We start from the raw sequence: 57671 nt of genomic DNA, 5'->3' as shown, positions 1-57671 counted from the left end.
CGACCTTGCCGTCCATGGGCGCGCCGGTGCTTTTGCTGCGGCCGAAAATCGATTCCTGCTCCTGCAGCGGCGTGCGGTCCCAGCGCTCGACGAAGTTGCGGATGATGCGCACCGCCTGATAGCTGCCATTGGCGGCCCAGGCCGGTTCATCGCTGCCCGGCTGCACCCAGACCAGCTCGTTCATGGTCTTCTGGTTGTTGGAGTCCGGGTTCGCCGAACCGTCCCGGAAACCCAGGAAGTTGCGCGCGCTTTCCGGCGGCTGACCGGGTTTCTTCGGTGCCTGGGGCGGCACGGTGCCTTCCTGTTTCCAGCGCACCAGCAGCAGGTCGGGCAGGTTCTTGACGATGTCGCGCAGCGCATGGATGTTGCTGTCGGCAGTGTTGGCGCAGAACTGGATGCTCAGGTCGCCGTGGCAACTGGCCGGATCCAGCGCATCGTTGGGGAAACCGGTCATGCGGCTCAAGCGTTTCGGCTTGACCGGGGCCAGACCAAAACGCTCATCGAACAGCGATTCGCCCACCGACACGGTGATGGTCAGGTTGTCCGGGGTCACCACCGGACCGAGAATGCCCGAGTCCAGCGGTGGCAGTTTCGGATCGATCTCCGGCACCGGGCCACCGGTCATCAGGAACGCGATGCGCTCGTTCAGCGTGCGAAACAGGCGTTCCAGGTCCTCACGGTCTGCGGCCAGAACATCGAATGCCACAAGCATGCCCGCGGCCGGGCGCGGGTTGACGATGCCGCTCTGATGCTGGCCGTGAAACTCGTTGTGATCCTGCGTTTTTTCACTGTTCGGCGCTTCGGCGACTTGTGCAGGTGCTGCGGCAAGTACGTTGCCACTCAGGCTGCTGCCAGCCAGCGCGGCCCCTGCAGCGCCGAGCCCCATCAGCACGCGGCGGCGTTGCAGGGAGGCCGGAGCGTTGGTTGTTTCTGGATTGCTGTCCGGATTTTTCATCGTGATGTGCTGTGCTCCAGTAAATCAGAGGCCGGAGAGGCCGAGTGCCGGGTCGATGCCATTGAGTGCGTCAGCCAGAGCGCCAGCCTTGGCGGCGATCTGCTTGCGCTGCGCCTCATCCACCTGGTCGTAGGGGCGCACACCACCATCAGCGCTGCTCAACGCATCGAGCGTGGTGTCCAGATCCGCCATGGCGGCGTCGATCTTCTGCAACAGATCGCCTGCACTGCGGCTCAGCAACGGACGCAGCAGGTCGACGATCTTGCGGGTGCCGTCCAGGTTGGCGGCAAAACCGTTCAGGTCGCTGTGGCTGTAACGTTCCTCTTCGCCGTTGCTGCGTACCTCAGCCAGGCTACGCAGTGTGCGAGTGGCAATGGCCGCCAGCTGTTCGGGCGCCAGCGATTGCGCCATCAACTGTTGCTTGAGCTGGGTGACATCGGTTTGCAGACGCTGCGCGATCGGCGCCAGGCCCTCGACGCTGTGTTGCTCGTACAGGCCGTATTCGATGCGGTGAAAGCCGCCGAAGCCGGAGTCCTGTTCACGTTTCTCGTAATAGTCGGCGCGGGCGTTGATTGCGTTGTCCAGTTCGGCCAGGCGCTGCGCCGCCGGTGCAATGCGCTGGTAGGCGGCGCGGGCGGGCAGGTAGGCCGCCTGGGCAGCGCTCAGGTCGCCGGCATCGATGGCCTGTTGCAGGGCGTTGACTGCCTTGATCAGCGCCGAACTCTGCAGGCTCAGGTACACGCGGTATTCGGAGAGCGGCCCGATGAAGGCGGTCATGGACGGACGCGCCTTGGCATTGGCGTCGGACTCTGCGGTCGGCGTGACATGCAAGGTGCCGCGCGGATTGCTCAGCAGACCGCAGGTAATCGCGTAATCGCCGGGTGCCAGGTTGGCATTGATCACCTGGCTTAGCCCAGGTGCGATGTTTTCCCGTTCTTCAATCACCAGCACGCCATCGAGGATTTCCCATTCGACGGCGCGCTCCGAGCGGTTGACGATGCGGAAGGCGTTCTTGCCCGCCGCGACCGTCAAGGCGTTCGGTTCGCAGTTGTGGGCGTGGATATTGACCACGGTTTCAGTACCGGCATTGGCCGCGCGCTTTTTGGCCGCGACCTGCGAGGCGTAGTAGAACAGCCCGCCGGCGGCGATCATCAGGATCACTGAGCCGGCGACTGCCAATCGCAGGACACGGGGCGGCCGGGCTTTCCCGGAAGGCCCTGAGGGACGGTTAGACATGGAGGCCCTTATTCGTTCGTAACAGAAGATGTGTTTGGCTGCATGACCTTGCCAGTCGTCGGTGTGTGCGGCTTGAAGAACAGCAGCAGTGCCCCGATCAGGTAAATCAGGTAGGCACTCAGGGTGCTGACCGTCGGCGCGTCCTGATAACCGAACATGCCCGCCAGTACCGAACCGGCAGGGCCGTCCATCGGCAGCAGCGCACTGATGTCGAAGACCACTTCCTGCAGGTGATTCCAGACGCCGGCTTCATGCAGTGCCTGAACGGAGTTGGCGAGAATGCCCGCCGCTACCACCAGAATGAACAAACCGGTCCAGCGGAAAAACAGGCTCAGGTTCAGACGCATACTGCCGCTGTAGATGGCTACGCCGAAACCGACCGCCAGCAACAGGCCGAGCAGCGCACCCAATGGCGCGCCGGAGCCTTCGCTCTGCTGGAACACAGCGAGCAGAAAGAATACGGTTTCCAGCCCTTCGCGGGCCACGGCAAAAAACACCATGGCGATCAGCGCGTAGGTCTGGTTTTTCGAGCCGGTGAGGGCCGCGTCGAGTGATTCGTGCAGCGCATGCTTGATCGACCGCGCGACCTTGCGCATCCAGAACACCATGGAGCTGAGAATGCCGACCGCGATCAGGCCGACGATCCCTTCGAACAGTTCCTGCTGCTTCTGTGGGAACTCGGCGCTCATCAACTCAAGCCCGCCACCGACGAACAGCGAGAGCGCGGCGGCCAGAAATACGCCGATCCACACCGCAGGCATCCACTCGCCGCGGCCGGTCTGCTTCAGGTAACTGGCGATAATGCCAACGATAAGCGCGGCTTCGATGCCTTCGCGCAGCATGATCAAAAAGGGAACGAGCATATCTCACCGAGTCAAAGCTGTAGGGTGAAGGTCTCTCGGCATGTCGTAGGCCGGAAACACTGCGTAACATAATGATACTCATTCTTGAATGCGTGTAGTTGTTTTTTATCGGGATTGCGTTTTTGAAAAGTCGTTCAGGTCAGGTTCAGCTAATCGATCACGATTTTCTGAACGTTCCGTGGTCTTCGGAAATCAGCGATCATTTTCAACACCTCTGTAAACCGTGGTTGCCCCTCTGACCGCTTTATTCCGGAAATCATCATGTCATCAGAATCAGACAGCGCTGACCGCAGGCATGCCGAGGCGGTCGCTGCGCTCAGGTCCATAGACCCGCAATGGCAGTCGCTGATTGACCAGGTCGGCCCCTGTCTGCACCCGGTCAGTGCAGCGCAGGACCCGTTTCAGGCGCTGGTCAAGGCCGTCGCCTACCAGCAATTGCATGCCAGGGCAGGCGATGCGATGGTCATGAGGTTGCGTGCGCTTTTTGTGGATGACAGCTTCCCGGGGGCGCAGGCACTGGTCGAGCTGGATGATCAGGCACTGCGCTCCTGTGGGTTCTCGGCGTCCAAATGCCGGGCGATCAAGGCGATTGCCGCTGCGCGAGTGGACGGTCTGGTGCCTGAGGTCAGTGCGGCGCTGGCCATGGGCAACGAAGCGCTGGTCGAACGCCTGATCCAACTGCCTGGTGTGGGGCGCTGGACCGTGGAGATGATGCTCATTTACGGGCTCGGTCAGCTGGATGTGATGCCCGCCAGCGACTTCGGCGTGTGCGAAGGCTACCGGCGACTGTATGCTCTGGAACTCAAACCGTCGCACCGGCAAATGGCCCGGCTTGCCGAGCGCTTCGCGCCTTACCGAACCATTGCTGCCTGGTATCTGTGGCGAGTGCCGGCCGATTTCAGCGAAAACGGCTCATCTCGAATTTGAAAGCAAGAGTCGGAGTGCCCGGTGGCCCTGACAGGCGCAGGCTTATCGAAAATCAAGGCAGGCTCGACCATGGACAGCACAGAACGCACCCAACCGGCACGCGCCCCGCGCACTGAAGACGACCCGCGCTGGGACATTCTGGTCAATCGGCGTTCACACGCTGGCGCTGACTTCGTTTATGGCGTGCTGACCACCGGCATCTATTGCAACCCTTGCAGCCCGACACGCCTTCCGCGTCCGGAGAACGTGGTGTTTTTTGACAGTGCGCGCGACGCCGAGGCTGCCGGGTTTCGCCCGTCCCTGCGCAATGCCGGCGACCCGAATGCGCTGCAACTCAGATACGCAGAAGTCGTTGCCCAGGCCTGCAGACTGATCGATTCCGCCGAATCGATGCCCAATCTGACCGAGCTCGCCGAGCAGGTCGGGATGAGCGGTTTTCATTTCCACCGTATTTTCAAAAGGCTGACCGGGCTGACGCCCAGGACCTACAGCGTCGCCTCGTTACGCTCGCGGGTGAAAACTCAGCTCTCAGAGGACGTAAGCATTACCCGTGCGTTGTACGAGGCGGGCTACAACTCCAACAGTCGTTTCTATGAGGCTTCGCAGAACATGCTCGGCATGAAACCTTCTGAATACCGCGCGGGCGGCGCCAATGTCGATATCAGGTTCGCCCTGGGTGAAAGTTCGCTGGGTTCGATTCTGGTGGCCACCAGCAGCAAGGGCATCTGTGCGATTTCGCTCGGTGATGACCCGCATGCGCTGATCGAAGCTTTCCAGGACCAGTTTCCCAACGCCAACCTGATCGGTGCAGACGCAGCGTTCGAACAACTGGTTGCCGAGGTCGTGGGTTTTGTCGAATCACCCGCGACCGGCCTGGCGCTGCCACTGGATATCCGCGGCACGGTGTTTCAGGAGCGGGTCTGGCAGGCGCTCAGGGACATTCCCGCTGGATCGACGGCCACCTACACGCAGATCGCGGCGCAGATAGGACTGCCCAGTGCAGTCCGTGCGGTTGCCAACGCCTGCGGTGCGAACAAGCTTGCGGTGGCCATTCCCTGTCACCGGGTGGTGCGCAGCGATGGATCGTTGTCGGGCTATCGCTGGGGCGTCGAGCGCAAGCGCAAGCTGCTTGAACTCGAAGCGGCCGAGCAGGCAGGGCTGTTTTCAGGGAGTTGAGCAGCAGCCCATTTTCTGCAGAATCCGATAGGCCAGTTTCACCCGCTCCTCGTTCGGGTAGTTTTTGTTGGCGAGGATGGCAATCCCCAGCTGCTGCTCCGGAATGAACGCCACATAGCCACCGAAACCGTTGGTTGATCCGGTTTTGTTGACCCAGACCGAAGATTGCGCTGCCTGCGGCGGCTCGATCATTTCGGCTTTGACCGTGTTCAGCATGGCGCTGGCATTGCCCTCAAGCAGCGTCTCCAGACGCACCGGCAGCGGATACTGTTCCCAGATCAGGTCCTGAGTCATGCCGCCGACCTTGAAATAGCCGGTCCTTGTATCGCGCAGGGCTTTTTGCAGTGCGGCGTCGTTTTGACCGAGGCTGATGTTCGCTTCGATAAAACGGAGTACGTCCCGGGCACTCGATTTCACGCCATAGGCTTGCGCCGCCAGCGGACCTGGATTGACCCTGACCGGCTCGTCGAGCTTGTTGTAGCCCTGCGCATACAGCGCCTGTTTTTCATCGGGCACGTTGATATAGGTATTACTCAGACCCAGCGCTGGGAACAGCCGCTGCTGCAGGGCTGTTTCATACGGCAGCTTCATGCTGCGCGCAGCAACCATGCCGAGCAGGCCCACACTGGGGTTGGCGTAGGTGCGATGCGTGCCGGATAGATATTCGGGCTGCCACGCCTTGAAATATTCCATTAACTGACGGGTGTTGTGCACTTTATCCGGCACCTGAAGCGGGAAGCCGCCAGCCGTGTGAGTGCCCAGATGGAAAACCGGCACCTTGCCCAGTCGCGTAGCCTGCAACTGCGGAATATAGCTGTCGATGCTTTGCGTCAGCGACAGCTGCCCATTGGCCTGTGCCCAGGTAGCGAGGGTGGCGGTGAAGGTCTTGCTGATCGAGCCAAGTTCAAACAGCGTATCGCGGGTGACTGGCTGGCCAGTGGCTTTTGACGCGACGCCGTAGGCGTAGAACTGCTGTTTGCCCTGGTGAGTGACGGCGATCGACAGGCCCGCGATATGATTTTCCTGCATCACTTTGCTGGCTTCTGCCTGCACGAATGCGTCGACAGCCACGGTGTCGTCGTCTGCAACAGCCACCGCACTGGCCAGCAGAAGTCCTGTGCAGAGCAGCGTTCCATTCCATTGCATTGGGTTATTCCTTGTTGTTTTGGGGCATGGGCCGATCATCAGAGCGCCTTCCTGGGAGCCCCTCCGTGGTGGTCGGTCGTCAAAGGTTTGCGTAATATGCCCACTTTTTTGCGCTTCTTCCACGGAGCGCCGCTCAGGTAACCCATGAAAACGATCCGTATACGTGCCGAAGTCCTGGCAGGCCTCACCACATCTTTCGCATTGGTGCCCGAGTGCATCGCCTTTGCGCTGGTGGCTCATCTCAATCCGCTGATGGGGCTCTACGGTGCGTTCATCATCTGCACCCTGACTGCGCTGTTCGGCGGGCGTCCGGGCATGGTGTCCGGCGCGGCCGGTTCCATGGCGGTGGTGATCGTCGCGCTGGTGGTGCAGCAGGGTGTGCAGTATTTACTGGCGACCGTATTGCTGGGTGGCCTGATCATGATCCTGTTCGGCTTGCTGCGGCTCGGCAAACTGGTGCGACTGGTGCCGTATCCGGTGATGCTGGGCTTCGTCAACGGCCTGGCAATCGTCATCGCGATGGCGCAACTGGAGCACTTCAAGGTGGGTGAGTCATGGCTCAGCGGTACGCCGCTGTACGTGATGCTCGGGCTGGTGGCGCTGACCATGGCGATTGTCTATCTGTTGCCACGCCTGACCCGCATTGCGCCGCCAGCGCTGGTGGCGATCCTCAGCGTCGGGCTGGCGGTCTACCTGCTCGGCCTGCCGACCCGCACCCTGGGCGACATGGCGCACATTGCTGGTGGCTTGCCGGTATTCGCCATGCCGGACATCCCCTGGAATCTGGAGACGCTGCGCATCATTGCGCCTTACGCCATTCTGATGGCGCTGGTCGGTCTGCTGGAAACCCTGCTGACCCTGAACCTGACCGACGAGATCACCGAAACCCGTGGCTATCCGGATCGTGAGTGCGTAGCGCTGGGCGCTGCCAACGTGGTCTCCGGTGCCTTCGGCGGCATGGGCGGCTGCGCGATGATCGGCCAGACCGTCATCAACCTGAGTTCTGGCGGCCGTGGTCGTCTGTCGGGCGTGGTTGCAGGTTTGATGATCCTGATGTTCGTGCTGTTCCTCTCACCGCTGATCGAGCGCATTCCATTGGCGGCGTTGGTCGGGGTGATGTTCGTGGTCGCTCAACAGACTTTCGCCTGGGCCTCGCTGCGTGTGCTGCGCAAGGTGCCGGTCAACGATGTGCTGGCGATCATTGCCGTGACGGTGGTCACGGTGCTGACCGATCTGGCCACTGCAGTGCTGTTCGGGATCATTATCGCGGCGATCAACTTCGCCTGGCAGCAGGCTCGTGAGCTGTACGCCGACAGCCATGTCGAAGCCGACGGCAGCAAGGTCTACCACCTGCATGGCACGCTGTTCTTCGCCTCGACCACACCGTTTCTCGACCAGTTCAACCCGGCCGAAGACCCGGCGCAGGTGACACTGGATTGCCGCCACCTGAGCTTTGTCGATTACTCGGCCATCGCTGCGCTCAAAACCCTGCGCGAACGCTACGCCAAGGCGGGCAAGCACCTGCGTGTGGTCCACCTGTCCGAGCGCTGCAAGCGACTGCTCAAGCGTGCCGGCGTGCAGCATGCCTGAGTTGAGTTGAGTTGATGAGTTGCGTTGCGCGGCGCAGCCTCGTATAGGCTGGATGTCTTTTCTCCGATAGCGAAGGGTGTGTGCCTGATGGATGCTGTCTCTCCTCTGCAAGCCTACGAACGTGCCGTCCAGCGTGGTTTTCAACCCGATCAGGCGCAGTTGCAGGCCGCCCGGCAATTGCAGGTGTGTTACGAGGGGCTGGCCGACGCTCGAGGTCGGGTCCGGGGCGTTTATTTGTGGGGGCCGGTCGGGCGTGGCAAAACCTGGCTGATGGACCGCTTTTTCGAAAGCCTGAGCGTACCGGCCCGGCGTCAGCATTTTCATCACTTCATGCGTTGGGTGCATAAACGCATGTTCGAGTTGATGGGCACCTCCCAGCCGCTGACCGTGGTTGCCAGGGAGCTGGCGCGTGACGTGCGGGTGATGTGTTTCGATGAGCTGTTCGTCACCGATATTGGCGACGCAGTGATCCTGGGCGGGCTGCTGCAGGTCATGTTCGAGGAGGGCGTGGTGCTGGTCTGCACGTCCAACCAGCCACCGGAGCAGTTATACAGTCACGGCCATAATCGCGAGCGCTTCCTGCCAGCGGTTGCGGCCATTCTCAAGTACATGGATGTCGTGGCGGTCGACGGCGGCGAGGATCACCGACTGCACCCCGGGCAACTGCATCAGCGCTACTGGATTGCCGAAGCCGGTCGACCCAGCGCCCTGCAGGGCATCTTCGAAGCGTTGAGCGCGGATCAGCCGGTTCACGACTCGCAGGTCATGCTCGGTTATCGCAGCATCAACGTGGTTCAGCATTCCGACACCGCCGTGTGGTGCCGTTACCGCGACCTTTGCGAACAGCCGCTGGCGGCCATGGATTTCATCGCCCTGTGCGATCGCTTTTCGGTGATTCTGCTCAGCGAGGTGCCGCTGCTGGGGGCAGCACAGCGCGAAGCGAAAATCGCCCGCGGCACCGAGGATGGCGTCGAGCAGGTGAGCGCAGGCGATCGCGAGCTGCCGCAGTTGTCGCCCAACGATGATGGCGTGCGACGCTTCATCGCGCTGGTCGACGAGTGCTATGACCGGCGCATTCCGCTGTATGTCGAAGCGCCGGTGCCGATGGACGAGCTGTACACCGAGGGCTATCTGTCGTTTGCCTTCCGGCGCACCCTCAGTCGACTTCAGGAAATGCAGTTGGAGCGTTTCACCGAGTCTTGACGCTCAGCTCGCATCCCGGCGTCGCTGGGCCAGCATATGCTTGGCGCCTTCGATCATCAGTACCACGACGGCCATCCAGATCGGCAGGTACGTCAGCCATTCCTCGCGACCGATGCTCTCGCCGAGCAGCAGGGCGACGCCGACCAGCAGCACCGGCTCGACATAACTGAGCAGCCCGAACAGGCTGAACGGCAGCAGGCGGCTGGCAAGGATGTAGCTGACCAGCGCCGAGGCACTGATCACCCCGAGCAGCGGAATCAGCAGGTACAACAGCGGTGCCTGCTGAATGGCCTGAGGATGACCGTTGGCGATGAACCACAGTCCGATGGGCAGCATCAGCAGCATGTCGAACCAGAGCCCGCCGAGGTGATCGGTCTTGAGCTTGCGACGCAGCACGAAGTAAAGGGGATAGCCGCCCGCGACCAGCAGGGTTTCCCAGGAGAAACTGCCCAGCCTCCACAGCTCATGCGCCACGCCGATCATGGCAAACACCGCAGCGACTTTCTGCAGGTAGGAGAGGTGCTCGCCGTATACCACGCGGCCAGTGAGAATCATGCTCAGCGGCAGCAGGAAATAGCCCAGCGATACCTCCAGACTGCGCCCGTGCAACGGTGCCCACATGAAGATCAGCAACTGCGCACCGAGCAGCACCGAAGACAGCAGCAGCGCGAAGATCAGCAGCGGTTGCTGCCTGAGCCGGACAGCCACTTCGCGGACTCGCCGCCAGTCACCGCTGACCAGCATGAACAGCGTTGCGCATGGCACGGTGAGCAGCATGCGCCAGCCGAAGATCTCTTCACCGTCGAGCGGGGTCATCAGTGACGTATAAAAATACATGACCCCAAACAGCGTTGACGCCAGGACCGACAGCACCACACCTTTGTACACAACGGCCTCCGCGACAGCTGATTCGACAGATTACGCACCTGTCTGGTGCGCGTGGTCGTCAGTCTACTGGCCTGAGGTGCAAAAAGCTGCAAATCGGACGGCCCTTGCACGACGATGGAACGAGCCTCGTGCAAGTGCATCAGAGGTTTTGGCTAATCGATCAGCTTTGTTAGGCTGTCGCGCTGGCCGGCGTGACCGTACTCGGCAAATTACAAGGAGCATGCATGACCTCTTTCAGCACCGCAGCCCAGGATGCCAAGGCTCGGGCGGAGCAATCTTCGACGCGTATCGCGTTTTTCATTGCCGGTTTCAGTGTCGCCTCGTGGGCGCCGCTGGTGCCTTACGTCAAACAGCGGATGGGCCTCGATGAGGGCACGCTCGGGCTCTTGTTGCTGTGTCTGGGGGTGGGCTCGATCATTTCGATGCCGTTGGCGGGAGCACTGGCGGCACGGTTAGGCTGTCGGCGCCTGCTGGTCTGTTCGACGCTGCTGATCTGCCTGTGTCTGCCGCTGCTGGCGACGATTTCCAGTCTGCCGCTATTGATCGCCACGCTGTTTCTGTTTGGCGCGAGCATGGGCGGGGTGGATTGCACGGCCAACGTGCAGGCGGTGATCGTCGAGCGCGCCAGCGGCAAGACCATGATGTCGGGCTTCCACGGCCTGTTCAGCCTCGGCGGGATTGTCGGTGCCGCGGGTGTCGCCGGCTTGCTCAGTCTGGGCATCTCGCCGTTCACGGCGATGCTGATCGTGGTATTTCTGACGTTGGTTGCGCTGGCCAAAGCGGCGCCGAATCTGTTGCCTTACGGCAGTCCGGCCGATGGGCCAGCCTTTGCCATCCCGCGTGGCGTGGTGCTGTTCATCGGCCTGCTGTGCTTCACCGTATTTCTGGCCGAAGGCGCGATGCTCGACTGGAGCGCGGTATTCCTGACCTCGTTGCGTGGTGTCGAAGCGGCGTATGCCGGGCTGGGCTATGCGGTATTCGCCGCGACCATGACCCTGGGGCGGTTGTTTGGCGATGCGGTGGTAAAACGGGTGGGCTCCAATCGGGTGATCATTCTTGGCGGACTGTGTGCCGCAGCGGGTCTGGCCGTCGCGACATTGATCCCGGTCTGGCAGGCGGCGCTGCTGGGGTATGCATTGGTAGGCGCGGGTTGCTCGAACATCGTGCCGGTGTGCTACAGCGCGGTCGGTCGGCAGAAGACCATGCCCGAAAGCGTGGCCATCCCGGCGATTACCACAGTCGGTTATGCCGGGATTCTGATCGGTCCTGCGGCAATCGGTTTCATCGCCCATGTCAGCAGCCTTGAACTGGCGTTCATGGTCGTTGCCGTGATGCTTCTGGGCGTGGCGATCGGCGGCAGCAAACTCAGGACCTGATCCCCGCTACAACCTGCGCGCCATCCCCGACACCCGGATCGAGCTTCCCCGTTGCTGCGGGATTTCGGCGCGCAGGCGCGATGGGCTGCCCATGTCCTCGCCCTGAATAATGTCTATCAAACCGCCATGCGGCCAGTCGATATCGCGCAGATAGCCGCCCAGTGCCGCCGTGGCCGCTCCGGTGGCCGGGTCCTCATAAACGCCACCGAACGCAAACGGGTTGCGGGTGTGGAACAACTGATCGGTCTCGGCCCACGCCAGCAAAATCGTCGCCCAGCCTTCACGGACCATCAGGTCGTGCCCCGCTTGTTGGTCATAGCGCATGGCCTTGAGCCTGGCGCGGCTGTTCAGCGCCAACAGCAGGTGCCCGGCACCGCCATTGATATGCGCGGGGCTAATGCGCTCATCCAGATCGGCATGGTTATAGCCGAACAGCGCCAGGGCTTCTTCCAGCAACAGCGCGCTGATCGGCGTGCTGAACGTGGGCGGCGATTGCAGCGCCGCCGACGTCAGAGAGCCCTGCGCATGGCCTTCGACAGTAATCTGCGCCTGATTGAGTGTCAGCTGATACACGCCATCGCCTTGCTGCGCCGCCAGCGCTGCGCCCAGGGCGATGGTGGCGTGCCCGCAAAACGGTACTTCTGCCAGCGGCGAGAAATACCGCACCCGCCAGCCGGCTTCGACAGGCGCAGCGAACGCCGTTTCGGAAAAACCGATGTCGGCGGCAATCTGTTGCATGACGGCATCATCGGGTAACGCATCGCCGATCCATACGCCTGCCGGGTTGCCACCGCGATCTCCATCGCTGAACGCCGCCAGTTTGAGTACTTCAGTTGTCATCGAAGGGTGTCCTTGCCTGGGTCAGTAGGGGACAGTGTGCAATGGCAAGGATTTGATTATCCAGTGAGAACATTTGATGTACGGCATCCATCTGCCTGATGCGTCACACCTCACACCTCGCCAGGCGTCGCTGCATCAGGCGTTCACGCAGCGTGTCGTAGGCCCAGTTGAACAGCAGGGTATAGGGCAGAAACATCAGCAGCAGACCGATGTCCAGCCAGAACGCTTCCATCAGGCTGATTGTCAGCCACCATGCGGCCAGCGGCACCACGGCCAGAATCAGTCCGGCTTCGAACCCCGTTGCGTGCAGGATGCGGACCGTCAGGTTCATGGTAAATCTCCAGCGGTTGCGCAGACGGTCGAACAGCGCGTTGTAGGTCATGTTCCACAACATGGCGATGGTCGAGATCATCACCGTCATGGCCCCCATCATCGCCAGCGATTGGTCCATCAGCCAGGCCAGCAGTGGTGCGACCAGAATCACACCGCCGATCTCGAACAGCGCGGCATGCAGCGCCCGTTCACGCAGGGTTTTGCTGGCGACGCCAGGTTGCCGGTCGGTGTGCGGTTGGTTGTTACTCATGACTACGCTGTCCTTGGTGCTGATGGATGGCAGTATTATCATCGGTGTTTGCGTTAAGCTGAAAATCAGTACCATCGGTTAAACCGATATGAGAGCGCCATGAGTTATTCACCAGAAGCCCTGGAAGCCTTCGCCCAGATTGCCGCTCTGGGTTCTTTCAGCGCCGCCGCACGCCGTCTGGGCAAGAGTCAATCGACCATCAGTGAGGCGATCGCCCGCCTGGAAATCGATCTGGGGCTGGAGCTGCTCGACCGTTCTTCCAGGCAACCAGTCCTGACCGAAGCGGGTAGGGTGATGCTTGGCCGTGTCGATGATCTGCTGTGCGCTTCGGACCGGCTGCGTCGTGCTGCCGCGCGGCTTGCAGCAGGCGTCGAGCCGCGGCTCACGCTGGTGCTGTCGGATGCCAACCAGTTTGCTGATTTCGAGCGGCTGATGACCGAACTCGATCAACGCTTTCCAGAGCTGGAGATGGAATGCGTGTTCGCCGAGCATGGCGACGCCATCAGCCTGGTGCAGTCGGGGAGGGCGTCGCTGGGGCTGCTGTCGGCGCAAGCCAGCTACCCACCGGAAATCGGTCACGCGACCATCGATGAAAGTGCCGATTTCGGTCTGTTCGTGTCGCACAAACATCCGCTTGCCGCGCTGGAACGGGTCGATTACCAACAGTTGTCCCGCTATCGCGCCTTGCGCCTCAATACGCTGATCGAGCACAGCATCCCCACCGACGACTTGCCCACCAGCGGCCATCGGCACTGGTCGGCACCCAATTACCTGCTGTTGATGGACATGGCTGCGTTCGGCTTTGGCTGGTCGGCATTGCCGCGCTGGCTGGTGTCGCGCTATTCGGGCGGACTGCTCAAAGAACTGCACGTCTCCGGTTGGCCGCGGCGCTCGGCGGTGGACGTCATCTGGTCGTTTCAGCGCAGTCTGGGGCCTGCGGGCGCGTGGCTGCTGGAGTCGCTGGTGCCGTTCGCGGGAGAGTGAGACGGGTTTAAGCGAATTCCTGTACGCCACAAGCCCTTCCAACCTCGCGACTGCAACAGAATCCCGCTATAAAGAGTGCCTGCAACCCGACGGCAGAAGGAATCAGGCATGGCTTTCAATTGGCACTCCGACCTCATCACGCGTGATACGCCAGTGGATGACACCTATCGGAACACGCAGAACGTGAGGCGTTTCATGACCGGGCAGTGCGGGGCGTCGTTCAGGTTCGATCGGCCATTCATGGCATGGATCAACAATGGCGAGCCCAAGAACATGGGGCAAGTCGCGGACCAATGGTTGCGCCTGCATGCCGCAGCTTCGGCGTCGAACTGATATCACGGGTCAATCGGGATCGGTACGGCGTGGCCCCTGTACTCGTGAATGTTGTTCACAAAAGTACCTATCGCGCTGACTGGGTCAAAAAAACCAGAATTTCTGAGCTCAAAACGCCATTATTTTTGCATGCGAGCGGTTTTTCTCGTAGCGTGCTTGTGCCGCCCCGCATGACGGGAAAGCGGCGCAACCAATACCTCAGGTGCCGCCGCTTTGACCCCGACAGATTTACAACATCTCCAGAGCCGATTGGCGGCTCTGGAGCAGGAAAATGCCTCGCTTAAAGAGAGCCTGAGCGTCACCGGTCGGGAGGCCGAATACGCCCTGGCCCAATCCCAGGAGCGCTATCGTTTTCTGTTCAACGCCATGGATGAAGGCTTTTGCATCATTGAGTTCTTTGACGGTCCACACGGTCCGCTGAGCGATTACATTCACGTCGAAGCCAACCCGGCCTACGAGTACCACGCCGGCATTTCCAACGTGGTGGGCAAGAAGCTGCGCGAGATGGTTCCCGAGGAGGCTGATGGCTGGCTGGAGTTTTACGGCGACGTGTTGCGGACCGGCAAGCCGATCCGTTTCGAGCGCGAACTGGTGGCCACAGGGCGCTATCTGGCCTTGACCGCGTTTCGCATCGAGCCGGCCAGCCGCAAGCAGGTCGCGGTGTTGTTTCAAGACATCACTGAACGCAAACGCGCTGAACTGGCGCTCAAGCAACTGAACGAAACTCTGGAAGCACGCATTATCGAAGCGGTGGCCGAGCGTAATGTGCTGGCCGACGTCGTCAACGGCACCAATGCGTTCATTCATGTCGTCGACTGCAATTTTCGCTGGATGGCCATCAATGGCGCTGCCCTGCGCGAATTCGAGCGTCTGTTCGGTGTTCGGCCGCAGGTGGGTGACAATATGCTCGACCTGCTCGACGACCGGCCGCAGAGCAAGGCTGATCTTGAACGGCGCTGGACGCGTGCGTTGGCGGGCGAAGAGTTCGCCGAAAGTGTCAGCTTCAGTGACTCGAACGATCCGGCCAGTCATTTTGAAATACGTTACAGCACGCTGCGCAATGCTCAGGGGCAGGCCATTGGGGCCTACCTGTTTGCCTACGATGTCAGCGAACGGCTTCGCGAGCAGGAGCGCCTGAGCCAGGCTGAAGAAGCCTTGCGCCAGTCCCAGAAGATGGAAGCCGTAGGCCAGTTGACGGGCGGTATCGCCCATGACTTCAACAACCTGTTGACCGGCATCACGGGTTCGCTGGAACTGCTCAAGACACGGGTGAGCCAGGGCCGTTTCAATGAACTGGACCGCTACATAGGGGCTGCGCAGGATGCCTCCAAACGTGCGGCGTCACTGACTCACCGATTACTGGCGTTTTCGCGCCGGCAGACCCTTGACCCCAAGCCGGTCGACGTCAACCGATTGGTCATCGGCATGGAAGAGCTGATTCGTCGTACGGTCGGACCGCATATCACTGTGGAGGTGGTGACCTCGGTCGGGTTGTGGTCAACGTTCATCGATGCACCGCAGCTGGAAAATGCCTTGTTGAACCTGTGCATCAACGCCAGGGACGCCATGCCGCGCGGCGGGCGAATTACCATCGAGACAGCCAACCGCTGGATTGACGAGCGCGGCTCACAAAGCCGCGATCTGATCCCCGGGCAATACCTGTCGCTGTGTGTCAGCGACACCGGTACAGGCATGTCGCCCGAGGTCATCAATCGGGCCTTCGACCCTTTCTTTACCACCAAGCCACTGGGGCAGGGTACGGGGCTGGGCTTATCGATGGTGTACGGTTTCGTGCGCCAGTCCGGCGGGCAGGTGCGTATCTATTCCGAGCCTGATCAGGGCACGAACATGTGTCTCTACCTGCCGCGTCATTACGTTGGGGCACCGGAAGAGATCGAGGCTGCAGATGCTGCTGGATCGGCGCCTGTGCAGACCGAGCGCACCGTGATGATTGTCGACGATGAGCCGACCATCCGCATGCTGGTGGCTGAAGTGCTGGAGGATCAGGGCTACATTCCGGTCGAGGCGGGCGAAGGCGCATCTGCGCTCAAGGTGCTGGAGTCCGATGCGCGTATCGACCTGCTGGTGACTGATGTCGGGTTGCCGGGGGGTATGAATGGCCGGCAATTGGCCGATGCCGCGCGCATCATTCGACCCGACCTCAAGGTGCTGTTCATCACCGGGTACGCTGAGAACGCCATCATTGGCAACGGCCATCTGGATCCGGGGATGTGGGTGCTCACCAAACCCTTCACCATGGAAGCGTTTGCCAGCCGCATCTACGAAATGATTGAGCGCGAAGACTGATTCCAGCAGCCGTCAGCGGGTGGGCGGCGCCTGGAATTCACCCTTGGACAAGCCTTCCACGTCATTGCCCATGCTGTCACGAATGCTCAGGTCTGCGCCCTTGTCGGTCAGCTCCTTGAGCACTTCGGTGCGTTTGAACAGGGCGGCGTACATGGCTGCGGTCTGCCCGGCATTGTTGGTGAGGTTCGCACCGCAATCTGCCTGAACCAGACGCTTGGCGATGCTCAGTTCACCTTTGAAAATCGCACCCATCAGCGCCGTATTGCCGCGATTGTCCTTGGCGCAAGGGTCTGCTCCGGCATCTATCAGGCGTATCACCGAGTCTTCATGGCCGTGATAGGCCGCGAGAATCAAACCGGTATAGCCTTGTTCATCGCGGATGTTGAGGTCGTAATGAGCCTCGATAAACGTGTCCAGCATCGGGTTGTTGCCTTCACGGGAGGCGTCGAAAAACAGCGTGCGCAGCTGGCTGGCCGTCTGCTCGGCAGTCAGCTCCGGGGGCGGTGGAGTGGGGGTCGTTGTTGATGTCGGTGGTGTGGCGTTCGCGGCTGCGGCGAACAGCAGCAAGCCATAGATCAGATGCTTCATGGGCGTTCTCCTGACGGGAACCGTCCCGGCGACTGAGCACCGGGACGGGGTATCAGATCATCAGTCCTTGAGGCTTGCAGCCAGGGACTTGACCTTGCTCAGATCGCCTTTGGCGACTTCGGCTACCCGAGTGCCGTAGTCCGGATCTGCCTTGTACAGGTACGACAGCATGATGTTCTTGCTTTCAGTATCGGTGTCGGCCAGCGACTCGCCGAAGCTCTGCACCAGGTCAGTCTTCTCTTTCGCGCTGTAGGAGCGATACAGATCACCCGCCTGCTTGAAGTTCTGCTCACGCGTGATCTTCGCCTGCTGGGTAGTGCCACTGAGCGGCAGTTCGCTGTAGCGCGCCTTGTCATCCGCTGGACGAGGTTCCAGACGGCTCGGCTCATAGTTGACGCCGCTGGTGGTGTGGCCAGTGTTCAGCGCACCGTCCTGATTACCGTTGTTGACCGCAACCTTGGGCTGGTTGACAGGCAGGCTCAGACCATTCGCGCCAAGGCGATACATCTGGGTGTCAGCGTAGGAGAACACACGGCCTTGCAACAGGCGGTCTTCGGAAGGTTCGATACCTGGAACCAGGTTGGCCGGGGCCATGGCGACCTGCTCGGTTTCCTGGAAGAAGTTATCGACGTTCTTGTTCAAGACCATCTGCCCGATCTTCTTCTCGGGAACGTCCGGCCAGATCTTGGTGGCGTCCAATGGATCGAAGTCGAATTTCGCCAGCTCTTCAGGCTTCAGGACCTGAACGTACAAATCCCATTTCGGGAAGTCACCCTTTTTGATCGCACCAACCAGGTCGTTGGTCAGGTGGCTGTAGTCCTTGGACTGGACCTGAGCGACTTCCTTGGGATCAAGGTTCTTGATGCCCTGCAGGGATTTCCAGTGGAACTTGACGTAGTGCACTTCGCCCTTGGCATTGACCAGTTTGTAGGCGTGTACACCGTTGCCATCCATGAAGCGATAGCCTGCTGGGGTGCCCTCGTTCGAATACAACAGGGTCAGCGTACGGGTGGCTTCCGGTACGTGGGAGAAGAAGTCGAAGCGACGCGAGTCGTTGTCCAGGTTGGTACGTGGATCAGGTTTGAACGCGTGGACCATGTCCGGGAACTTGATGGCATCACGAATGAAGAACGTCGGGAAGTTGTTGCCAACCAGGTCCCAGTTACCGTCAGCCGTGTAGAACTTGGTGGCGAAGCCGTGCGGGTCGCGCAGGGTTTCAGGCGAGTGATTGCCGTGAACCACGGAGGAGAAGCGTACAAATACCGGCGTCTTCTCACCGGATTTGAAAACGGTCGCCTTGCTCAGATCACTGATGTCGGCAGAGGCCGTAAACTCGCCTTTGACGCCGGTGCCGCGGGCATGCACGACGCGCTCGGGGATGCGTTCGCGATCAAAGCGCTGCAGCTTTTGCAGCAACTGAACGTCTTGCAGCAGGACAGGGCCCTGGGCGCCTGCGGTCTGAGAGTTCTGATTGTCGCCGACGACGGCGCCATTGTCGCGGGTCAGGGTGTCGGCTGCATAAACGGTCGGAACAATAATCAGACCGGCTGCAGTCAGGCACACCATGTGTCTGGACCAGTTTAATAACGGCATTTTGAATCCCTCATATTTTTAGTAGGCCGGATAATCTTAGGCGCGTGAGGGAAATGCGGTGATTATAAAAATATATTGGGGTGATTGAGATAAATACTCGAACAAAAGGTGGACCCGGTAACGGATGTTTGTACCGAGTTGGCCTGATGCGTTGATTGCACGTTCGGTCGCTGTAAATCAAGTTATATTTCCATTTTTTTGCTAGTTATGCATCCCTTTGAAAAAATTGGATTTTTATTGAATGTCAACATTCATTAAACTTCCTTGTATCCTCTTACTCAGGTAGATGTGAATCATTATCAACTTTATTATTTGGTAACAGACTGGCGACTGTGGTGTGTGCTGGTACGATCGTACCGATACTTGTGGTGGTCTTTCGGGTGGATGGCTATTTGATATTCTTTTTTTAAAATCATCGTATAAGTTGCAACTAAGTTGGCGCGCTGCAGCATGCTGGCAATATGACAATATCGGTCCTGAGTGCCTCGACGCGCTATCATGTGGCCACATCCCGTACAAACACACCTATTAATGGAGCCCCTTGTCCCATGTCGACGATCATGCTGCTGAAAACCCCGCCGCCGGAATTCATCCGTAGCCAGATCCAGCAGATGGTCGTCGACTACGTGACGGACATCAGTCTGGTGGCGATCGCGGCGAGCAACCCGCTGTACAACCTTTACCAGTACGGCGTGGGGTATGAGGTGCATTTGTACCTGAATGCCATGGACGGTTCGCAGCAGCTGACCGTGGAGCTGATCGTCGCGCTGGACGATGAAGACCCCGAAACTGTAGTGGGGTTTTTGCTCTATCTGCCTGTGCAAGACGATCCGCAGGCCTGCGCCGTAGCCTACATGGCGGTGCGCGACAGCCACCGCCGTCAGGGCATCGCACGCTCGATGCTGGAGAAAATGACGAGCCGCTATCCGCACGCAGAGCTGTATTGCGTGGTCGGCAAAGTCGCGTATTTCGAGGCAATGGGCTTTCAGGTGCTGGGCGCGCGTGGTCCGCAGGTCATCATGAACACGCGTGATCACGGTACTGACGGTCTGCTTGCGGTCATGGATATCGCGCCCATCTACAACTCGGTCGAAGTGCGGCAGATCCACGCTTACCTGCTCAAACAGCACGGCAAAAGCGCGATGGTCGATGCGGAGAAGCAACGCGATCGCCATCTGGACCGCATGACTCTTGAAGCGAGAACGTTCGCCGAGCAACGTCTTGGCAATGATGGCCTGGCAGCCGGCGCATCAAACACCGTGCGGCTGCACTGATAACGAACAGGATTTGCGAACGGGGCGGTGCCGATAGAAGGCATTAGTCGCAGATCTGCGACTTGTCAAAGTTTTTCTATCAAAAAGCGAGGAGGTCGGGAACGATCCAAATGAGGTGAAGTCATTATGACATCATCACTGTTTGATCAACTCATTCCGGCACTGACATCACTCCTCATTCAGCAACAGGTAAGCCCCATGAACGTCCTGCGTCAGTCCAAGTTTTCCACCAAGCTGCTCTCCGCTTTCATCATCTGTGCATTGATTACGCTGGCCGTCGGCGCCTTGGGTATGGTGGGCGTGACACGCCTGGCCAATGCCCTTGAGCTGACCTTCTCCAACAACCTTGTCTCGGTCAGCAACACCAATGAAGCGCTGACCAGCTTCACCGCCCACAACCGCGGGCTTTACCGTTTGCTGGATGCGCAGGATGGCGGTGTCTCCGAAACGGACAAGGATCGAGTTCGTCAGGCGTTGAGTGATGACCTGGCCCGTGCGCAAAAAGTGTTTGCGATCTACCGCGCCACGCCTCTGGAAGATGACGAGCGCGCCGCCGGTGACCAGTTGGAACTGATGCTGCCCGCGTACGTTTCGGGCTCTCAACAGGTTGTCGACCTGATGAGGGCGGGTAATTACGAGGCTGCCCGGACCCAGTTGAATAGCCTTTCCTCGGAAAGCTTTACCAAGGTGCGCAGCTATCTGCGGATCATGATCGATTCCAACAATCGTCAGATCAAGGAAGGCGCAGCCGCTGCTGCCGACCTGAAGGCCAGTTCGGTATTGATGCTGGAGATTGGCGTGGTGATTGCTTTTCTGGTGGCCATCATGCTCGGCGTGCTGATTACCCGCATGATCACCCGTCCTTTGGCTGTCGCAGTCGCCAGTGCTCAGCGCATTGCGGGCGGTGACCTGACCCAGCCCATTGTTTCCAACAGTGGCGATGAGGCCGGACAACTGTTGAACGCGCTGTCCGACATGCAGGGCGGTCTGAAAAACACCATTCAACAGATTGCCAGTGCCTCGGACCAGCTGGCTTCCGCTGCCGAAGAACTGAGTGCCGTCACCGATGAAAGCACCCGCGGGCTGACTCGCCAGAACGACGAAATCCAGCAGGCGGCAACGGCCGTCAATCAGATGACTGCCGCAGTGGAAGAAGTGGCGCGTAACGCGGTATCCACGTCTGAGGCTTCGAAGTCTGCTACAGACGATGCCATCGATGGCCGTGGCCAGGTCGATCACACGGTCAAGGGCATCACCACCATGGTCCATGAGATCACCGCATCCACTGGCGCTGTGTCCGAACTGGCCGGGCATGTCCGGGAAATCAGCAAGGTGCTTGACGTTATTCGCAGTATCGCTGAGCAGACCAACCTGCTGGCCTTGAACGCCGCCATTGAAGCTGCACGTGCTGGCGAACAGGGTCGTGGTTTTGCGGTGGTGGCTGACGAGGTTCGGGCTCTGGCGCACCGTACCCAGGCATCGACAGTGGAAATCGAAGGCATGATCAGCACCGTGCAATCGGGTGCTGACGGCGCGGTTGCGGCGATGGGCAAGAGCCTGTCGCTCGCCACCAACACGCAGGAACTGGCCCAGCGTGCGGGCGCGGCGCTGGAGAAAATCACCCAGGGTGTTGCAACCATCAACGAGCGCAATCTGGTCATTGCCTCTGCTTCGGAAGAGCAGGCCCAGGTGGCTCGCGAGGTGGACCGCAATCTGCTCAACATTCAGGACCTGTCGACCCAGAGCGCTGCAGGTGCCAACCAGACCAGCGCGTCCAGTCAGGAACTGTCGCGACTGGCCACCTCGTTCAATTCACTGGTGGCCAACTTCAAGCTGTAAGTCGCTCCCAAGAGGTATTGTCTGGCGCACGTCCTGGCCCGATCGGTTGTGAAATTCCGGTCAGGCATAAAAAAGGCGTTGCGCCCGACCGGGTCATTTCGCGCATCATAGGCGGACTCAGCCCGAGAGAGACTTTTCATGCCTGTCATTCATTACTTTCTGCGCCTGTCGCTCCCGCGAGTGTCGTTAGCCTTTCTGGCCGTGTTGTGCTCTGGTGTGTTTGCCAGTGCTGCGCTGGCTGGCGACGAAACGCAACTTATCGAATCCCTCAATGCCTATCGCAGCCAGGCACAGCGCTGTGGCGAGCAGGTGTCCACGGAACTGCCGCCGCTGACCAGCGACGCGCGTCTGGTGCTGCCGGCCAGTGGCAATCTGGACCTGCAACAGGCGTTGACGCGCGCTTCCTACCCAATGGTCACTGTGCAGGCGATAAGCATGTCCGGTCCGAACAATGCAGACGCTGCACTCAAGGCGGTTCTGGAGAGTTTCTGCCGCGTGGTGCTGGACCCGCAGTTCGTCGACATCGGTGTCAGCCGCGAAGGGCGAGACTGGCGTATCGTGCTGGCGCGCTCGCTGGTCGCTTCGCGTCTTGGTGACTGGCAGACAGAGGGGCAAAAGATTCTGGAAATGATTAACAATGCCCGCACTCAGGCACGTCAGTGCGGCCCACAATCCTTCGCCGCTACCACGCCGCTGGCCTGGAACCTGGTTCTGGGGACCGCTGCGCAACGTCATTCCCAGGCGATGGCCAATCAAAACTTTTTTGACCACAAGGATCGTGACGGCCGCACGCCTGGCGACCGCGCTGAACTGGCCGGGTATGTGGGGCAGCAGGTGGGCGAGAACATTGCTGCCGGCCAGGACAGTGCGCGCAAGGTGGTGGATGGCTGGCTGCTGAGCCCGGGCCACTGCGCCAATCTGATGAATCCGGATTTCCGCGAGCTGGGTGCAGCCTACGCGATGGACCCCAAAAGTGACGCAGGGATTTACTGGACGGCAATGTTCGGCACGCAGCAGTAGCGTCTAGCGCTGCGCCAGTGGCTGGCAAGCCTGGGCAGACCATTCGAAGGAGAGATGCCGGGAAGCGAGCTTCCCGGCAGAGGGGCTTAAACGCGGAATTGCCTGGTGAGACGGTTCAGGCTTGAAGCCAGGGTCGACAGTTCGGCAGTGGCGATGGCCGTCTGATTGGAACCCTCGGACGTCTGGCTGGACAGATCACGAATGCTGACCAGGCTTCTGTCTACTTCTCGAGCGACCTGAGCCTGTTCTTCAGCTGCGGTGGCAATCATCAGGTTACGTTCATTGATCTGGCTGATGGATTCGGTGATTTCGAGCAGCGCCTTGCCGGCACCATTGGCCATCTCCAGCGTCTTGTGGGCCTGAACGCTGGTCTGCTCCATTGCGCTGACAGCATTGCCGGTGCCGGTCTGAATCGAGCCGACCATCTGTTCGATTTCACGGGTCGATTGCTGAGTACGATGCGCAAGTGCCCGGACTTCGTCCGCAACCACGGCAAAGCCCCGTCCGGCTTCACCTGCGCGGGCTGCTTCGATGGCCGCGTTGAGTGCCAGCAGGTTGGTCTGTTCGGCGATGGCCCGAATCACATCCAGCACCTTGCTGATATCCGTCGCCATGACGGCCAGGCCCTGTACCTCGGTGGACGTAATCTGCACCTTGGAAACCATCAGGTTGATCGCCGTGACGGTCTCATCGACCTGAGCGCGTCCGGCCATGGCGGCAGTGCTGGATTGCGAGGTAACCTCAGATGCCGATGCGGCATTACTGGCCACTTCTTCCACCGCCGCGCTCATCTCGTTAACGGCCGTGGCTGCCATTTCGATCTCGTTGGTCTGGCGCTGAATGGTGCGCGATGCGTCCTCCGTGACGGCATGCATTTCCTCGGAAGTGGCAGCCAGCTGGGTGGATGAGTCGCCGATCAGGGTCAGGGCATTGCGCAGGTTGGCCTGCATGGTGGCAAGTGCGGCAATCAGTTTCGCCGCCTCATCAGTGCCATGCTGCGGAATATCCTTGCTCAGATCATTGGTGGCGATGCGTTGCGCGATACTCAACGAATCGCCAATCGGGCCAGTCAGGCTGCGGGTGTACATCCAGGCAAGGAGCAGCGTGGTAATGACGCCCACGGCGATGAAAATACCCACCACCCACAGCGTCTGCTGATAGGCAGTCTGAGCGGTATCACCGGCTTTCTCGGCTTTGGCGTCGTTGACGGTCCTGAGTTTCTTCAGTCCGGCTTCAACCTGATCGGCCGCGCTTTTCATTTCGCCATTGGAGGTTGCCACTGCAGCTTCCAGATTGCCGGCGGCCACCGAGGCCAGGTAGCGATCCTGTGCCACCTGATACCCGGCCTGTGCCTGGGACAATTCATCGAATGCCTGGCGTCCTTGCGGAGTCACGATCAATTTGCCGAGGGCGTCAAAATAGCCGGCGATCAGCGAACGAGACTGCTGGATATCGCTGAGCGCCTTGGTCTTTCGATCCTGCGGTTCAATCGGATTGCGCACTCGGGCGTTGTTGCCCCGAATACTGACAAACTCCCGATCAATCGACGCGAGCTGTTTCACGCTCGGAAGCACATTGGTCTCGATGAATTTTTCCGCAGCATTGAGCTCGGCGGCCTGACGCAGGGCGAGCAAGCCCAAAGCAATGATCATCAGGCAGAACACGCCGAAACAGAGCGTCGAACGAGCGGCCAGGTTAAGTTTTCGCAGGATCATAAGTGTTTCTCCGAAGGGGTAATCAGGTATCGCCCTCATTCGGATTAACTTGGCCGTAAAAGAGTAACAAAGTGTTTCAGAAGGGTTGCAATATTGGCTTTTATCAAAACCGCTTGGTTCTTTTATGCGGATTCAACGTTTCTCCATACCCAACATGAAGGTATCCACCGCGCGTTCGACCATGGCGTGAATTTCTTCGATACTCAGCGGCATGGGCGCCTGCTGGTAAAGACGAATGTCGGTTTCGGCAGTCAATAGCGAGGTCAACTGCAATGCGGCGATGTGCGGATCGGTTTCACGCAACTGGCCTTTTCGCATCGCTAGAGCCATCAGTGAGCTGACTGTTTGCAAACACTGGCTGGGACCGGAGTCGTAAAACATCATGCCGATGTCCGAGTGCCCTGACTGGGCCACTACCATGCGATAGACAGCCAGTGCCTTGTCGTCATTGATGAGCACCATGAGCATGCGTTCCCCGAAACGGGTAAACAGTGTTCTCAAATTGATCGGTTTGTCATCCTGGATCGCCAACTCTGAAACCGCGTCGGCCAGATGAGCGGTGGCGAGCCTGTTAACCACGGCGATGAACAGTTCTTCCTTGGAGGGGAAGTAACTGTAGATCGTCGCCTTGGAGCCACCCATTCGTTTGGTGACTTCATTCATCGAGGCACGCTCGTAGCCCATTTCGAGGAAGACACTTGCTGCGGCATCAATGATGGCTTCGCGGCGAGCTTCAGTACGGACCTTCATTCATATCCTCAATTCTCCAGTGGGCAGATTGTGTGCAAAATTCTCTAGACTGGAACTGAACCGTTCGGTACGATTTCAGCAGACTCCGTGGAGCTTACTGGAAAAGCAGGCGCAGATAAATGCCGATGGACTGCACCCGGCCATTCGTTGCCCGAATCCATTCAAAGATGGAGTGAACAGTTCTATGACCATTATCGACTTCAACAAATCCGTCAAACGTGCTTTTCGTAGTAATACGGCAGCCGCTCCTCAGCTGGAAAAAATGCTGACCGTGATTCTGAAGACCGACGCTCCTGTGCTCATGGGGATTTGCAGTGACGGGCTGCGTAGCAACAGCAATGTAGTGGGCGGGGAATTTTACGGCGAAAACTTCAGCGGCTCGGTACTCTCCGGCGGTAGCAATACGCTGGTTGAGTTGTCATCCGAGCTTGCCTTTCTGGAAACCCGTTTCACGTTGGTCACCCAGTTGGGTGAAATGATCAACGTTGAAAGCAGGGGCGCTCTACTCGTTGACGAAGCGGGCCAGCACGACCTGCAGAACGGAGTATGGCCAATCAGCGAAGGTCATTATCAGTGCACCTGTACACCGCGCTTTCAGGTCTCTCTGGGTCCTAACGAGTGGCTGGAGAAGAGCGCATTCATCGGCAGGTTCGAATACCTGTATGGCAATGAAGCGCTGATCAGCTTTTACCGAATGAAGTTCTGATCAGTCCCTGCGAATGTCCGCGTAGCACGCCTGGGCAGGCCTGCTACGCGACAGCCTTTTAAAACGTGACGCTGGCACTCAGGCGCGCGGTGCGCGGTTCACCCACGTTGACCTGCAACTGGCTGCCGGTGCTGGACGGGTAGTACTGCTTGTCGAACAGGTTATCCACATTCAACTGCAGGCGTGTTTTATAACCGGCCATGGGCACGTCCCAGCGCAGAAACGCATCCGCCACTGTGTAGCTGCTCATATAGAAGGTGTTGGCATCGTCGCCAGCACGTTCGCCCACATAGCGTGCGCCGCCACCTGCGTGCCAGTCGCCCAGGCCGGACGGGACTTGCAGATGGTGGGTGAGGTACAGGCTGGCTGTATGCTTGGGGGCCTGGCTAAGACGATTGCCCTTGTTGCTTGGATCATCCAGCACTTCGGTGTGGGTGTAAGCGTAAGTGCCGATCATGTCCCAGCGCTCGGCAATTCGACCGGTCACGTCCAGCTCGATGCCTTGTGAACCTACCTTGCCAGCGGCTTCGCTGACACCCGTCACGCCAGTAGGGGTGACGACGTTTTTCTTCTCGATATCGAACACCGCAAGGTTGAAGTCGAGTTCCGGTGCCAGTGCATATTTGGCCCCGACTTCGTAACTGCGACCTTCTTCCGGGTCGAAGGTGGTGCCGTCATCGTTAACGTCATCATTGGGGACGAAGGAGCGGCTGTAGTTGCCGTACAGCGACAGGTCTTCATTGACCTTGAATACCAGGCCCGCCATCGGCAGGAATATATCGTCATTTTTGTCCAGGTTAGTGTTGCGGCTGGCGCCGAGGCCTTGGGCGATGTACTGGTCATAATGCTGATAGCGGCCGCCGAGGACCAGAATCCAGCGGTCATCGAGGTGCCAGTTATCCTTGAGGTAAATGGACGATGAAGTCAGTTGATTGCTCAGGTTGCTGTTCGCTGCGCTGATCACGCTGGGCTCTGCCAGGCTGCCATAGCTGGGCGAAAAGATGTTGAAGCCGTTCTGGGCGGTGTTGCGATAGGTCTTGCCGCGGTACTTGTCGGAGTCTTCCTGTTCGGCACCGATCAGCAGATCATGTTGCTGGCCAAACAGCTCCTGCTTGCCGATGAAGTCCCAGCTGGCATAACGCGTTTCATAATCGTAGTGGCCGCCATTGGCCTGACGCCTTAGCACGCCGCTGCTGGACAGCGTACTCGGCTGGGCAATCGAGAGGCTGTAGCGGTCGTTGTTCCAGCCGTAGGTCAGACGGGTTTTCCAGTCATCGCTGAGCTGGTACTCGAAGCGCGCGGTTGCGGTTTCGCTGATGCCGACTGTATTGGACCATTTTTCATCCAGTCGCTTGTCGTAGCTGATATTGGCAGGATGACCGCCCGTGAACACCGTGCCACGATCGAACGGGCTCACGTAATCGTTGTATTCGTAAGCCAGCGTCAGGCTGGCGCGCTCCCCCGTCCAGGACAGCGACGGCGCGACCAGCGTGTGCTGGTCAACGCCGTAGTTACGCCAGTAGTCCTCGCTCTGACGCTCGGCCACCAAGCGGTAGGCCAGCCCCGAGTCGCCCAGCGGGCCGGTGGTGTCGATGCCGAAGCTGCCGCCGCCTTCGCTGTACGCCGAGCCACTGAGCGTGGTGCTTTGCGCGTATTGCGGCTGTTTGCTGATCACGTTGATCACGCCACCCGGCTCCATGGCTCCGTACAGCAGCGAGGCCGGGCCTTTGAGCACTTCAACGCGTTCGGTGGTAGCGCCGAAATTTTTCGACACCACCGAGCGCACGCCGTCACGCAGCACCGAGCCATCATCGTTGGTGCCAAAGCCGCGCTTGACCAGCGAGTCCTTGGTGTTGCCAAGCGTGTTGCCCTGGCTGACGCCACTGACAAACTTCATGGCATCGTCCAGCGAGCGCACGTTGTAGTCGGCGATGGTCTGCGGTGTCACCACGTTGACCGACTGCGCTTCTTCCTTCAGCGGTACATCGCTCTTGCTCGCGGTGCTGGCGCTTTTGGCGCTGTAGCCTTCCTGTGTTTCGGTCGCGGTTGCCGACACCTGCGTGGCAGGCAGCGTTGCGGTTTCGGCTGCATGCACTGTACCGCCGGAGAACATCGCCAGAGAAAGCGCGGACAGCAGAAAAGTGCCGGGACGGCGAGGGCATTGGAAGGAAGTGCTCAAGGGAGATGCTCTGCTAGGACGTTAATAGCAATAATTGTAATTTGATATTAATTCTCATGTAAATAAATGATTGAGGCGCCTGCCGGTTTCTTTCCCCCTGCAAACAGGGGGCGCACGGCTCAGGGCAGATTAGGTACATTGGCATCAATCCGCTTACCCATGCTGATAATGGGCTCAGGCGTATAGCCCAGGGTTTGATAGAAGGCCTGCACGCTTTCATTAAAGGTATGGATCTGCAGGTTGATCTTCACACAGCCAAGCTCCGCGAGCGCTTTTTCAGCGTGCCTGGCCAGCCGGGTGCCCAGTCCTTTGCCACGCTGTTGGGGATCAACGGCAACCGAATACAGCCAGCCGCGATGACCGTCATAGCCGGCAAGGAGGGTCCCGACCACCTCGTCATCCGCTAGAGCGACGAAAAACAAATGATCGTCGACAGCCCTTTTCTTGTCGATCGACAGGTCTGGGCGATTGTGCGGCTTTTCGTCATTGAAGACGGTCTTCCACAGTTGGATGACCGCGAGACGGTGATGCGGGTCTGAATACTCGACAATACAGTTCATTGCGGGGTCCTTTAGCCATGAATCCGAAGACTAAGGCCACGCGCCCTGCATTGTCTAACCGGCGGTCTTTGAGCCCTTGCCCTGTTTTGTCACCTGAGGCAGCGATGCGGGTGTATCGAGCAGGGCGCGAATGGCCCGGCTGTAAGCGGGCTGCCCGAGCTGCATGCTGTTGTTATGCGTACCGCCAGGCACCAATAGCAGTTTCTTCGGTTCCTGCGCAGCCTCAAACAACTGTTCGCTGAAGCGGGCCGGGACATAGCGATCCTCGGTGCCATGCACGATCAGCACCGGCATATGGATGTCTGCAATCTTGTCCAGTGAGTCGAACTTCTGCGACAGCAGCCAGCGCACCGGCAGCGAGGTATTGGCCAGCGCGGTAGCCACATCGGCCAGGTTGGTGAACGTGGATTCTATGATCAGCCCGCGGGCCTGAATCGGCACATTGCCCTTTTCAGCGTCTTCGCCCAGCTCGGCAGCCAGATCCACTGCCACCGCACCGCCCAGAGAATGTCCATAAATCAGCCTGCGCTGCGGATCGGGTTGCAATTGCTTCAGGCGTTCCCAGGCGATGCGTGCGTCTTCATACACGGACTTCTCCGACGGCAGCTGGCCCATGCTTTGCCCGAAACCCCGGTAATCGATCGCCAGTATCGAGTAACCCTGCGCCTTGAGTTGCTGGATACGGAACAGCTGGCCGGTGAGGTTCCATCGTGATCCATGCAGGTACAGCACCGCCGGGGCGTTCTTGTCCGCAGCGGGCCACCACCATGCGTGGATATTCTGCGAGTTACCGAATGCCGGTGTACTGAGTTCGATTTCCTGTACATCTGCCGGCAGACCGCTGTACCAGCTGGCGGTACCGGGCTCGATGCGAAATACCAGTTCGCGCTCCTTGTGTTCAAGCACTGCGCAGCCGACGGGCAGGCCAAGGATGACGGCTATCATGCTAATCCATCTGAGCGGACGGGCTTTGAAGCGAGCCAGAGGCGAAATCGACATAAGAAGGATAGTCCGGTCAACAAAGTGAAATAAATGCAGAATCTGCATCCGGGATGCAAGACCAGCCGACGAACGCCGGGTTACAGGATATTGCGTACCTGCGCCGGAAGGATTGATAGACCGAGGCGAGTAAAACCGGTGGCTTCAATACCTTGCGCGATGTGGCCCGAAGGCAGCCTGGACAACGACGCTCATTAGCACGTTTTGTTATTGAGGTAGCCCTTATCGATAGCTGCGGATTATGCTGTGTCGGCGAGGGCGCTGTGTTTTTGTCATCTACCGCCGCCGGATTCGCCGATCTGCTTGCTGTATTCCCGCGCTTTCTTCAATTTCTTCAAGAGGTTACCGCCTATGTTCACCTACCGTCCCCTGGAAGAAAAAGACGTCCCCCTCATCTGCGAGATGCCGCAGAATGCCGATGAGCTGTTCTATATGTTCCCCAGGGCCACGTACCCGTTGACCGCCTCGCAACTCATCGAAGCGCTTGAGACGCGTCATGATTCGACCGTCATCGAGATGGATGGCGAAGTAGTAGGGTTTGCCAACTTTTCGCTCTGCACGTTTCGCGGCCGCTGTTCGCTGGGCAACGTCATCATCGCACCGAAAGCCCGCTCCAGAGGAGTAGGGCGCTTCATGATCACCACCATGATGGGGATTGCGTTCGACAAGCACGAGGCGAGTGAAATGATCGCGTCCTGCTACAACCACAACGTCCCGGGCTTGCTGTTCTATCCGCGAATGGGGTTTCGTCCTTTCCACATCGAAGAAAAGCGCGACAAGCGTGGCGAGCGTGTTGCGCTGATTCACCTGCGGCTGTCCGGCACCGATGCAAAAGAGAACATGCAAGACACACAAGAGTAAGTTTTCGAGCCGGGGCACGCACGACTCTTTTAAAGGAGCGGGCGTGCCTTGCGAGCGCAGTAACCATTTTATGTTCAACCGTTCGTCGGTCTTTGTTCCTTCCGTTCACGTGCCTTTTATACGCTGCGGTTCACGCCGAGTCCCATTCTGTTGAAGAACATGAGGGTGAATCGTTTTTTCTGTGGGGGCACTCAATAAGAAACCGCGTTAAAAGGGTGATCGATATTCAGGTATGGAAGTTGCCTGAAGTGCAGCGCGCAGTGTATAACGGGTTTAAGCATCAAGTGAGTGGCGACGGATAATTGGCGGGCTGGCGCGGGCCGTTTTTAAAAAGTCATCAACAATAAAAATTATCAAAAATTTGTCACTGTCGGGACATGCTTACACACATAAGGAGATAAAGAGATGATCGCGAGTGGACTGTCCGAGTTAGAACTCAGAAGCATCGTTGAACGTGCGTTCCTGCCGTTACGCTGCACCTGCACGATTGCCAATGATCAGATGAACGTGCAGATAAGCGACCCGGTATCGGGGCGTACCCAGCGCCAGATGAATCTGCCGCTCAGCCGTATCAATACGGTTCGGGACATCTCGGCACTGGTGGCCGAGTTGCGCGAAGAACCGGTAATGCCCCGTGTGGCGAAAGCGTATTACAGCGCTGCCTGATACTGCTGCACCCCGCTGATGCTCTGGCATCACGTTACCTGGCCCTGATCATCGCTGATCGGGGCCTTGTCGTTTCTAAGGGCCGCTTTATCGACCGCATTCGGCGCAGGCACAGAGGCTAGGCGGGTCTTCATGAACGCGAACCTTTGGTGGCGCAGAACCGCTTTATGCTCGTCAAATTAACAGCGTCGAAAGAATGCTGTTTTTAGCGCGGACTATAAAAAATAAGTTGAACGCATTGAATGCGTTAATGTCAGCGAAAACTGCTTTTTTGAAGGGGCATTCAACGATTAAACGATACAAGGTCATTCAAATCATCAGGTTATAAAGCGTTCCAGGCCATTGTCGCCGCTTGCAGCCCATTTGACACCCCCGATTTTCTTTGCAACTATTCAGTTGCCCGACTTATTTTGTAACGCATTGTCACTCTTTTCAGGCTGATAAAAGCGTTGTCTTAAAAAGGGCGGTAGCATGACGCCTTCTTCCTGTCAGGTCTGAACATTGGGCCTGTGTCTGTTGTACCTAGTGTAATTTTTTGTGAAAAACACCTTCTCTAACCATGTCGTCTCATGGGCGCCGTGAATGAGCGCGTGTGTAGTGTGCTGCATGTGTTTCGCCTCGAATCGTGCAGGGACGCTGGTTCGCCTTATCAATCAGGTATTCGACATCCAGAACATCTGGACTGCACCCACGTATGAAAATGACGATGGAGCATCATTATGTTTGATAACTGTATGGAAACAGCCTGCGGTTGCGTGGTGGGAGGTGCCGGGCTCGCGGGCATGGGCTTTTTGTTCTACGCCCTGAAGAGCGGCGCGATGCCCGGGCTCGCTGCCAAAGGACTGATTGTCATTGATGCAAGCGACCAGCCCGGGGCGGGTGCGCTGGGAGATTACCGGATTACTGCCAACTCGGTAGGCGATGTATTCATCGATTGCCTTCGTGATCCGGCATTGCGCGAGGTGTTCGAACCCCTTGAGTACTCGGCAGCCTATTGGCGCATCAAGGCGCAGGCACAGAGCGCGCCACAGCTGTCGGATGTGGGCCTGCTCATGGGCGAGGCAGCCAGGCTGGTGCTGGACCACATCGTGCAACGTTATGGCGTAGAAGTATGGTCCGGCACGCGCCTTGATGAGGTGATTTGCGAGGGCGACGAGTTCTGTCTGCACGTTGACAGCGTGTACGGCAAAAGAAGCGTGCGCTGCCAGACGCTGGTACTCAACCTGGGCGGGCGCCAGGATCCACAACACCTGATCGATGATCTTGCCCGGCAAGGTCTGACGCTGCCGGACACCTGCACTATCCAGAGCGCTGACCGCTTGTTGCGCATGAACGCGGTGCAGTTACGCGAAGTATTTGCCCCGGCGCTGGCCGATAACGGGCGTATCACCATCGTCGGGGGATCTCACAGCGCTTTCTCGACGCTTGAGAATCTGGCGGATGCACTGGAGTTTGCTGGCTTGCAAGAACTGTCACTGGTTCACCGGAGCAGTATCAGGCTGTTTTACGAAAGTGCTGAACTGGCGCACGCAGCCGGCTACGCATTCGCGCAGCTTGATGTCTGCCCGGTTTCAGGTCGGATCAACCGTTCCGGAGGTTTGCGTTACCGTGCCCTGGAGATCGGGCGCGAAGCGCTGCAAAGCGGCCGCGTAGGCAAAACCGGCGTGCACGTGCAGATGGTGCAGACACTGGGCGGACGCCCCGATGAACACGAGCAGGCACGACGTGTCCTGGCTGACTCGACTGTGATCGTGCAGTGCTCTGGTTATCAGCCCGTGTTGCCCAGACTGAAGGATGCCGATGGCAACCTTGTCAGCTTGCGCGAGGCCAAGGGGGGACTCGACTCGGACGCTGGCGGCTGCCCGTTCGACCAGCACGGTCGTCGAATCAAGGGCCTGCATCTTTTCGGTCTGGGCGCCGGACTGGGCGTCGACCCGCAATTGGGCAGCGAACCCGCCTTCGACGGCCGGATATACGGCGTCTGGCAGTTTCATCATGATGCCAGCCGAGTGGTACTGGAGGCGGTCACGCGCAGGCTCGCTCATCAACCTGTAGCTGCCGAGACGTTCATTTCGGAGGGGTTCATGCAGGCGGCTTTAGGCCTTCAGGCCGGTTAGGCCGGTGCAGCAGAGAAGCGCAGAATGGCGGCCATAAAAAACGGCGTCCCAGGGACGCCGTACGGCCGGTCTGCCAATAAACGGCAGATCAGCATTGAATAAGGGGGTGGTGCGGGAATTATTGTGGGTCCTGGTTGGGAGCCAGTTCTGCCTGGATACGTTTGTAGATTTCTTCACGATGCACTGAAACATTTTTAGGTGCATTGATGCCCAGGCGGACTTGAAGCCCTTGAACGCCAAGAATCGTGACGGTGATCTCGTCACCGATGTTTATGCTTTCGCCTACTTTGCGAGTGAGTATCAACATAATCTTTTCCTTGATGGCCTCTTGAAAACGCCTCTCTCAAGAGGCTGGCGTTTGCCTTTGCGTGGTGATTGTTGCCGAGTGCATCCAAATGCATCCGTCTTATGACGTCGCACAGGTGAATTAAATTCCCTCGGTTCATTTTCTTGTCATCGAGATTTGCATCCCGGATACGACGAGTGCGCCAATTCTGCCCGTTTCGACGTGAAAATGCCCGTATTTACTGGCGTCATATAAAAAGTAACGTCAGCCGCTGCACCGTTCAGCGTCGTCATCGTCTCGGTCGACGGTGCTGCTCAAGCCATTTCGATATGAGTACAAGCGTAGGCACGACTTCACCAGATTGCCCGGGCTTTCTGAAAATTCAAATGAAAGTGGCGAACGAGTGTGTAGGAAGGGGCTGCAGATCAACGTAGTGTCCACGCTGATGCGGTGTATTGCGGGGGGGGGCTGGGAAGGGTGATGCACAGGCGTGAGGCGGGACCAGGCGTTCGCGGGCTGCAGCTCCCGCGAAGGCCTGGTCCGGGGTTTACACCGCCATCGACAACAGCATGATGAAAATCAGGCCGACGACCGAGAGGATGGTTTCCATCACTGTCCAGGTCTTGAAGGTCTCGGCAACGGTCATGTTGAAGTACTGCTTCACCAGCCAGAACCCGGCGTCGTTGACGTGCGACAGGATCAACGAACCGGCACCGGTTGCCAGCACCAGCAGTTCGCGATTGACGCCTGGAATCAGGCCGACCACCGGCGCTACGATGCCGGCACCGGTAATGGTTGCCACCGTCGCCGAACCGGTTGCGATGCGGATGACCGCCGCTACCAGCCAGGCCAGCATGATCGGGTTGATCTGCGCCTGCACAGCCATGTGCCCGATCACGTCACCGACGCCACTGGCCACCAGCATCTGCTTGAAGCCACCGCCTGCGCCCACGATCAGCACGATTGCCGCCACCGGAGCGAGACTCTGGTCCAGCAGCTTCATGATCTTGCTGCGGTCAAACCCGCGCGCGGCACCAAAGGTGTAGAACGCCAGCAACAGCGCGGCAAGCAGGGCGGTGATCGGGTGACCGATCAGATCCATCCAGATGCGGAACATGTTGTTTTCCGGCAATACCACGTCGGCCAAGGTCTTGAGCAGCATCAGGAAGACTGGCAGCAGGATGGTCACCAGCGTGATGCCGAAGCCTGGCAGGTTGTCAGTGCTCGACTCCTTGGCAATCTGGTCCATCAGTTCCTTGGACGGCGTACCGGGGATACTTTTGGAAATCCAGTTACCGAAGATCGGGCCAGCGATGATGGCGGTTGGCAGAGCAACGATCAGTCCGTAGAAAATGGTCTTGCCGATGTCTGCACCGAAGATGCCGATGGCCAGCAACGGACCCGGATGCGGTGGAACCAGACCGTGCACGGCTGACAGGCCTGCCAGCAGCGGAATGCCGATCTTCACGATGGGCACGCCGGTGCGTCGCGCGACAATGAACACCAGCGGTATCAGCAGGACAAAACCGATCTCGAAGAACAACGGGATGCCCACCAGGAAGGCAGAGAACATCATTGCCCAGTGCACTTTCTGCTTGCCGAAGGTGCGTATCAGCGTTTGCGCAATCTGGTCTGCGCCGCCCGAGTCGGCCATCAGCTTGCCGAGCATCGTGCCCAGGCCAAGGATGATACCGACGAAGCCCAGTACGCCACCGAAGCCGTCCTGGAAGGATTTCATGACTTTTTCGACCGGCATTCCCGAGGTCAGGCCAAGAAAGCCTGCCGCCAGGGTCAGCGCGACGAAAGGGTGCACCTTGAAGGTGGTGATCAGCAGCACCAGGCCGACGATGGTCACCAAGGCATCGACGAGCAGGAACGTCTCATGGGTCATACCGAACATGGGTGTCTCTCCGGTTTATTGTTTTAAGGAACTGTTAACAGCGCCGACTTCAATCGTGTGTGCGCAAGACAGCGCTGTCTTTTGCACTCACACCTTTATCAGGCGTGAGAGCCTTTCCACCATGCTGCGGCTTGTTTGCCGATGACATCGATAGGCTGGGACGCGTCCACGATCAATGTCAGCGGTTCGCCATAGGGCGGTTCGAGGGTCGCGAACTGGCTGTCCACCAGGCTGGCGGGCATGAAGTGCCCAGGCCGGTGCGAGCAGCGTTCGCTGGCGAGTTCCTTGCTGAGTTCCAGAAAAACGAAACCCAGGCCAGGCACCGCATCACGCAGGCGCTGGCGATAAATGAGCTTGAGCGAGGAGCAGGTCAGCACCGGGTGTTCACCGTTGGCGAGGGCGGCAGCCATCTCTTCGCCCAGGCGGGTCAGCCAGCCGGCACGGTCTTCGTCGTTGAGGGGGGTTCCGGCGCTCATCTTTTCGATGTTGGCCGGTGGATGGAACGCGTCGCCTTCGATCAGACGGCCGCCGCTGTTCAGGGCAATCTCGGCACCCACGGCGCTTTTGCCGCAGCCAGACACACCCATCACCACAAGGGCGGAAATAGCAGTATTCGCAGTTGTCACAGTAGGCACCTCATCTGGAGACAGCGCTGTCTTCTTTCGGGTGGACATGAGTCCCAGCCCGGGCTGTTCCAGTTATTTGTCGTTGTTTTGGGCTCATCAATAAGCATGGGAGGCTGTTCTCCGCGGGACCCGAACCGGGCAACCCCTGTGAAACCAGCGATAAAGCATTGTCACGTTCCATGAGACAGCGCTACCTTATGGGGCATTCGACACATTTGGCAACCCTTATGTTAGTTGGCAACGCATGATACGCATTGGTTCCCGCTCTACCGGTCGCCCCACGCTCAATGAAGTGGCGAAGCTGGCTGGTGTCTCTCCGATCACCGCCTCGCGTGCGTTACGCGGTATCAGCACCGTGGCGCCTGAACTTGTGGAAAAGGTCCGTGCTGCGGCGCAGGGCCTGGGTTATGTAGCCAACCCGGCCGCCAGGGCACTGGCTTCTTCCTGCAGTCAGACCGTCGTGGTGCTGGTGCCGTCACTGTCCAACCAGTTGTTCATCGAGACGCTGGAAGCCATTCAGGACGTGTTGCGCGTGCGGGGCCTGGACGTGGTCATCGGCAACTACCATTACTCACCTGACGAGGAAGAGAAGCTGCTGCGCAACCATCTGGTCAATCGCCCGCGCGGTATTCTGCTGACCGGTTTCGACCACACGGCAGCGTCTCGCCAGATGCTTGAAACCAGCGGCATACCCTGCGTGCACATGATGGAACTCGACACCCGCCTGGGCGCCTATTGCGTCGGGTTCTCGCAACAACAGGCCGGTGCTGAAGCCGCGCGCCATCTGCTCGGGCGTGGCCGCCGTCGGCTGGCGTACATGGCCGCCCAACTCGACCCTCGTGTACTGCAACGTGGCGCCGGGTTCCGTCGGGTGCTGGAAGACGCCGGGCTGTTCGACCCCGCGTTGCAGGTCTCGACACGCCAGGCCTCGTCGATCGGTCTGGGCGGGGAGTTGTTTGCGCGCCTGCTTGACCAGCATCCGGATGTCGACGGGGTATTTTTCTGTAACGACGACCTGGCACAAGGCGCCGCGCTGGAGGCCTTGCGCCTGGGCGTCACGATTCCCGAACGAGTCTCTCTGGTGGGCTTCAACGACCTGCCGGGGTCCGCTCACATGGTGCCGCGCCTGACCTCGATACGCACGCCCAGAGAAGAAGTCGGGCAGCGCGCTGCTCAGGTATTGCTGGGCCTGCTTGACGGGGTCACCCAGCAGCCTCTGGTGGATCTCGGCTTTGAACTGGTGGTGCGGGAAAGCTCTTGAGGATTTTCCCCGGCCAATTCTCGCGAGCCTTCTCCGGGTCATTGCGCTGACCAATGGTAATGGCGCTCTGCGGGCTCGATGCCTTCGGGCTGGAGTGCCCGACCGCGCTGTCCTGCACTGCCAGCGATACCCTCATTCGAACGGTTCCGGCACATTTTGACTGTCATTTCTGACAGTACCCATCCCCCCGTGTTGAGTATTCAATGACCCTATGTTTTTGGCTCGGAGCGGCATAAGTGTCTTGGCCGCATCGTTGGATGACGGGGATATATCTTCTTATCTATTCCCCGTTCTGGCGGTCTTACAAGACCTATTGAAGGATCAGAGAAATGCAAAAAAAAGCATCTCAGAACGTTAGAGCCTTGACGCATATCGCTGACCCCGTCGGTTCGGGTGTGCCCTTGGACATCGCGTGGCTGACCGGCATTATCCCCCTGGGCTTTGTACCCGCACAGATCGCTATCAGCCCTGATGAAACCACGTTGTATGTCGCCCATGAAAGTGGCCGGGAAGTCAGTGTGGTCGACATCGCCAGTGCCAGCGTAACGGGCGCCATCAAGCGGGCAGGGGCCGGCGCGATTACCCTGAGCCCCGATGGTAAAAGGCTTTACACCATTGGCCAGAAAAGGTGCTACGTGGTCGATACGCGCCTGCGCGAAGTGATCAGGATACTCCCGGCAGCCAACGTCAACAGGATCCTGTGCAGTGCCGATGGCCGTTTTATCTGCCTGTCCTTTCAAAATGCGCTAGGCGGTTTGATTCGCCTGATCGAGACCGAGAATTACACGGTCGAAAACGAGTTCGATCTGGGCGCCCTGACCAACGCATCGCTGGCCCTCGGGATCAGTCCGTTGAACGACAGGTTTTACGCGACCATGCTGGTTGATCGCACCGCGCCTACCGATGTTCTTGCGATCAGCAAGGTCGATTACCTGCAGCATGACATTACCGGGTTTTCCGACCCACGTTCGATGGCCTTCAGTTCCGATGGCGCCTGGCTGTATGTCGGCGGCATCGACGAGGTCTACATCGTCGATGCCGCGACCAATAAAACCTTCTATCGGGAAAAAATCGGCACGCAGGGTTACCCGGTGAAAGTCATCGGCGTGACACCGGATGACCGCTATGTCTACGCAATCTACACCTGTAATTACGACGTTTACCGGATCGATACGGTGAAGGGCATCTCCACCTGCATTGCCTACTTTCCGTCGGTAGGCGGCGCTGTACTCAACAAGACCGGCACGTATATCTATTCCAGCCATCCGGACATGAGCTGGATTTCGATCTACCGGCTATGAAGACTCCTGCAGTGGCCTGGCTTGCGTGTGACCAGCCGGGCCGCCCGTCAGTCGGCGTCAAGTGCTGCGACACCGGCCTTGGCGACCTGAGCATCCTGTTCGGCTTTCACGCCTGAAACCCCCAGCGCACCGATTACCTGGCCGTCGACGATGACCGGCACACCGCCTTCCAGGGAAGTCAGCAGCGGAGCACTCAGGAATGCAGTGCGCCCGCCATTGACCATCTCTTCGTAACCCTTGGACTCACGTTTGCCGAGTGCCGAGGTGCGGGCTTTTTCGATCGCGATGTAGCTGCTGATCGGTGCGGCGTCGTCCAGTCTCTCGAATGCCAGCAGATGGCCGCCGTCATCAACGACGGCGATGGACACGGCCCAGGCATTGGCCCGTGCTTCATCGCGTGCGGCACCGAGCATCAGGCTGATTTCGGTCTGGGTCAGGACGGCTTTGATCTTCATGGGGTTCTCCGGAGCAGTGATTATTGAATAGGGTTCAGTGTGATTCAGGCGTGCCAAGCGCTGCGTCGATCAGTTCGATCCAGTGCCGCACTGGCATTCGGCCGGCGCTGGCCAGATGGGTCTGACAGCCGATATTGGCGGTGGCAATCACCTGCGGTTTACCGCTCTCCAGTGCGTTCATGCGGTTGTCGCGCAGTTGACGGGCGATGGCAGGCTGGGTGATGGAGTAGGTGCCTGCAGAGCCGCAGCATAAATGACCGTCCGGCACTGTGGTCAGATTGAAGCCTAGACGAGTCAGGACACGCTCGACTTCGCCGCCGAGTTTTTGCGCGTGTTGCAGCGTACACGGGCAGTGAAATGCCAGGCGCTGATCGGTCTTGATGCCGAGGGTTTCCAGCGGTTCGTCGCGCAGCAGTTCGACCAGATCCTTGGTTCGCGCGCTGATCTGCCCGGCCTTGTCGGCATAGGCTGGATCATGGCGCAGCAGGTGGCCGTAATCCTTGACGAAGGCCCCGCAGCCGCTGGCCGTCTGGATCAGGCTTTCAACACTGCCCTGCAACGCGGGCCACCACGCGTCGATGTTGCGCCGTGCCCGGTCCAGCCCTGCCTCCTGTGCATTGAGGTGATAATCCACGGCGCCGCAGCAACCCGCCTGTCTGACCGCCGTAATGCCGATGCCCAGACGATCCAGCACCCGCGCCGTAGCGCTATTGGTGTTGGGCGACAGGCCCGGTTGAACGCAACCTTCCAGGAGCAGCACTTGGCGCGCATGACCGGTGTGCGGACGAAGTCCGGCAGGATGGACCGCCTCCGGCAGCTTGGTGGCCAGGGTTTGTGGCAGCAACGGCCTGAACTTCAGGCCCATGCCGGTCAGGGATTTGAACAGCCCGGGGTGGGGGATGACGCGACGCAAGCCTTCACGCAGCATGCGTTCTGCGAGTGGCCGCGGCACCAGGGCCTCAACCGCCGCGCGGCCGATGTCCAGCAGGTTGTGGTAATCCACGCCGGACGGGCAAGTGGTCTCGCAGTTGCGACAGCTCAGGCAGCGGTCCAGATGCAGACGGGTTTTCTCGGTGACCGGCTGACCTTCGAGCACTTGTTTGATCAGGTAGATCCTGCCGCGTGGACCGTCCAGCTCATCACCCAGCAATTGATAGGTCGGACACGTGGCGTTACAGAAACCGCAATGCACACAACTGCGCAGGATACGTTCGGCTTCTTCGGCGCGCGGCAGGGTTCTGGCGTGTTCACTCAATGTGGTCTGCATGTTTCAAAGCTCCGCGTACAGTCGGCCGGGGTTGAAAATCCCCTGCGGGTCGAGTCGGGTCTTGAGTGTCTGATGGTAGCGCAGCACAGGTGCGGCCAACGGCTCGAAGGGGCTGTCGACGACGCCCTGGCTGTAGCAGGTCGCATGGCCGCCAACCGCCATAGTGATCGCTCGAATGGTTTGTCCGTCAGCGTCCGACTTGAGCCAGCGTTGCGCGCCACCCCAGTCGATCAACTGCTCGCCCGGCAGATCCGGCAGGCGGCTGTCAGCAGGTACACAGAGCCGCCACAGCGGCCGAGGGTCATCGAAGAAGGGCAGGCGGTGCGCATTCAACTGTTGCCAGTACGCGGCATCGAGCAGCTCGCCGCCGAGCCGGTCCCGGGCTGCGGCCACTGAACCTTCACCGCCTTCCAGGCGCAGACGCAGTACTTGGCCATCATGGCTGGCCGCGCTGATCGGTATCGGTTGCTGACCCCACTCGGCAAGGCGCGCCAAGGCCAGCGTGCTGTCCATTTCCAGTGCGATACTGCTGCACAGACGCGGTTTGGGCAGCACCTTGAGCGACACCTCGGTCAGCAGCCCCAGGCAGCCGAAACTGCCTGCCATCAGGCGTGAAACGTCATAACCTGCAACGTTCTTCATGACTTCTCCGCCGAAACGCAGGTGTTTGCCAAGACCGGTGATGACCCGTGTGCCCAGCACGAAATCACGCACCGACCCACTCCACGGACGGCGCGGTCCCGAGAGCCCTGCAGCGACCATGCCGCCGAGCGTTGCCGCGCCGAAGTCGGGCGGTTCGCAAGGCAGCATCTGGCCTGCGGCATCCAGCGTCTGTATCAGCTCGTTCAATGGCGTACCGGCGCGCGCCGTGATCACCAGTTCTGTCGGGTCATAACTGACGATGCCTCGGTGCTCGCGGGTATCGAGTATTTCGCCAGCCGTTTCACGACCGAGAGAAGCCTTGCTGTTGCCGCCCTGAATACGTAACGGCCGGTTATCGCGGAGCGCATGATCGACCCGCTGGAGCAGTGCTTGGCTGACGTCGTTGTCCATAGTGCTCATCAGAAGCGCTCCAGGTCGGGGAACGGCAATTGCCCGGCATGTATGTGCATGGCGCCAAATTCCGCGCAGCGATGCAGCGTCGGGATGTTCTTGCCAGGGTTGAGCAGACCGCTGGCGTCGAATGCCGCCTTGATGGCATGGAAGAAGGTCAGCTCGTCGCTATTGAACTGGGCACACATCTGATTGATCTTCTCGCGACCGACACCGTGCTCGCCAGTAATGCTGCCGCCGACCTTGACGCACAGCTCGAGGATTTTGCCGCCCAGTGCCTCGGCGCGCTCCAGCTCACCCGGTTGATTGGCATCGAACAGGATCAGCGGATGCATGTTGCCGTCACCCGCATGAAACACGTTGGCGACGCGCAAGCCGTATTGCTCGGATAGCTCCCTGATGCTGCGCAACACTCCCGGCAACTCACGGCGCGGGATGGTCCCGTCCATGCAGTAGTAATCCGGCGACAGGCGACCCACGGCCGGGAAAGCGTTCTTGCGCCCGGCCCAGAAGCGGACCCGCTCGGCTTCATCCTTCGCCTGGCGCACTTCGGTAGCGCCCGCCAGTGTCAATACCTCGCTGACCCGTTCGCAATCGGCGTGCACGTCGGCTTCGACGCCGTCCAGTTCACAGAGCAGAATGGCTTCGGCATTGACCGGGTAACCTGCGTGAATGAAATCCTCGGCGGCACGAATCGCCAGATTGTCCATCATCTCAAGTCCGCCGGGGATAATGCCCGCGGCGATGATATCGGCCACCGCGCGTCCGGCCTTTTCCACTGAATCGAACGCCGCCAGCAGCACCTTGGCCACTTGCGGTCTGGGTAGCAGCTTGACCGTGACTTCGGTAATGACGCCGAGCATGCCTTCGGAGCCGGTGAACAGTGCCAGCAGGTCGAAGCCCGGCGAGTCCAGCGTGTCGCTGCCCAGTGTCATCGGCTCGCCTTCCACGGTCAGGATCTCGACCTTGAGCAGGTTATGCACGGTCAGCCCGTACTTGAGGCAATGCACGCCGCCGGCATTTTCCGCCACATTGCCGCCGATGGAGCATGCAATTTGCGAGGACGGGTCCGGCGCGTAATACAGGCCGTGGGGCGCTGCCGCCTGAGAAATGGCCAGATTGCGCACGCCGGGCTGAACCCGCGCCAGGCGCGCCGAAGGGTCGATATCGAGGATCTGATTGAAGCGTGCCATGACCAGCAGCACGCCTTTTTCCAGCGGCAGCGCGCCACCCGACAGCCCGGTGCCCGCCCCACGAGCGACCACCGGTACGCGACGTGCGTGGCACAGCCTGAGCAGCGTCTGTACTTCTTCCACATGCCGCGGCAATGCCACCAGCATCGGTGTGCTGCGATAGGCCGACAATCCGTCGCACTCGTAAGGCCGCAGTTCTTCGGGCCGATGCAGGATGTCCAGGTCGGGCAACTGCTGTTGCAGCGCCTGCAACAGTTGTTGCTTGTCGACGGCGGGCAGCACGCCATCGATGCGTTCGTCGTAAAGGATATTCATCAAGCCACCCTGGGTTGTTTTTATCGGGTTAATGCATCCTAGCTCATTCGCTACGAAGCTTGAGTTGACAGCGAAGGTCTGATCACGCAATTTACGCATTACGTAATGCGGTTACGAAAATAAAAACACGCACCCATGCGTCAGGCAGGCGACTCCCGTGGACCTATTCACTTATTACCGCTCGACCTCCAGTTACCGTGTGCGTATTGCGCTGGCCCTCAAGGGGCTGGATTACACGGCGGTTCCGGTCAACCTGGCGCTTGAGGGCGGCGAGCAAAACAAACCTGATTACACGGACTTGAACCCGCAGGGCAGGGTGCCTGCGCTGCGGCTGGACGATGGAGTGGTCATCACTCAGTCACTGGCGATCATCGAATACCTGGAGGAGCGTTATCCGCAACCTGCGTTACTGGCGCAGGAGGCCGTGATGCGAGCTCGACAGCGTGCCGTGGCGGCGCTTATCGGCTGTGACATCCAGCCCTTGCACAACGTTTCGGCGCTTGACCGGTTGCGCACGCTTGGTCACGACGAGGCCGCTGTCGTGGCCTGGACCAGGCATTGGATCGGCCAAGGCTTGCAGGCCGTCGAGCAGTTGATCGGGGAGCAGGGTTTCTGTTTTGGCTCGAGCCCCGGCCTCGCGGATATTTACCTGTTACCGCAGTTGTACGCAGCCCATCGTTACCACGTTGACCTGACTGCATTTGCGCGTATTCAGCGGGTCGAGCATCTGGCCATGCAGCACCCGGCCTTTCAGCAGGCACATCCTGATGCACAATCGGACAAGCCGGAGTAGGCTGCCTTCATGAAGATTCTTGGTCTGCAACTGATATTCGGTGATTTTCTCGCACGCAGCGTGCGAGGGATTCCGTGTGCGCCGCCCGCAGGACAGTGATTGCCAGGGTTACCCACTCTCACTTTCCTGCAAGGAGCCAGTCATGGCTGATCTTTACGAAAATCCAATGGGCCTGATGGGCTTTGAATTCATCGAGTTCGCGTCACCGACGCCCAACAGCCTTGAGCCCGTGTTTCAGATGATGGGCTTCACCAAAGTCGCAACGCACCGCTCCAAGGACGTGTCCCTGTTTCGTCAGGGCGCGATCAACCTGATCCTCAACAACGAGCCGCACAGCCTGGCATCGTACTTTGCCGCCGAGCATGGTCCTTCGGTATGCGGCATGGCGTTCCGCGTGAAAGATGCGCAGAAGGCTTATAACCGGGCACTCGAACTGGGTGCACAACCGCTGGAAATCGCTACCGGGCCCATGGAGTTGCGCCTGCCCGCGATCAAGGGCATCGGTGGCGCGCCGTTGTACCTGATTGATCGCTTCGGCGAGGGCACGTCGATTTACGACATTGATTTCAATTTCATCGAAGGCGTCGATCGCCACCCGGTCGGTGCCGGTCTGAAATTCATCGATCACCTGACCCACAACGTGTACCGCGGGCGCATGGCGTATTGGGCCGGTTTCTATGAAAAGCTGTTCAATTTTCGCGAGCTGCGTTACTTCGACATCAAGGGCGAATACACCGGCCTGACCTCCAAAGCCATGACCGCCCCGGACGGCATGATCCGCATTCCGCTCAACGAAGAGTCGTCCAAGGGGGCGGGGCAGATTGAAGAGTTCCTGATGCAGTTCAATGGCGAAGGCATCCAGCATGTAGCGTTCTTTACCGATGACCTGATCAAGACCTGGGACGCGCTGAAAGCAACCGGCATGCGCTTCATGACTGCGCCACCGGACACCTACTACGAGATGCTGCAAGGCCGCCTGCCCGATCACGGTGAGCCGGAGGCCGAGCTCAAGTCACGCGGCATTCTGCTCGATGGCTCTTCCGAAGGGGGCGAGCGTCGCTTGCTGTTGCAGATATTCTCCGCCACGCTGATGGGCCCGGTGTTTTTCGAATTCATTCAGCGCAAGGGCGACGACGGGTTTGGCGAAGGCAACTTCAAGGCGCTGTTCGAATCCATCGAACGCGACCAGATCCAGCGTGGTGTACTGACGCCGGATTGAGCGATAACCGGAAGTGCCCGCCTTGCGCGATCAGACGAGCCTGCTCAGGCTCGTTCTGAGTCATTTGTGCTTGAGCACGTCAGCCTGCCGATTGTGAGACGAGACATAACGCTCGGTAAATTCATGCGCCGGCATGGGACGACCATACAGATAGCCCTGACCCTCGTCGCACACATAATGACGCATCAGACTTTCCTGCTCGCGGGTCTCTATGCCTTCTGCCGTGACCTGGAGATTGAAGCCGTTCGCCAGCCTGATAACGGCCTCGATGATAACTTCGTCTTTTTTGCTGCGCTCAACGCCACTTACGAATGAGCGGTCGATTTTCAGCCGTGTCACCGGATAGTCTTTCAGCAGGCTCAGGGACGCATAGCCGGTACCGAAATCGTCGAATGCAATGCCCACTCCCAATGAGCGAAGGTGGCGCAGCGGTTCCATGATGCGCTGTTCGTTTCGCAGGATGATGTTTTCCGTGATCTCCAGCTCGAGAGCGTGTGCTGGCAAGGAAAAGTCTTCAAGCGCACTTTCAACCATTTCCGCAAAGTCACGCATGCGAAACTGCGCGGCGAACAGGTTGACGCCGATGCGGAATTCGTCACAGCCGGTATTTCTCCATTGCGCTGCCTGCTCACAGGCTGAACGCAGGATCCATTCGCCCACCGGCACCGCAAGAAGACCTGCTTCCAGTGCAGGTAGAAAAACCGCCGGGGACACCACACCCAGTGTCGGATGGTTCCAGCGAATAAGGGCTTCGGCTCCGGTAATACGACCGTCCGCAAGGCGTACCTGAGGCTGATAGTACAGCTCGAACTCTTTGTTGGCCCACGCCTGACGCATCGATGAGCTGAGCGCGCCTCTTCTTGACGCGGTCTGTCGATGCTCGGAGGTGAAGGTGCGAACAAGGGAACGTCCATCAGACTTGGCCTGGTAGAGCGCCAGATCCGCATTGCCTAGCATTTGCTCCTCGTCGTAGTCGCAGCCGGACCTTACGGAGACGCCGATGCTGGCGCCGATGTAGATTGAATTGTCTTCAAACTCAATCGGTTCCTCGATGACCGCGATGAGCTCCAGGCCCAGCCTGGTCGCGTTGTCAGGGTCTGCCGTGTCTGACAGGAACACGACAAACTCATCGCCGCCCAGACGCGCGACCATATGGCTGGCCGGGACGTTTTCGCGAAGACGAAGAGAGGTCACCTGGAGCACAAAATCCCCCGCAGCGTGGCCCAGCGTGTCGTTGACGTCCTTGAAGCCGTCCAGGTCGATCAGCAGGATGGCCGCCGAAAGCTGTGCGCCGCACGCTTCCTTGATCCGCCTTTTGAGCGTCGATCGATTGGCAAGGCCGGTCAGATGATCGTATTCAGCCGCATGCTTGAGTAATTTGTCCGCCTCGACACGCTGGGTGATGTCACGAATGATCGCTCCGAATTGTGGCTCGCCGGCATACGTCCATTGTGAGAGCGAGAGCTCGATGGGGATTGTATGACCGTCGCGATGGATGGCCGTCAGGTTGATGGATTTTCCGATAATGGAGGCCGGGCCGCCTGCAGACACCCTCGACAGACCTGCATGATGTCTGGAGCGCATTTCGGGCGGAATAATGATATCGAGAGGCTTTCCCATGGCGTCCTCGGATCGATGCCCGAAAATGAGCTCGGCCGAATTGTTCCATGAGATGATCCGGTTTTTGCTGTCCGAGCAGATGATCGCGTCGGGTGAGGTCGAGGTGATATTCATGAAGCGGGCGTGGCTGTCTTCATTCTCGAGCTCGAGCCGACGCAATTCCATTCTTTCGATGACCATGACCGCCAGGTCCTGAAGAATCAGTTGGTCTCGCTCCGAGAAGGTCTCCCGAGGTTTATTGTCGATCAGGCACAGGCTGCCCAACACATGACCGCTGGGGGTTATCAGTGGCGCCCCGGCATAAAAGCGAATATAGGGAGCGCCTACCACCAGCGCGTTTGAGCTGAACCTTTCATCCTGCAATGCATCAGGCACCAGAAAAACGTTACGGCCCATCAGCGCAAAATTACAGAATGAGACGTCGCGGCCCGTTTCGCAGACATCGAGGCCAACGCGCGCCTTGAAGAATTGCCGGTCGCGATGAACCAGAGAAATCAGAACAATGGGCGCGTCGAAAATCCGCGATGCCATTTGCACGATCTGATCGTATTCATGCTCAGGTGGGGTATCCATCAACGAAAAAGCATTCAAAATCCGAATACGTTCTTCGTCGTCATCGCCGACTGGGTAAGTACTCATTTGAGGTCATCGCTATAAGCTGATCGCGCCTGAAACGCGAAGCGATCGATGTACAATGCCGCTGTGCCGGCATCGGTGAAAACACCCTGCCAACACGCGCTTGCGCCATGCCGGAAAAGCAAAGTTCGATACATTGCAGCACCTCTCACAGTAGTGTATCGGTAGCTGTCTCTAGCAGCTTAGAAGCTGTATCGTCAAAAAACCGAATACCTGTAATGACTTCTTGAGCAACTAGCCTGCGGGGCATTCATTCAACTAAGCCCCGCGTGACCTCGGTGTAACAACGTGTTCGGGTGAGTGGCGCTAAGGTATGGAAACTGCATGGCGGGGTTCACTGCCAATTTGATGACAACCCTATGAAACGGCTTTCCTTTATTTCGACGAGGCTTACACCTTCGGCGCTCAGCAAAGCGTTGATCGGCTTCATTGCCCTGGTCTGTCTATCGCTGACCCTGGCTACCGTCTGGCAGATGAACCAGTCGAAGCTCGAGCGCGCGGCCACCGCCAGGATTGCGGTGTCCAATATCGTGCTTGCCGCTGAGCAGCAGGCTCAGGACACCCTGCAACAGGCTGACAATACGCTGCGTGACCTTGTCGAGCGTGTGGAACAGGACGGGGTTGCAGGCCAGCAGCAAAGCCGCTTGACCAGGCTGATGGCTCAAGACCTGATAAACGTCAAAGGGCTTCAGGGGCTGTTCATCTACGATGCTCAGGGCAACTGGGTCGCCAATTCCTTTGCCAATGGCGTGCACACCAGAAACAACGAAGACCGCGATTACTTCATTTACCATCGCGATAACCCTGACCCGTCCATTCATGTAGGGTCTATCGTAGAAAGCCGTAATACCGGGGATATGGTCATCCCGGTCAGTCGGCGTATCAATGCTGCGGATGGCAGTTTTGCTGGCGTTGCACTGGCCACCGTACCGGTGGCTTATTTCCAGGCGTTTTTCCAGCGCATGGATGTAGACGACAAGGGGGTAATCTTTCTCGCTCTGAGCAATGGCGACCTGCTGGCGCGACGCCCCACATTAACCGCACTAATGACCACCAATGTCGCCAAGGGCGATATCTTCACTCGCTATCTGCCCTACAGCGACAGCGGCACCGCGGTGATCAACTCCGTGGTGGACGGGGTGGAAAGGATCTACGCCTATCGGCGAGTGTCCGGATTGCCGATCGTCGCCGCTGCAGGCGTCTCCTGTCAGCATGTGTTCGCGCCCTGGTGGGCTTATGCACACCGGTCCATGACCATCACCGGCATCATTATCCTTGCGCTGGTTTTGCTTGGCGTCCTGCTGTACCGGCAAATCCAGCAGTTGATCAATGCGGAAGGTGAACTGAACATCGCCAGGAACGAACTGGAGATCATCGCTCACACGGACAGCCTCACGCACCTGGCCAATCGACGCTGCTTCGATGCGGCCTTGCAGCAGGAGTGGGGGCGGGCGAGCCGGAATACTGCAACTATCGCGATCATTCTGCTGGATATTGACTGGTTCAAACAATACAACGACACCTACGGTCATCTGCAGGGAGACGACTGCCTGAAACAAGTGGCTGGGCTCATAGGCAACAGTCTTGACCGGGCTGGGGATATCGCGGCACGTTACGGCGGCGAGGAGTTTGTCATTCTGCTGCCTGAAACCGACCTGGCAGGGGCGCTGAAGATCGCGGAAAAAATCAGATCATCCGTTGAAACCACTCGTATAGAGCACTCGGCCAGCCCGCTGGGCAAACTGACCATCAGCTCGGGCGTGGTGTCGATCAACGCAGCAGAGAAGGATGGACATACCGCCGCGTTGGCGGAAGCGGATCGGCTGCTTTACCTGGCCAAAACCAAAGGGCGTAACCGCGTCGAAGGTCGGCTGATTCACGGCTGGCATGGAGCGAGCCATTTCGCCAGGGTATCAACCGCCTCTTCCTGAGTCAGTCTGACGGACGGCTACCGCCCATACGCTCGCTGATGGCCTGCGCCGTTTGCAAAAGCCGCCTGGCCGCCAGATTCTGCGTCTCGTCGTTCAACATCGATCCCGGCCCGACCACGGTGATCACCCCCACCAGCTTGTCACCCATGGCGAACAGCGGTGACGAGGCTGCATTGATACCCGGCATCAGCAGGCCCTGAATCTGGTGCACGCCGGTGGTACGAATCTGCTCGACATGCTGCTCGACCTCACGCAGCTGGCCGGTGCTCAGCAACGGCACTTCCTGCTCGCGGAGCGCAGCGGTTTCGCGCCCGTTCAGAAAACTGTCGAACACCAGGCCGGTGGACGAGCCAAGCAGCGGCAGCACCGAGCCGATCTGCGTGACCAGCGTCACCGCACCCATCGAGGGCTCGACATACACCACGGTCGGCCCCTTGTTGCCCCATACCGCCAGAAAACAGGTCTGATTCAACTCGTCGCGCAGGCTGGCCAGCCAGGGGGCCGATACCTTCAGGACATCCAGCTTGCCGAGCGAGGCCAGCCCGACCTGCAACGCCTCGCGTCCCAGCCCATAGTGATTGTTGACGGCATCCTGTTCGGCAAAGCCACTGGCAATCAGCGCCTGCAGATAACGATGGACCTTGCTGGCGGGCATGCCCAGGTGTTCGGCCAGTCTCGACAGGGACGTGGCAGGGGAGAGTTCGGCGAGCGCCTTGAGCACGCCCAGCCCGACTTCGGCGGCCTGAACCTTCTGCTGGCGTCCGCCTGCGGGGCTTTCGGTTTGCTGGGTCATGGGATGCTGTGCGCCGATCGGGAAAGGCAGCTTTATAGCTTGACCGGCTGGCAAACTCAAATTACGTTATGCGTAATCTGTTTACGTTAAATGATGTTTCTTCGTGTCTGTGTCCGACCCCACAACAACAAGAGGTCCAGATGGCTATCCACTCCAGTTCCGACGCACTGCTTTATCAGTCGGGCTTTGGCAACCAGTTCAGCAGCGAGGCGCTGCCTGGTGCCTTGCCGATTGGTCAGAACTCGCCGCAGAAGCATCCGCTGGGCCTGTATGCCGAGCAGTTCTCGGGCACCGCATTCACGGTTGCGCGCAGCGAAGCCCGACGTACCTGGCTGTATCGGATCAGCCCATCGGCAGCCCATCCGCGTTACCAGCGCATGGATCTGCAGATCGCCGGTCGGGAGCAGGGGCCGATCAACCCCAACCGGTTGCGCTGGAATGCCTTCGATATCCCGACAGAGCCGACCGATTTCATCGACGGCCTCATCCCTCTCGCCAGCACCTCGGCGGCGGAGCAGGCCGAGGGCGTCAGCGTTTACCTGTACACCGCCAACATCTCCATGCAGCGAGCTTTCTTTAGCGCGGATGGCGAATGGCTGGTGGTGCCCCAGCAGGGCCGGCTCAGAATCGTCACCGAACTGGGCCTGCTGGACATCGAACCCCTGGAAATCGCCGTCCTGCCGCGAGGTTTGAAGTTCAGCGTGCACCTGCTCGATAGCAGCGCCCGCGGATACCTCTGCGAGAATCACGGCTGCGCCCTGCGCCTCCCGGAACTGGGCCCGATCGGCAGCAACGGGCTGGCCAACGCACGTGATTTTCTGACCCCGGTCGCCTGGTTCGAAGACAGTCGCCAGCCAATGCAACTGGTGCAGAAGTTCCTCGGTGAGCTGTGGTCGACGCAACTGGAGCACTCACCGTTTGACGTGGTGGGCTGGCACGGCAATAACGTTCCGTACAAGTACGATCTGCGGCGTTTCAACACCCTCGGTACGGTCAGCTACGATCATCCGGACCCGTCGATTTTCACCGTGCTGACCTCACCGGGGGCTATTCACGGCCAGGCCAATATCGATTTCGTGATCTTTCCGCCGCGCTGGATGGTGGCGGAAAACACCTTCCGCCCGCCGTGGTTCCACCGAAACCTGATGAACGAGTTCATGGGCCTGATCGACGGCGCGTACGATGCCAAGGCCGAAGGCTTCATGCCCGGTGGCGCTTCGCTGCACAACTGCATGAGCGCGCACGGCCCCGATAATGTCACCGCCGAAAAGGCTATTGCCGCCGAGCTGAAACCGCACAGGATCGACAACACCATGGCCTTCATGTTCGAGACCGGCAAGGTCTTGCGCCCCAGTCGTCACGCGCTCGACTGCCCGCAACTGCAAACCGATTACGATGCCTGCTGGAAGGACATGGCCAGAACGTTTACCAGGGAGCCACGCTGATGAATACCGCGTTCAAGCGTCGTAGCTGGGTCGAATCTGCCAACAGGCATGCCGATTTCCCTTTGCAGAACCTGCCATTGGGCGTGTTCAGTCACGGCCAGACCGGCCCGCGTGGCGGAGTGGCGATAGGCGACAGGATTTTCGATCTGCACGCGGCAACAGAATCCGGGGTGTTTCAGGGACAGGCCGCCGACGTTGCCGACGTTGCCAGCCGCGACCAGCTCAATGATTTTCTTGCGCTGGGTGCCGCAGCGCGCCAGGCATTGCGCACCGCCTTGTTGCAGTTGCTCGATGAAGACAGCCCGCAGCGCGACAGGCTGCAGGGTATGGCCGGTTTGTTGCTGCCGATGAGCGAGTGCACATTGCACATGCCCGCTCGGGTAGGTGATTACTCGGACTTCTACGTCGGTATTCATCATGCGCTGAATGTCGGCAAGCTGTTCCGCCCGGACAACCCGCTGCTGCCCAACTACAAATACGTGCCGATCGGCTATCACGGCAGAGCGTCGACCTTGTGTCCCTCGGGTACGGCTGTGCGGCGCCCCAGCGGACAAACCCTGGCGGCAGGTCAGGAGTCGCCCGTTTTCGGTCCCTGCCAACGCCTCGATTACGAACTGGAACTAGGGGTCTGGATCGGGCCGGGAAATGTCCAGGGCGAGGCCATCGGGATCGATCGGGCCGCCGAGCACATTGCCGGGTTCTGCCTGCTCAACGACTGGTCGGCGCGTGACATACAGGCATGGGAATACCAGCCACTGGGGCCATTTCTGTCGAAGAGCTTCGTCACCACGATTTCGCCCTGGGTGGTGACTGCCGAAGCCCTTGAACCGTTTCGTCGCGCCCAACCGCCGCGTCCGGACGGCGATCCGCAACCGTTGGCCTATCTGCTGGATGACCACGATCAGCAGGGTGGGGCGCTGGATATCGAGCTGGAAGTGCTGCTGCTGACTGCACGGATGAAAGCCGACGGGCTGGCGCCTCACCGGCTGGGTCTGAGCAACTCGCTGAACATGTACTGGACAGTGGCGCAGATGGTCGCGCATCACAGCGTCAACGGCTGCAGGTTGCAGCCGGGTGACCTGCTCGGCACCGGTACGTTGTCCGGTCCCGGAGAAGGTCAGTACGGCAGCCTGCTGGAGATGACCGCCGGCGGCAAACAACCGGTGACCCTACCCAACGGCGAAGTACGGATGTTCCTGCAAAGTGGCGACGAGGTGATTCTGCGTGCCCGTTGTCATCGCGACGGGTATGCCTCGATTGGCTTTGGTGAGTGCCGGGGCGTTGTGCTCGACTGAGAATACCGTGCTCGGCTCCTGCAACGTCAGCGGGTTATTTCGTACCAGCCAAGAAACATGTCCAGCGTCGATTCGACCACCGTGTGCTGCTCCTCGGGGGTAAGCAAGGCCGCACTGAACGTTACCTGCGGCCAGAACGCGAACGACTTGAGCAATGCATGCATCTGCGTCGCGGCAAAGGCCGGGTCGACCGGTTTCAGACGGCCGTCTTTCTGCGCGGCGCGAATCCAGGCACTGAAGGTTTCTTCTCGCTCATTGATACGCGCCATCCACACCTGAGCCCGCTCGGGGGAGTGAATGGTCGCGCCGACCACCACGCGGGCCAGGTCGAGAAAATGGCTGTTGGTCAGGTTGCGCATCTTGCCCCAGAGCAATTCCCGTAACTGCTCGCGCAAGCCGATTTGCGGATGAAAAACCACTTCGGCCTGCGGCGGGGCGCAGCTCCAGAGGCGCTGCAGCATCTCGGCGAACAGTTCTTCCTTGCTGGGGAAGTGGTTATACACCGTACGTTTGGAAACCTCGGCCCGCGCGGCGATCCGGTCCATGCTGGTGATCTCGAAGCCACGATCGCCGAATTCGGCGATAGCCGCCTGGACGATGGATTCGCGTTTCTGATCGGTGAGGCGCATGGGTTCGGTCATAGGTTCGCTTCAAACGTGCGTTTAGAGAAAATTACACTCAGCAGTTTACTTGTCACCGAGGATCATGCAAGCTTAAAACTACACCGTGTAGTGTAAAACACTGTTACATATTTTCCCTCGGACATCCTGCAACAGGATCACGTACGAAGTATGCACGGCTGGAGCCTCAACCTGCCCCCAGGAGTCAGCGAACCATGGCCTCGACACATCAGAAAAAGGACTCTTCTACACTGCCTGTCTTGTCCCGTCACGAAGGGCGATACCGCAATCACGCCACCATGAAGCCGTCGAGTCTGCTTCGCACGCTCGGTATTTTCTGGGATCAGGCGTTCAACAAACCCAAGGACACACGCCCGGCAGGCGAAATTCCGGTACAGCCGCTGTCGCGTCAGCAATTGCTGGCGGCACCGAACAACACGGTGTATCGCCTGGGGCATTCGACCGTTCTGCTCAAACTGCGCGATCAGTTCTGGCTTACCGACCCCGTGTTTGCCGAACGTGCCTCGCCCGTGCAGTGGGCGGGCCCGCAGCGCTTTCATCAGCCGCCGATCAGCCTCGAAGAGTTGCCGCCGATCAAGGCGGTGATTCTTTCGCACAACCATTACGACCACCTGGATCGTATGGCTATCAAGGCGCTGACCGACAAGACCGAGCACTTTCTGGCACCGCTTGGCGTGGGTGATACGTTGATCGAATGGGGCGTGCCTGCGCACAAGGTGCGTCAGCTGGACTGGTGGCAGTCCACCGAAGTGGCGGGCATCGAGTTCGTCGCCACGCCTTCGCAACATTTCTCGGGGCGTACGCTGCTCGACAGCAACCGCACGCTGTGGGCGTCCTGGGTGATGATCGATAGCGATCAGCGGATTTTCTTCAGTGGCGACAGCGGTTACTTCGATGGCTTCAAGACCATCGGCGAGCAATATGGGCCGTTTGACCTGACCCTGATGGAAACCGGCGCCTACAACGTCGAGTGGCCTGATGTGCACATGCAGCCCGAGCAGACGCTGCAGGCGCATCTGGACCTGCGCGGTCGCTGGTTGCTGCCGATCCACAACGGCACCTTCGACCTGTCGATGCATGCCTGGCACGAGCCGTTCGATCGCATTCTGGCCCTGGCCTGGGAGCAGAATGTCTCGATCACCACGCCGATGATGGGCCAGCCGTTTTATGTGCAGTACCCGTGTCGGGGTCTGACCTGGTGGTTGGGCGTGGATGAGGTGGTTGAGTCTGAAACCGCACAGACGGAGGGCGCAGAACCCTGCAACTGCCGTCGTCAGAACGCCTGAAAACCAACTCTGGTAACGATGAACTGATTTTTAAATAGCAGGGCCCAGATTTTGATTTGTCACCTGAGCACACGCCCGGCCTAATCGTGACCCTCGACAGGGAGGGTGAAGGTATGCAGATGCGTGGCTCGGTGGTTCAGAATATGGGGTTAATGATCAGTGTCATACTGGTGGCGCTCAACTTGCGTCCGTCGATGGCCGCTGTCGGTCCATTGTTGGTGGCGATTCGGCTGGACGTCCCACTGGGTTTCGCGACGGCGTCGTTGCTGACCATGCTGCCGGTCATGGCCATGGGACTGGCAATGTTTTTCGGCATGGGCATCACTCGCTACCTGGGGTCGTATCGCAGCATCATGCTTTCACTGGCGCTTACCGGTCTGGCAACCCTGGCGCGTCTGTTTCTGGATTCTGCTGCCGAACTGATTTTCAGCGCCGTGTTGGCAGGGCTGGGTATTGCCTTGATTCAGGCGCTGATGCCCGCGTTGATCAAATCGCGCTTCAAAGCCAATGTCTCCTTGTGCATGGGCTTGTATGTGACTGCGATCATGGGCGGAGCCGCGCTGGCCGCTTCATTCAGCCCCGTGGTGATGGGTAGCAGTGGCAGTTGGCGCTTCGGCCTGGCGGTCTGGTCACTACTGGCTCTTCTGGCAATGTGCTTCTGGTTTGCCCAGCGGCGCGTATTGCGCTCCGATGCGTCAACCACTGCAGGGCTCCGGCAGACTTTCTTCCACACGCCTCGGGCCTGGATGCTGGGGGGGTTCTTCGGCCTCGGCACTGCGTCCTATACCTGCGTGTTGGCCTGGCTGGCCCCGTATTATTTGGAGAACGGCTGGAGTGAGCAGAGTGCAGGGCTGCTGCTGGGTTTTCTGACCCTGATGGAGGTCGTATCGGGTCTGCTGGTGCCGGTGCTGGCCAACCGCAGTCGCGATAAGCGCGTGGCGCTGGTTGTGCTGCTGCTGTTGATGATGACCGGCTTTGCCGGGCTGATTCTGATGCCGCAGCAGTTGGGACTGCTGTGGGCATGCCTGCTGGGGTTGGGGATTGGCGGTCTTTTTCCGATGAGCCTGATCGTGTCCATGGATCATTTCGATGACCCACAGCAGGCGGGCAGCCTGACGGCATTCGTGCAGGGCGTGGGTTATCTGATCGCCAGCCTGTCGCCGCTGCTTGCCGGAGTGATTCGTGACATGACGGGCAGCTTTGCGGGTGCATGGTGTTCACTGATGGCGTTGGTCGCGATCATGCTGTTGATGGTGGTGCGACTCGACCCCCGGCGTTATGCTGATCATCTGCGCGACGCACTCGGCGAACCTGTCATCACTGGCAGATAGGCGGCATGATCGCATTTTGATGCTATCTTGTGCGCGTTGACCTGACCGCCTGGTCACAGCGCCAGCGAGATACCTTGATGCTTAACAGTAATGCCCTGAGAAAGCTGGACATGCAGGACCTGATGGTCTTTGTCTCGGTGTATGAGCAGCGCAACCTGACCCTGGTCGCGGAAGCGTTGCATGTCAGCCAGTCGACGGTCAGTTACTGCCTGAAAAAGCTGCGGGCGAACTTCGAGGACGACCTTTTCATCTGCACCCGCAACGGCATGCGCCCGACCCGCAAGGCATTGGCCATGCACGACCATGTGCAGCAGATTCTCCGCTCGGTCAATCTGTGCCATGACGGCCTCGATCTGTTCGACCCGACTCGCACACAAACGACCTTCACGGTCTGTGCGCCGGAGTATTTCGAGCTGCTGGTATTGCCGCATTTGATGCGTGACTTCGCTGCCGCTGGTTTCTCGGTGACGGTCAATGTGCAAAAACTTGAGAAGCAGTTGCCTGCCGAGCAGTTGAACGATGGTCGTTTTGACCTCGCCCTGTGCTTCGGGCCTGGCTTTCACCGAGTCCCGGACAGTCTGATTTCGCAGGTGTTGATGGAGGATGATCTGGTTTGCGTCATGGACTCCAGGTTCGCGCCGCTCAGCGCCCTGATCGACATTCAAACCTTCGTCCAGCATCGTCATGTCTACCCGACGCCGTGGACGTCCGACACCAACATGGTGGATGGCTGGCTGCAGCGACAGGGTCTGGAGCGCAACATTGTCGCGCGGGCCAACAGCTATCGGGCGGCCTTGCAATTGCTGGAAGGCACTGATTTCATGCTGGTTCTGCCACGGCGTATTCAGACGCTGCTGGGTAATGAACCGTGGATTTCCGTATTCGAACTGCCACCTGACCTGCCTGGCTTCAGCCTGGACATGCTGTGGAGCGCCCAGGGGGATCGAGATGAAGCCAGCGGCTGGCTGCGTGAACAAGTCGTGAAGGTGTGTGCCGAACGAGGCTTGCTCTGACGGGTTGTCAGTTGCCTGACTTGTCTTTCTGCGGGTCGGGTGAGGTGGCAGGTCGGGCCTGTTCGCCCTGCTGATTGAGCTGTTTGTTCTTCTCGCCCACCTTGCCGGCGTTTTCCGGTTTGTGATCGAGGTCTTCGCGTTTGGATTCATCTGCCATGACCGTATTCCTTTTTGTAGGGGGGTGTGGTTATTGGTCAGTGTGGCGGGTGCAAGATTCGATTTAAATGACGCGCGGTTCATTGCCCGGTGCTGTTAGCGTCGGACGCTGAACCGCGCACATCAATCAGCTCAACAGAGTGATCAAGTCTTTGGCCGCCTGCGCAGAGCTGGCCGGGTTCTGGCCAGTTACCAGCTTGCCATCGGTCAGCACGTAGACGCCCCAGTCGTCGCCCTTGGAATAGTCACCGCCCAGTTGCTTGAGCGTGTCTTCGACCAGAAAAGGCACGACGTTGGTCAGGCCGACCGCTTCTTCTTCACTGTTGGTGAAGCCTGTGACACGGCGGTCCTTGACCAGTGGCTGACCGTCCGGCGCTTTTACGTGACGCAATACGCCAGGTGCGTGGCAGACCATTCCATGCGGCTTGTCTGCCTTGGCAAAGGCCTCGATCAGCGCGATGGAGTCCTTGTCTTCAGCCAGGTCCCACAGCGGGCCGTGACCGCCCGGGTAGAACACGGCATCGAAATCGGCCGCATTGACGCCAGACAGAAGGCCCGTATTGGCGAGCGCTTTTTGCGCA

At 59.2% G+C, this 57671-nt stretch carries 51 protein-coding genes and 1 pseudogene (2 of these 52 running past the window's edge); 26 read left to right on the top strand and 26 right to left on the bottom strand.

Going from position 1 to position 57671, the window contains the following annotated elements:
• The 3 genes in view from efeB to efeU are tightly spaced (at most 24 nt apart) and all read right to left on the bottom strand, a layout consistent with a single transcriptional unit that may run on beyond the window.
• A protein-coding gene (gene efeB, locus PI739_RS09870; RefSeq protein ID WP_003370331.1) for an iron uptake transporter deferrochelatase/peroxidase subunit crosses the window boundary here: on the bottom strand, positions 1-955 show its 5' portion. 368 nt of this gene lie to the left of the window's left edge; the window shows 955 of its 1323 coding nt (coding positions 1-955); the start codon lies at positions 953-955; its stop codon lies beyond the left edge, outside the window.
• 24 nt (positions 956-979) lie between these two features.
• Positions 980-2191, bottom strand: coding sequence for an iron uptake system protein EfeO (gene efeO, locus PI739_RS09865; protein ID WP_054081589.1), 1212 nt, complete (start codon positions 2189-2191; stop codon positions 980-982).
• An 8-nt stretch (positions 2192-2199) separates the two neighbouring features.
• The gene (gene efeU / locus PI739_RS09860) at positions 2200-3054 is read right to left on the bottom strand and encodes an iron uptake transporter permease EfeU (protein WP_003370335.1); all 855 of its coding nucleotides are present in this window, start codon (positions 3052-3054) and stop codon (positions 2200-2202) included.
• Positions 3055-3315: 261 nt separating this feature from the next.
• Here efeU and PI739_RS09855 point away from each other — a divergent pair, with 261 nt between their 5' ends.
• Both PI739_RS09855 and ada read left to right on the top strand, forming a co-directional pair.
• Entirely contained in the window at positions 3316-3981 is a 666-nt protein-coding gene (locus PI739_RS09855; RefSeq protein WP_003436229.1) for a DNA-3-methyladenine glycosylase family protein, read from the top strand.
• A 69-nt stretch (positions 3982-4050) separates the two neighbouring features.
• Positions 4051-5157, top strand: a complete 1107-nt coding sequence (gene ada / locus PI739_RS09850) for a bifunctional DNA-binding transcriptional regulator/O6-methylguanine-DNA methyltransferase Ada (RefSeq protein WP_054081645.1) — start codon at positions 4051-4053, stop codon at positions 5155-5157.
• Here the strand turns inward: ada and ampC are convergent.
• Positions 5146-6303 carry a class C beta-lactamase gene (ampC, locus tag PI739_RS09845; protein ID WP_003370341.1) on the bottom strand — a complete coding sequence of 386 codons (1158 nt, stop codon included), beginning with the start codon at positions 6301-6303 and terminating at the stop codon, positions 5146-5148. The two genes, ada and ampC, sit on opposite strands and share 12 nt — an antisense overlap.
• 144 nt (positions 6304-6447) lie before the next feature.
• Between ampC and PI739_RS09840 the strand changes: the two genes are divergently transcribed.
• On the top strand, positions 6448-7893 hold the full coding sequence (locus PI739_RS09840) for a SulP family inorganic anion transporter (protein ID WP_003370343.1): 1446 nt from the start codon (positions 6448-6450) through the stop codon (positions 7891-7893).
• A gap of 87 nt (positions 7894-7980) precedes the next feature.
• Positions 7981-9096 (top strand): cell division protein ZapE, encoded by a 1116-nt coding sequence (gene zapE, locus PI739_RS09835; RefSeq protein WP_054081591.1) that lies wholly within the window; start codon positions 7981-7983, stop codon positions 9094-9096.
• 3 nt (positions 9097-9099) lie between these two features.
• On the opposite strand, the gene rarD is transcribed toward zapE, so the two are convergent.
• Entirely contained in the window at positions 9100-9984 is an 885-nt protein-coding gene (gene rarD / locus PI739_RS09830) for an EamA family transporter RarD (protein ID WP_044308517.1), read from the bottom strand.
• A gap of 224 nt (positions 9985-10208) precedes the next feature.
• On the opposite strand from rarD, the gene PI739_RS09825 reads away from it, so the two are divergent.
• Positions 10209-11360 (top strand): MFS transporter, encoded by a 1152-nt coding sequence (locus PI739_RS09825; protein WP_003370349.1) that lies wholly within the window; start codon positions 10209-10211, stop codon positions 11358-11360.
• Positions 11361-11366: 6 nt separating this feature from the next.
• Here the strand turns inward: PI739_RS09825 and PI739_RS09820 are convergent, their stop codons facing one another.
• The gene (locus PI739_RS09820) at positions 11367-12200 is read right to left on the bottom strand and encodes a PhzF family phenazine biosynthesis protein (protein ID WP_003370352.1); all 834 of its coding nucleotides are present in this window, start codon (positions 12198-12200) and stop codon (positions 11367-11369) included.
• Positions 12201-12303: 103 nt separating this feature from the next.
• Positions 12304-12783, bottom strand: coding sequence for a multidrug/biocide efflux PACE transporter (locus PI739_RS09815; protein ID WP_054081592.1), 480 nt, complete (start codon positions 12781-12783; stop codon positions 12304-12306).
• Between the two features lie 99 nt (positions 12784-12882).
• Between PI739_RS09815 and PI739_RS09810 the strand changes: the two genes are divergently transcribed.
• The 3 genes from PI739_RS09810 to PI739_RS09800 all read left to right on the top strand — a co-directional run bounded on the left by PI739_RS09810 (position 12883) and on the right by PI739_RS09800 (position 16407).
• A complete protein-coding gene (locus PI739_RS09810) occupies positions 12883-13767 on the top strand; it encodes a LysR family transcriptional regulator (protein WP_054081593.1) in 885 nt (294 codons plus the stop codon).
• A gap of 108 nt (positions 13768-13875) precedes the next feature.
• Entirely contained in the window at positions 13876-14100 is a 225-nt protein-coding gene (locus PI739_RS09805) for a DUF6434 domain-containing protein (protein WP_054081594.1), read from the top strand.
• Positions 14101-14313: 213 nt separating this feature from the next.
• Positions 14314-16407: a hybrid sensor histidine kinase/response regulator gene (locus PI739_RS09800; RefSeq protein WP_054081595.1), complete on the top strand. Its 2094-nt coding sequence runs from the start codon at positions 14314-14316 to the stop codon at positions 16405-16407.
• Between the two features lie 12 nt (positions 16408-16419).
• On the opposite strand, the gene PI739_RS09795 is transcribed toward PI739_RS09800, so the two are convergent.
• Positions 16420-16995 (bottom strand): ankyrin repeat domain-containing protein, encoded by a 576-nt coding sequence (locus tag PI739_RS09795; protein WP_003370362.1) that lies wholly within the window; start codon positions 16993-16995, stop codon positions 16420-16422.
• 60 nt (positions 16996-17055) lie between these two features.
• Positions 17056-18561: a catalase KatB gene (gene katB / locus PI739_RS09790; protein WP_054081596.1), complete on the bottom strand. Its 1506-nt coding sequence runs from the start codon at positions 18559-18561 to the stop codon at positions 17056-17058.
• A 575-nt stretch (positions 18562-19136) separates the two neighbouring features.
• On the opposite strand from katB, the gene PI739_RS09785 reads away from it, so the two are divergent.
• The 4 genes and pseudogenes from PI739_RS09785 to PI739_RS09775 all read left to right on the top strand — a co-directional run bounded on the left by PI739_RS09785 (position 19137) and on the right by PI739_RS09775 (position 22721).
• Positions 19137-19862, top strand: a complete 726-nt coding sequence (locus tag PI739_RS09785) for a GNAT family N-acetyltransferase (protein WP_054081597.1) — start codon at positions 19137-19139, stop codon at positions 19860-19862.
• Between the two features lie 126 nt (positions 19863-19988).
• Positions 19989-20843, top strand: a pseudogene (locus tag PI739_RS24870) (MCP four helix bundle domain-containing protein); the annotation flags it as partial.
• Complete coding sequence (locus tag PI739_RS24865; protein ID WP_404944166.1) at positions 20838-21701, top strand: methyl-accepting chemotaxis protein; 864 nt, start codon at positions 20838-20840, stop codon at positions 21699-21701. The pseudogene PI739_RS24870 and the gene PI739_RS24865, both read left to right, overlap by 6 nt.
• 138 nt (positions 21702-21839) lie before the next feature.
• On the top strand, positions 21840-22721 hold the full coding sequence (locus PI739_RS09775; RefSeq protein ID WP_054081599.1) for a CAP domain-containing protein: 882 nt from the start codon (positions 21840-21842) through the stop codon (positions 22719-22721).
• A gap of 86 nt (positions 22722-22807) precedes the next feature.
• Here the strand turns inward: PI739_RS09775 and PI739_RS09770 are convergent, their stop codons facing one another.
• Complete coding sequence (locus PI739_RS09770; protein ID WP_054081600.1) at positions 22808-24436, bottom strand: methyl-accepting chemotaxis protein; 1629 nt, start codon at positions 24434-24436, stop codon at positions 22808-22810.
• A 132-nt stretch (positions 24437-24568) separates the two neighbouring features.
• Positions 24569-25186 (bottom strand): TetR/AcrR family transcriptional regulator, encoded by a 618-nt coding sequence (locus tag PI739_RS09765; RefSeq protein ID WP_054081601.1) that lies wholly within the window; start codon positions 25184-25186, stop codon positions 24569-24571.
• 184 nt (positions 25187-25370) lie between these two features.
• On the opposite strand from PI739_RS09765, the gene PI739_RS09760 reads away from it, so the two are divergent.
• Positions 25371-25892 carry a DUF3237 domain-containing protein gene (locus PI739_RS09760; protein ID WP_003370392.1) on the top strand — a complete coding sequence of 174 codons (522 nt, stop codon included), beginning with the start codon at positions 25371-25373 and terminating at the stop codon, positions 25890-25892.
• A 58-nt stretch (positions 25893-25950) separates the two neighbouring features.
• On the opposite strand, the gene PI739_RS09755 is transcribed toward PI739_RS09760, so the two are convergent.
• The 3 genes from PI739_RS09755 to PI739_RS09745 all read right to left on the bottom strand — a co-directional run bounded on the left by PI739_RS09755 (position 25951) and on the right by PI739_RS09745 (position 29630).
• A complete protein-coding gene (locus PI739_RS09755; RefSeq protein ID WP_248670478.1) occupies positions 25951-28071 on the bottom strand; it encodes a TonB-dependent siderophore receptor in 2121 nt (706 codons plus the stop codon).
• A 119-nt stretch (positions 28072-28190) separates the two neighbouring features.
• The gene (locus PI739_RS09750) at positions 28191-28631 is read right to left on the bottom strand and encodes a GNAT family acetyltransferase (RefSeq protein ID WP_054081603.1); all 441 of its coding nucleotides are present in this window, start codon (positions 28629-28631) and stop codon (positions 28191-28193) included.
• A gap of 54 nt (positions 28632-28685) precedes the next feature.
• On the bottom strand, positions 28686-29630 hold the full coding sequence (locus tag PI739_RS09745; protein ID WP_054081604.1) for an alpha/beta hydrolase: 945 nt from the start codon (positions 29628-29630) through the stop codon (positions 28686-28688).
• A gap of 351 nt (positions 29631-29981) precedes the next feature.
• Between PI739_RS09745 and PI739_RS09740 the strand changes: the two genes are divergently transcribed.
• The 3 genes from PI739_RS09740 to PI739_RS09730 all read left to right on the top strand — a co-directional run bounded on the left by PI739_RS09740 (position 29982) and on the right by PI739_RS09730 (position 33274).
• Complete coding sequence (locus PI739_RS09740) at positions 29982-30491, top strand: GNAT family N-acetyltransferase (protein WP_003370401.1); 510 nt, start codon at positions 29982-29984, stop codon at positions 30489-30491.
• Between the two features lie 405 nt (positions 30492-30896).
• A complete protein-coding gene (locus PI739_RS09735) occupies positions 30897-31157 on the top strand; it encodes a DUF1652 domain-containing protein (protein WP_003370403.1) in 261 nt (86 codons plus the stop codon).
• Between the two features lie 719 nt (positions 31158-31876).
• Positions 31877-33274 carry a pyridine nucleotide-disulfide oxidoreductase gene (locus PI739_RS09730; protein WP_058397951.1) on the top strand — a complete coding sequence of 466 codons (1398 nt, stop codon included), beginning with the start codon at positions 31877-31879 and terminating at the stop codon, positions 33272-33274.
• 118 nt (positions 33275-33392) lie between these two features.
• Here PI739_RS09730 and csrA read toward each other — a convergent pair whose 3' ends face one another.
• From csrA to PI739_RS09715, 3 genes are all read right to left on the bottom strand, one after another.
• Complete coding sequence (csrA, locus tag PI739_RS09725; RefSeq protein ID WP_002554157.1) at positions 33393-33581, bottom strand: carbon storage regulator CsrA; 189 nt, start codon at positions 33579-33581, stop codon at positions 33393-33395.
• A gap of 526 nt (positions 33582-34107) precedes the next feature.
• Positions 34108-35460: a GntP family permease gene (locus PI739_RS09720; RefSeq protein ID WP_003436276.1), complete on the bottom strand. Its 1353-nt coding sequence runs from the start codon at positions 35458-35460 to the stop codon at positions 34108-34110.
• Positions 35461-35558: 98 nt separating this feature from the next.
• Entirely contained in the window at positions 35559-36047 is a 489-nt protein-coding gene (locus PI739_RS09715) for a gluconokinase (RefSeq protein WP_003344097.1), read from the bottom strand.
• 283 nt (positions 36048-36330) lie between these two features.
• On the opposite strand from PI739_RS09715, the gene gntR reads away from it, so the two are divergent.
• Both gntR and PI739_RS09705 read left to right on the top strand, forming a co-directional pair.
• Positions 36331-37347: an HTH-type transcriptional regulator GntR gene (gene gntR, locus PI739_RS09710; protein ID WP_054081606.1), complete on the top strand. Its 1017-nt coding sequence runs from the start codon at positions 36331-36333 to the stop codon at positions 37345-37347.
• Positions 37348-37676: 329 nt separating this feature from the next.
• Positions 37677-38648, top strand: a complete 972-nt coding sequence (locus tag PI739_RS09705) for a YncE family protein (RefSeq protein ID WP_003436279.1) — start codon at positions 37677-37679, stop codon at positions 38646-38648.
• Positions 38649-38695: 47 nt separating this feature from the next.
• Here PI739_RS09705 and PI739_RS09700 read toward each other — a convergent pair whose 3' ends face one another.
• From PI739_RS09700 to glcD, 4 genes are read right to left on the bottom strand one after another with little or no spacing between them, the layout of a single operon-like run.
• Complete coding sequence (locus PI739_RS09700) at positions 38696-39103, bottom strand: heme-binding protein (protein WP_003436282.1); 408 nt, start codon at positions 39101-39103, stop codon at positions 38696-38698.
• 34 nt (positions 39104-39137) lie between these two features.
• Entirely contained in the window at positions 39138-40370 is a 1233-nt protein-coding gene (gene glcF, locus PI739_RS09695; protein ID WP_054081607.1) for a glycolate oxidase subunit GlcF, read from the bottom strand.
• A gap of 3 nt (positions 40371-40373) precedes the next feature.
• Positions 40374-41432 carry a glycolate oxidase subunit GlcE gene (glcE, locus tag PI739_RS09690; RefSeq protein WP_003436287.1) on the bottom strand — a complete coding sequence of 353 codons (1059 nt, stop codon included), beginning with the start codon at positions 41430-41432 and terminating at the stop codon, positions 40374-40376.
• The gene (gene glcD / locus PI739_RS09685) at positions 41432-42931 is read right to left on the bottom strand and encodes a glycolate oxidase subunit GlcD (RefSeq protein WP_003436290.1); all 1500 of its coding nucleotides are present in this window, start codon (positions 42929-42931) and stop codon (positions 41432-41434) included. Before glcD ends, glcE begins: the two co-directional genes overlap by 1 nt.
• 157 nt (positions 42932-43088) lie before the next feature.
• Between glcD and maiA the strand changes: the two genes are divergently transcribed.
• A complete protein-coding gene (gene maiA, locus PI739_RS09680) occupies positions 43089-43724 on the top strand; it encodes a maleylacetoacetate isomerase (RefSeq protein ID WP_003436293.1) in 636 nt (211 codons plus the stop codon).
• A 142-nt stretch (positions 43725-43866) separates the two neighbouring features.
• Positions 43867-44943, top strand: coding sequence for a 4-hydroxyphenylpyruvate dioxygenase (gene hppD / locus PI739_RS09675; RefSeq protein ID WP_003370421.1), 1077 nt, complete (start codon positions 43867-43869; stop codon positions 44941-44943).
• 60 nt (positions 44944-45003) lie between these two features.
• Here hppD and PI739_RS09670 read toward each other — a convergent pair whose 3' ends face one another.
• Positions 45004-47202, bottom strand: coding sequence for a putative bifunctional diguanylate cyclase/phosphodiesterase (locus PI739_RS09670; RefSeq protein ID WP_003436296.1), 2199 nt, complete (start codon positions 47200-47202; stop codon positions 45004-45006).
• Positions 47203-47558: 356 nt separating this feature from the next.
• On the opposite strand from PI739_RS09670, the gene PI739_RS09665 reads away from it, so the two are divergent.
• Entirely contained in the window at positions 47559-49130 is a 1572-nt protein-coding gene (locus tag PI739_RS09665) for a sensor domain-containing diguanylate cyclase (RefSeq protein ID WP_024662292.1), read from the top strand.
• A gap of 1 nt (position 49131) precedes the next feature.
• Here PI739_RS09665 and PI739_RS09660 read toward each other — a convergent pair whose 3' ends face one another.
• Positions 49132-49923 (bottom strand): IclR family transcriptional regulator, encoded by a 792-nt coding sequence (locus tag PI739_RS09660; protein WP_003436299.1) that lies wholly within the window; start codon positions 49921-49923, stop codon positions 49132-49134.
• A 140-nt stretch (positions 49924-50063) separates the two neighbouring features.
• Between PI739_RS09660 and hmgA the strand changes: the two genes are divergently transcribed.
• Together hmgA and fahA are read left to right on the top strand one after the other, a co-directional pair.
• A complete protein-coding gene (gene hmgA / locus PI739_RS09655) occupies positions 50064-51368 on the top strand; it encodes a homogentisate 1,2-dioxygenase (RefSeq protein ID WP_054081609.1) in 1305 nt (434 codons plus the stop codon).
• Positions 51368-52663 carry a fumarylacetoacetase gene (gene fahA, locus PI739_RS09650; protein WP_054081610.1) on the top strand — a complete coding sequence of 432 codons (1296 nt, stop codon included), beginning with the start codon at positions 51368-51370 and terminating at the stop codon, positions 52661-52663. Before hmgA ends, fahA begins: the two co-directional genes overlap by 1 nt.
• A gap of 26 nt (positions 52664-52689) precedes the next feature.
• Here the strand turns inward: fahA and PI739_RS09645 are convergent, their stop codons facing one another.
• Positions 52690-53304: a TetR/AcrR family transcriptional regulator gene (locus PI739_RS09645; RefSeq protein WP_003370440.1), complete on the bottom strand. Its 615-nt coding sequence runs from the start codon at positions 53302-53304 to the stop codon at positions 52690-52692.
• Positions 53305-53498: 194 nt separating this feature from the next.
• On the opposite strand from PI739_RS09645, the gene PI739_RS09640 reads away from it, so the two are divergent.
• The 3 genes from PI739_RS09640 to PI739_RS09630 all read left to right on the top strand — a co-directional run bounded on the left by PI739_RS09640 (position 53499) and on the right by PI739_RS09630 (position 56934).
• Positions 53499-54590 carry an MBL fold metallo-hydrolase gene (locus PI739_RS09640; RefSeq protein WP_024662288.1) on the top strand — a complete coding sequence of 364 codons (1092 nt, stop codon included), beginning with the start codon at positions 53499-53501 and terminating at the stop codon, positions 54588-54590.
• A 113-nt stretch (positions 54591-54703) separates the two neighbouring features.
• Positions 54704-55921, top strand: a complete 1218-nt coding sequence (locus tag PI739_RS09635) for a cyanate transporter (protein WP_054081611.1) — start codon at positions 54704-54706, stop codon at positions 55919-55921.
• A gap of 77 nt (positions 55922-55998) precedes the next feature.
• Positions 55999-56934, top strand: coding sequence for a LysR family transcriptional regulator (locus PI739_RS09630; RefSeq protein ID WP_054081646.1), 936 nt, complete (start codon positions 55999-56001; stop codon positions 56932-56934).
• A gap of 7 nt (positions 56935-56941) precedes the next feature.
• Here PI739_RS09630 and PI739_RS09625 read toward each other — a convergent pair whose 3' ends face one another.
• Together PI739_RS09625 and PI739_RS09620 are read right to left on the bottom strand one after the other, a co-directional pair.
• On the bottom strand, positions 56942-57091 hold the full coding sequence (locus PI739_RS09625; RefSeq protein WP_002554136.1) for a hypothetical protein: 150 nt from the start codon (positions 57089-57091) through the stop codon (positions 56942-56944).
• 126 nt (positions 57092-57217) lie between these two features.
• Positions 57218-57671, bottom strand: the 3' portion of a protein-coding gene (locus PI739_RS09620) for a type 1 glutamine amidotransferase domain-containing protein (protein ID WP_003370448.1). 224 nt of this gene lie beyond the right edge of the window; 454 of the gene's 678 nt are visible here — the last part of the coding sequence; its start codon lies off the right edge, out of view; the stop codon is at positions 57218-57220.

The organism is Pseudomonas cerasi (genome assembly GCF_027983475.1).
Taxonomy (GTDB): domain Bacteria; phylum Pseudomonadota; class Gammaproteobacteria; order Pseudomonadales; family Pseudomonadaceae; genus Aquipseudomonas; species Aquipseudomonas cerasi.
The sequence above is the reverse complement of the archived record's forward strand: the minus strand, read 5'-3'. Positions and strand labels throughout refer to the sequence as shown.

Coding starts and splice junctions, on each gene's coding strand:
- efeO (WP_054081589.1), bottom strand. CDS start 2,191: ATGTCTAACCGTCCCTCAGGGCCTTCCGGGAAAGCCCGGCCGCCCCGT.
- efeU (WP_003370335.1), bottom strand. CDS start 3,054: ATGCTCGTTCCCTTTTTGATCATGCTGCGCGAAGGCATCGAAGCCGCG.
- PI739_RS09855 (WP_003436229.1), top strand. CDS start 3,316: ATGTCATCAGAATCAGACAGCGCTGACCGCAGGCATGCCGAGGCGGTC.
- ada (WP_054081645.1), top strand. CDS start 4,051: ATGGACAGCACAGAACGCACCCAACCGGCACGCGCCCCGCGCACTGAA.
- ampC (WP_003370341.1), bottom strand. CDS start 6,303: ATGCAATGGAATGGAACGCTGCTCTGCACAGGACTTCTGCTGGCCAGT.
- PI739_RS09840 (WP_003370343.1), top strand. CDS start 6,448: ATGAAAACGATCCGTATACGTGCCGAAGTCCTGGCAGGCCTCACCACA.
- zapE (WP_054081591.1), top strand. CDS start 7,981: ATGGATGCTGTCTCTCCTCTGCAAGCCTACGAACGTGCCGTCCAGCGT.
- PI739_RS09825 (WP_003370349.1), top strand. CDS start 10,209: ATGACCTCTTTCAGCACCGCAGCCCAGGATGCCAAGGCTCGGGCGGAG.
- PI739_RS09820 (WP_003370352.1), bottom strand. CDS start 12,200: ATGACAACTGAAGTACTCAAACTGGCGGCGTTCAGCGATGGAGATCGC.
- PI739_RS09815 (WP_054081592.1), bottom strand. CDS start 12,783: ATGAGTAACAACCAACCGCACACCGACCGGCAACCTGGCGTCGCCAGC.
- PI739_RS09810 (WP_054081593.1), top strand. CDS start 12,883: ATGAGTTATTCACCAGAAGCCCTGGAAGCCTTCGCCCAGATTGCCGCT.
- PI739_RS09805 (WP_054081594.1), top strand. CDS start 13,876: ATGGCTTTCAATTGGCACTCCGACCTCATCACGCGTGATACGCCAGTG.
- PI739_RS09795 (WP_003370362.1), bottom strand. CDS start 16,995: ATGAAGCATCTGATCTATGGCTTGCTGCTGTTCGCCGCAGCCGCGAAC.
- katB (WP_054081596.1), bottom strand. CDS start 18,561: ATGGTGTGCCTGACTGCAGCCGGTCTGATTATTGTTCCGACCGTTTAT.
- PI739_RS09785 (WP_054081597.1), top strand. CDS start 19,137: ATGTCGACGATCATGCTGCTGAAAACCCCGCCGCCGGAATTCATCCGT.
- PI739_RS24865 (WP_404944166.1), top strand. CDS start 20,838: ATGCAGGGCGGTCTGAAAAACACCATTCAACAGATTGCCAGTGCCTCG.
- PI739_RS09775 (WP_054081599.1), top strand. CDS start 21,840: ATGCCTGTCATTCATTACTTTCTGCGCCTGTCGCTCCCGCGAGTGTCG.
- PI739_RS09770 (WP_054081600.1), bottom strand. CDS start 24,436: ATGATCCTGCGAAAACTTAACCTGGCCGCTCGTTCGACGCTCTGTTTC.
- PI739_RS09765 (WP_054081601.1), bottom strand. CDS start 25,186: ATGAAGGTCCGTACTGAAGCTCGCCGCGAAGCCATCATTGATGCCGCA.
- PI739_RS09760 (WP_003370392.1), top strand. CDS start 25,371: ATGACCATTATCGACTTCAACAAATCCGTCAAACGTGCTTTTCGTAGT.
- PI739_RS09750 (WP_054081603.1), bottom strand. CDS start 28,631: ATGAACTGTATTGTCGAGTATTCAGACCCGCATCACCGTCTCGCGGTC.
- PI739_RS09745 (WP_054081604.1), bottom strand. CDS start 29,630: ATGTCGATTTCGCCTCTGGCTCGCTTCAAAGCCCGTCCGCTCAGATGG.
- PI739_RS09740 (WP_003370401.1), top strand. CDS start 29,982: ATGTTCACCTACCGTCCCCTGGAAGAAAAAGACGTCCCCCTCATCTGC.
- PI739_RS09735 (WP_003370403.1), top strand. CDS start 30,897: ATGATCGCGAGTGGACTGTCCGAGTTAGAACTCAGAAGCATCGTTGAA.
- PI739_RS09730 (WP_058397951.1), top strand. CDS start 31,877: ATGTTTGATAACTGTATGGAAACAGCCTGCGGTTGCGTGGTGGGAGGT.
- csrA (WP_002554157.1), bottom strand. CDS start 33,581: ATGTTGATACTCACTCGCAAAGTAGGCGAAAGCATAAACATCGGTGAC.
- PI739_RS09720 (WP_003436276.1), bottom strand. CDS start 35,460: ATGTTCGGTATGACCCATGAGACGTTCCTGCTCGTCGATGCCTTGGTG.
- PI739_RS09715 (WP_003344097.1), bottom strand. CDS start 36,047: ATGGGTGTGTCTGGCTGCGGCAAAAGCGCCGTGGGTGCCGAGATTGCC.
- gntR (WP_054081606.1), top strand. CDS start 36,331: ATGATACGCATTGGTTCCCGCTCTACCGGTCGCCCCACGCTCAATGAA.
- PI739_RS09705 (WP_003436279.1), top strand. CDS start 37,677: ATGCAAAAAAAAGCATCTCAGAACGTTAGAGCCTTGACGCATATCGCT.
- PI739_RS09700 (WP_003436282.1), bottom strand. CDS start 39,103: ATGAAGATCAAAGCCGTCCTGACCCAGACCGAAATCAGCCTGATGCTC.
- glcF (WP_054081607.1), bottom strand. CDS start 40,370: ATGCAGACCACATTGAGTGAACACGCCAGAACCCTGCCGCGCGCCGAA.
- glcE (WP_003436287.1), bottom strand. CDS start 41,432: ATGAGCACTATGGACAACGACGTCAGCCAAGCACTGCTCCAGCGGGTC.
- glcD (WP_003436290.1), bottom strand. CDS start 42,931: ATGAATATCCTTTACGACGAACGCATCGATGGCGTGCTGCCCGCCGTC.
- hppD (WP_003370421.1), top strand. CDS start 43,867: ATGGCTGATCTTTACGAAAATCCAATGGGCCTGATGGGCTTTGAATTC.
- PI739_RS09670 (WP_003436296.1), bottom strand. CDS start 47,202: ATGAGTACTTACCCAGTCGGCGATGACGACGAAGAACGTATTCGGATT.
- PI739_RS09665 (WP_024662292.1), top strand. CDS start 47,559: ATGAAACGGCTTTCCTTTATTTCGACGAGGCTTACACCTTCGGCGCTC.
- PI739_RS09660 (WP_003436299.1), bottom strand. CDS start 49,923: ATGACCCAGCAAACCGAAAGCCCCGCAGGCGGACGCCAGCAGAAGGTT.
- hmgA (WP_054081609.1), top strand. CDS start 50,064: ATGGCTATCCACTCCAGTTCCGACGCACTGCTTTATCAGTCGGGCTTT.
- fahA (WP_054081610.1), top strand. CDS start 51,368: ATGAATACCGCGTTCAAGCGTCGTAGCTGGGTCGAATCTGCCAACAGG.
- PI739_RS09645 (WP_003370440.1), bottom strand. CDS start 53,304: ATGACCGAACCCATGCGCCTCACCGATCAGAAACGCGAATCCATCGTC.
- PI739_RS09640 (WP_024662288.1), top strand. CDS start 53,499: ATGGCCTCGACACATCAGAAAAAGGACTCTTCTACACTGCCTGTCTTG.
- PI739_RS09635 (WP_054081611.1), top strand. CDS start 54,704: ATGCAGATGCGTGGCTCGGTGGTTCAGAATATGGGGTTAATGATCAGT.
- PI739_RS09630 (WP_054081646.1), top strand. CDS start 55,999: ATGCTTAACAGTAATGCCCTGAGAAAGCTGGACATGCAGGACCTGATG.
- PI739_RS09625 (WP_002554136.1), bottom strand. CDS start 57,091: ATGGCAGATGAATCCAAACGCGAAGACCTCGATCACAAACCGGAAAAC.